47 protein-coding genes (2 of these 47 cut by a window edge) are annotated in these 57671 nt (G+C 65.3%); 24 read left to right on the forward strand and 23 right to left on the reverse strand.

Going from position 1 to position 57671, the window contains the following annotated elements; translation table 11 throughout:
- The 9 genes from glmU to sufU form a co-directional block, all read left to right on the forward strand.
- A protein-coding gene (gene glmU, locus ACIPY3_RS05100; RefSeq protein WP_400330918.1) for a bifunctional UDP-N-acetylglucosamine diphosphorylase/glucosamine-1-phosphate N-acetyltransferase GlmU crosses the window boundary here: on the forward strand, positions 1-1458 show its 3' portion. The gene continues 48 nt to the left of window position 1, outside the view; 1458 of the gene's 1506 nt are visible here — the last part of the coding sequence; its start codon lies beyond the left edge, outside the window; its stop codon occupies positions 1456-1458.
- The gene (locus ACIPY3_RS05105) at positions 1455-2435 is read left to right on the forward strand and encodes a ribose-phosphate diphosphokinase (protein ID WP_387433444.1); all 981 of its coding nucleotides are present in this window, start codon (positions 1455-1457) and stop codon (positions 2433-2435) included. Before glmU ends, ACIPY3_RS05105 begins: the two co-directional genes overlap by 4 nt.
- A gap of 303 nt (positions 2436-2738) precedes the next feature.
- Positions 2739-3344: a 50S ribosomal protein L25/general stress protein Ctc gene (locus tag ACIPY3_RS05110; protein ID WP_400330920.1), complete on the forward strand. Its 606-nt coding sequence runs from the start codon at positions 2739-2741 to the stop codon at positions 3342-3344.
- A 103-nt stretch (positions 3345-3447) separates the two neighbouring features.
- Complete coding sequence (pth, locus tag ACIPY3_RS05115) at positions 3448-4032, forward strand: aminoacyl-tRNA hydrolase (protein ID WP_400330923.1); 585 nt, start codon at positions 3448-3450, stop codon at positions 4030-4032.
- Positions 4033-4194: 162 nt separating this feature from the next.
- Positions 4195-6912 (forward strand): LuxR C-terminal-related transcriptional regulator, encoded by a 2718-nt coding sequence (locus ACIPY3_RS05120; RefSeq protein ID WP_400330925.1) that lies wholly within the window; start codon positions 4195-4197, stop codon positions 6910-6912.
- 35 nt (positions 6913-6947) lie between these two features.
- Positions 6948-9608, forward strand: coding sequence for an AAA family ATPase (locus ACIPY3_RS05125; protein WP_400330928.1), 2661 nt, complete (start codon positions 6948-6950; stop codon positions 9606-9608).
- 468 nt (positions 9609-10076) lie between these two features.
- Positions 10077-12506 carry an AAA family ATPase gene (locus ACIPY3_RS05130; protein ID WP_400330931.1) on the forward strand — a complete coding sequence of 810 codons (2430 nt, stop codon included), beginning with the start codon at positions 10077-10079 and terminating at the stop codon, positions 12504-12506.
- A 78-nt stretch (positions 12507-12584) separates the two neighbouring features.
- Positions 12585-13910 (forward strand): cysteine desulfurase, encoded by a 1326-nt coding sequence (locus tag ACIPY3_RS05135; RefSeq protein ID WP_400330934.1) that lies wholly within the window; start codon positions 12585-12587, stop codon positions 13908-13910.
- A gap of 38 nt (positions 13911-13948) precedes the next feature.
- Positions 13949-14401, forward strand: a complete 453-nt coding sequence (gene sufU / locus ACIPY3_RS05140; RefSeq protein ID WP_400330937.1) for a Fe-S cluster assembly sulfur transfer protein SufU — start codon at positions 13949-13951, stop codon at positions 14399-14401.
- Positions 14402-14423: 22 nt separating this feature from the next.
- On the opposite strand, the gene nhaA is transcribed toward sufU, so the two are convergent.
- From nhaA to ACIPY3_RS05160, 4 genes are all read right to left on the reverse strand, one after another.
- Positions 14424-15722 carry a Na+/H+ antiporter NhaA gene (nhaA, locus tag ACIPY3_RS05145; RefSeq protein ID WP_400330940.1) on the reverse strand — a complete coding sequence of 433 codons (1299 nt, stop codon included), beginning with the start codon at positions 15720-15722 and terminating at the stop codon, positions 14424-14426.
- Positions 15723-15871: 149 nt separating this feature from the next.
- Positions 15872-16093 (reverse strand): SCO4848 family membrane protein, encoded by a 222-nt coding sequence (locus ACIPY3_RS05150; RefSeq protein ID WP_400330942.1) that lies wholly within the window; start codon positions 16091-16093, stop codon positions 15872-15874.
- Position 16094: 1 nt separating this feature from the next.
- Positions 16095-16592 carry a DUF2505 domain-containing protein gene (locus tag ACIPY3_RS05155; protein ID WP_387433465.1) on the reverse strand — a complete coding sequence of 166 codons (498 nt, stop codon included), beginning with the start codon at positions 16590-16592 and terminating at the stop codon, positions 16095-16097.
- A gap of 50 nt (positions 16593-16642) precedes the next feature.
- Positions 16643-18235, reverse strand: a complete 1593-nt coding sequence (locus ACIPY3_RS05160; RefSeq protein WP_400330946.1) for an SDR family oxidoreductase — start codon at positions 18233-18235, stop codon at positions 16643-16645.
- A 41-nt stretch (positions 18236-18276) separates the two neighbouring features.
- On the opposite strand from ACIPY3_RS05160, the gene mfd reads away from it, so the two are divergent.
- Both mfd and ACIPY3_RS05170 read left to right on the forward strand, forming a co-directional pair.
- The gene (gene mfd / locus ACIPY3_RS05165) at positions 18277-21900 is read left to right on the forward strand and encodes a transcription-repair coupling factor (protein ID WP_400330949.1); all 3624 of its coding nucleotides are present in this window, start codon (positions 18277-18279) and stop codon (positions 21898-21900) included.
- Positions 21901-21904: 4 nt separating this feature from the next.
- Positions 21905-22699, forward strand: coding sequence for a metal-dependent hydrolase (locus ACIPY3_RS05170; RefSeq protein ID WP_400330952.1), 795 nt, complete (start codon positions 21905-21907; stop codon positions 22697-22699).
- Positions 22700-22759: 60 nt separating this feature from the next.
- Here ACIPY3_RS05170 and ACIPY3_RS05175 read toward each other — a convergent pair whose 3' ends face one another.
- The 3 genes from ACIPY3_RS05175 to ACIPY3_RS05185 all read right to left on the reverse strand — a co-directional run bounded on the left by ACIPY3_RS05175 (position 22760) and on the right by ACIPY3_RS05185 (position 24699).
- Complete coding sequence (locus ACIPY3_RS05175; protein WP_387433475.1) at positions 22760-22981, reverse strand: hypothetical protein; 222 nt, start codon at positions 22979-22981, stop codon at positions 22760-22762.
- A 53-nt stretch (positions 22982-23034) separates the two neighbouring features.
- A complete protein-coding gene (deoC, locus tag ACIPY3_RS05180) occupies positions 23035-23715 on the reverse strand; it encodes a deoxyribose-phosphate aldolase (protein WP_400330955.1) in 681 nt (226 codons plus the stop codon).
- 105 nt (positions 23716-23820) lie between these two features.
- A complete protein-coding gene (locus tag ACIPY3_RS05185; protein WP_400330958.1) occupies positions 23821-24699 on the reverse strand; it encodes an FAD-dependent oxidoreductase in 879 nt (292 codons plus the stop codon).
- 664 nt (positions 24700-25363) lie between these two features.
- Between ACIPY3_RS05185 and ACIPY3_RS05190 the strand changes: the two genes are divergently transcribed.
- Both ACIPY3_RS05190 and ACIPY3_RS05195 read left to right on the forward strand, forming a co-directional pair.
- Positions 25364-27451 carry a hypothetical protein gene (locus tag ACIPY3_RS05190; RefSeq protein WP_400330960.1) on the forward strand — a complete coding sequence of 696 codons (2088 nt, stop codon included), beginning with the start codon at positions 25364-25366 and terminating at the stop codon, positions 27449-27451.
- 215 nt (positions 27452-27666) lie between these two features.
- Positions 27667-28101, forward strand: a complete 435-nt coding sequence (locus ACIPY3_RS05195; RefSeq protein ID WP_400330963.1) for a hypothetical protein — start codon at positions 27667-27669, stop codon at positions 28099-28101.
- Between the two features lie 35 nt (positions 28102-28136).
- Here the strand turns inward: ACIPY3_RS05195 and ACIPY3_RS05200 are convergent, their stop codons facing one another.
- From ACIPY3_RS05200 to ACIPY3_RS05235, 8 genes are all read right to left on the reverse strand, one after another.
- Positions 28137-29483: a patatin-like phospholipase family protein gene (locus tag ACIPY3_RS05200; protein ID WP_400330965.1), complete on the reverse strand. Its 1347-nt coding sequence runs from the start codon at positions 29481-29483 to the stop codon at positions 28137-28139.
- The gene (locus ACIPY3_RS05205) at positions 29480-29929 is read right to left on the reverse strand and encodes a hypothetical protein (RefSeq protein WP_400330967.1); all 450 of its coding nucleotides are present in this window, start codon (positions 29927-29929) and stop codon (positions 29480-29482) included. Before ACIPY3_RS05205 ends, ACIPY3_RS05200 begins: the two co-directional genes overlap by 4 nt.
- Positions 29926-30408, reverse strand: a complete 483-nt coding sequence (locus ACIPY3_RS05210) for a hypothetical protein (protein WP_400330969.1) — start codon at positions 30406-30408, stop codon at positions 29926-29928. Before ACIPY3_RS05210 ends, ACIPY3_RS05205 begins: the two co-directional genes overlap by 4 nt.
- Positions 30405-31370, reverse strand: coding sequence for an acetoacetate decarboxylase family protein (locus ACIPY3_RS05215; RefSeq protein WP_400330971.1), 966 nt, complete (start codon positions 31368-31370; stop codon positions 30405-30407). Before ACIPY3_RS05215 ends, ACIPY3_RS05210 begins: the two co-directional genes overlap by 4 nt.
- 4 nt (positions 31371-31374) lie before the next feature.
- Complete coding sequence (locus ACIPY3_RS05220; RefSeq protein ID WP_400330976.1) at positions 31375-32421, reverse strand: alpha/beta fold hydrolase; 1047 nt, start codon at positions 32419-32421, stop codon at positions 31375-31377.
- The gene (locus ACIPY3_RS05225; RefSeq protein ID WP_400330978.1) at positions 32418-34346 is read right to left on the reverse strand and encodes a hypothetical protein; all 1929 of its coding nucleotides are present in this window, start codon (positions 34344-34346) and stop codon (positions 32418-32420) included. The genes ACIPY3_RS05220 and ACIPY3_RS05225 overlap by 4 nt, the downstream gene beginning before the upstream one ends.
- Positions 34347-34388: 42 nt before the next feature.
- Complete coding sequence (locus tag ACIPY3_RS05230; RefSeq protein ID WP_400330981.1) at positions 34389-37322, reverse strand: GMC oxidoreductase; 2934 nt, start codon at positions 37320-37322, stop codon at positions 34389-34391.
- A gap of 76 nt (positions 37323-37398) precedes the next feature.
- The gene (locus ACIPY3_RS05235; protein ID WP_400330983.1) at positions 37399-37866 is read right to left on the reverse strand and encodes a hypothetical protein; all 468 of its coding nucleotides are present in this window, start codon (positions 37864-37866) and stop codon (positions 37399-37401) included.
- A 72-nt stretch (positions 37867-37938) separates the two neighbouring features.
- On the opposite strand from ACIPY3_RS05235, the gene ACIPY3_RS05240 reads away from it, so the two are divergent.
- Together ACIPY3_RS05240 and ACIPY3_RS05245 are read left to right on the forward strand one after the other, a co-directional pair.
- Positions 37939-38709: an SDR family oxidoreductase gene (locus ACIPY3_RS05240; RefSeq protein ID WP_400330985.1), complete on the forward strand. Its 771-nt coding sequence runs from the start codon at positions 37939-37941 to the stop codon at positions 38707-38709.
- A gap of 40 nt (positions 38710-38749) precedes the next feature.
- On the forward strand, positions 38750-39343 hold the full coding sequence (locus ACIPY3_RS05245; protein WP_400330988.1) for a dihydrofolate reductase family protein: 594 nt from the start codon (positions 38750-38752) through the stop codon (positions 39341-39343).
- Here the strand turns inward: ACIPY3_RS05245 and ACIPY3_RS05250 are convergent.
- Entirely contained in the window at positions 39340-39579 is a 240-nt protein-coding gene (locus ACIPY3_RS05250) for a hypothetical protein (protein WP_400330991.1), read from the reverse strand. The genes ACIPY3_RS05245 and ACIPY3_RS05250 overlap by 4 nt on opposite strands.
- A gap of 57 nt (positions 39580-39636) precedes the next feature.
- Positions 39637-40077, reverse strand: a complete 441-nt coding sequence (locus ACIPY3_RS05255) for a hypothetical protein (RefSeq protein ID WP_400330994.1) — start codon at positions 40075-40077, stop codon at positions 39637-39639.
- A gap of 197 nt (positions 40078-40274) precedes the next feature.
- Here ACIPY3_RS05255 and ACIPY3_RS05260 point away from each other — a divergent pair, with 197 nt between their 5' ends.
- Positions 40275-40706, forward strand: a complete 432-nt coding sequence (locus ACIPY3_RS05260) for a LexA family protein (protein ID WP_400272103.1) — start codon at positions 40275-40277, stop codon at positions 40704-40706.
- On the opposite strand, the gene ACIPY3_RS05265 is transcribed toward ACIPY3_RS05260, so the two are convergent.
- Positions 40697-41713, reverse strand: a complete 1017-nt coding sequence (locus tag ACIPY3_RS05265; protein ID WP_400330997.1) for a LacI family DNA-binding transcriptional regulator — start codon at positions 41711-41713, stop codon at positions 40697-40699. The genes ACIPY3_RS05260 and ACIPY3_RS05265 overlap by 10 nt on opposite strands.
- Positions 41714-41852: 139 nt before the next feature.
- Here ACIPY3_RS05265 and ACIPY3_RS05270 point away from each other — a divergent pair, with 139 nt between their 5' ends.
- The 8 genes from ACIPY3_RS05270 (at position 41853) to ACIPY3_RS05305 (ending at position 51820) form a co-directional block, all read left to right on the forward strand.
- Complete coding sequence (locus tag ACIPY3_RS05270; protein WP_400331001.1) at positions 41853-43301, forward strand: sugar porter family MFS transporter; 1449 nt, start codon at positions 41853-41855, stop codon at positions 43299-43301.
- A gap of 316 nt (positions 43302-43617) precedes the next feature.
- Positions 43618-43716: a potassium-transporting ATPase subunit F gene (locus tag ACIPY3_RS05275; RefSeq protein ID WP_400331004.1), complete on the forward strand. Its 99-nt coding sequence runs from the start codon at positions 43618-43620 to the stop codon at positions 43714-43716.
- A 6-nt stretch (positions 43717-43722) separates the two neighbouring features.
- A complete protein-coding gene (kdpA, locus tag ACIPY3_RS05280) occupies positions 43723-45390 on the forward strand; it encodes a potassium-transporting ATPase subunit KdpA (protein WP_400331007.1) in 1668 nt (555 codons plus the stop codon).
- Positions 45387-47513 (forward strand): potassium-transporting ATPase subunit KdpB, encoded by a 2127-nt coding sequence (kdpB, locus tag ACIPY3_RS05285; RefSeq protein ID WP_400331010.1) that lies wholly within the window; start codon positions 45387-45389, stop codon positions 47511-47513. The genes kdpA and kdpB overlap by 4 nt, the downstream gene beginning before the upstream one ends.
- Positions 47514-47522: 9 nt before the next feature.
- Positions 47523-48131, forward strand: coding sequence for a potassium-transporting ATPase subunit C (locus ACIPY3_RS05290; protein WP_400331013.1), 609 nt, complete (start codon positions 47523-47525; stop codon positions 48129-48131).
- A gap of 31 nt (positions 48132-48162) precedes the next feature.
- On the forward strand, positions 48163-50874 hold the full coding sequence (locus ACIPY3_RS05295; protein ID WP_400331016.1) for a DUF4118 domain-containing protein: 2712 nt from the start codon (positions 48163-48165) through the stop codon (positions 50872-50874).
- A complete protein-coding gene (locus ACIPY3_RS05300) occupies positions 50871-51548 on the forward strand; it encodes a response regulator (RefSeq protein ID WP_400331019.1) in 678 nt (225 codons plus the stop codon). The genes ACIPY3_RS05295 and ACIPY3_RS05300 overlap by 4 nt, the downstream gene beginning before the upstream one ends.
- 62 nt (positions 51549-51610) lie before the next feature.
- Positions 51611-51820, forward strand: coding sequence for a molybdopterin-binding protein (locus ACIPY3_RS05305; RefSeq protein ID WP_400331022.1), 210 nt, complete (start codon positions 51611-51613; stop codon positions 51818-51820).
- Positions 51821-51827: 7 nt separating this feature from the next.
- Here ACIPY3_RS05305 and ACIPY3_RS05310 read toward each other — a convergent pair whose 3' ends face one another.
- The 5 genes from ACIPY3_RS05310 to ACIPY3_RS05330 form a co-directional block, all read right to left on the reverse strand.
- A complete protein-coding gene (locus ACIPY3_RS05310) occupies positions 51828-52871 on the reverse strand; it encodes a sulfate/molybdate ABC transporter ATP-binding protein (RefSeq protein WP_400331026.1) in 1044 nt (347 codons plus the stop codon).
- A complete protein-coding gene (locus tag ACIPY3_RS05315; RefSeq protein WP_400331029.1) occupies positions 52868-53689 on the reverse strand; it encodes an ABC transporter permease in 822 nt (273 codons plus the stop codon). Before ACIPY3_RS05315 ends, ACIPY3_RS05310 begins: the two co-directional genes overlap by 4 nt.
- Positions 53690-53698: 9 nt before the next feature.
- Entirely contained in the window at positions 53699-54508 is an 810-nt protein-coding gene (modA, locus tag ACIPY3_RS05320; RefSeq protein ID WP_400331032.1) for a molybdate ABC transporter substrate-binding protein, read from the reverse strand.
- Positions 54505-54915, reverse strand: coding sequence for a molybdopterin-binding protein (locus ACIPY3_RS05325; protein ID WP_400331035.1), 411 nt, complete (start codon positions 54913-54915; stop codon positions 54505-54507). Before ACIPY3_RS05325 ends, modA begins: the two co-directional genes overlap by 4 nt.
- Before the next feature lie 73 nt (positions 54916-54988).
- Positions 54989-57671 carry the 3' portion of a molybdopterin-dependent oxidoreductase gene (locus tag ACIPY3_RS05330; RefSeq protein WP_400331037.1) on the reverse strand. Its footprint extends 1649 nt past the window's final position, so only the last 2683 of its 4332 coding nucleotides appear in the window; its start codon lies off the right edge, out of view; the stop codon is at positions 54989-54991.

Consider the following 57671-nt stretch of genomic DNA (forward strand, 5'->3'; position numbering starts at 1 on the left):
GGTGCCGGAACGCGAATGAAATCGCGGACTCCCAAGATTCTCCACGAAATCGGCGGCCGTTCCATGGTGGGCCACGCGATCCTCGCCGCCCGTTCGATCAACCCCCAAAAGCTTGCCCTGGTGGTCCGTCATGAGCGCGACCGCGTCGCCGAGCACGTCTCCGTGCAGGATCCCGCAGCGCTGATCGTGGACCAGGACGACATCCCGGGCACGGGCCGCGCTGTCGAGGTAGCCGTGAAGGCCCTGGACGCGGAAGCCGAGCTGAGCGGCACCGTGGTGGTCACCTATGGCGACGTCCCGCTGCTCACCGGTGAACTCCTGGGCGAACTGGTCAGCACCCACGAATCCGAGGGCAACGCCGTGACCGTCCTGACCGCCGTGCTGGACGACGCCACGGGCTACGGCCGCATCCTCCGTGCCGAGGATGGCACCGTGCTGGGCATCCGCGAGCACAAGGACGCCACGGACCAGGAACGAGCCATCCGCGAGATCAACTCCGGTATCTACGCCTTCGATGCCGCAGTCCTCCGCAAGGCGCTCGAAAGCGTCACCACGGACAACGCCCAGGGCGAGATGTACCTGACCGATGTGCTCGGTTTGGCCCGCGACGCCGGTGGCCGGGTTGCCGCCGTCGTGACTGACGACCGCTGGCAGGTCGAAGGCGCCAACGACCGCATCCAGCTCTCCGCGCTCGGCGCGGAGCACAACCGCCGCATCATCGAATCCTGGATGCGCGCCGGCGTCACCGTGGTGGACCCCTCCACCACGTGGATCGACTCCACCGTGACCCTCGACGAGGACGTCCGCCTGCTGCCCAACACCCAACTGCACGGTTCCACCACCGTGGCGAGGGACGCCGTCGTCGGACCTGACACCACCCTCACCGACGTGCACGTAGGCGAAGGCGCGAAGGTGGTCCGCACCCACGGATCCGGTTCCACCATTGGTGCCAAGGCGAGCGTCGGACCGTTCACCTACCTCCGCCCGGGAACGGTGCTGGGGGAGACGGGCAAGATCGGCGCCTTCTACGAAACCAAGAACGTGACGATCGGCCGCGGCTCGAAGCTGTCCCACCTCGGTTACGCCGGCGATGCCGAAATCGGCGAAGACACCAACATCGGCTGCGGCAATATCACCGCCAACTACGACGGCGAGAAGAAGCACCGTACGGTCGTCGGCTCCGGCGTCCGGACCGGTTCCAACACCGTTTTCGTTGCCCCGGTCACCGTGGGCGACGGAGCGTACAGCGGCGCCGGTGCAGTGATCCGCAAGGACGTCCCCGCAGGTGCCCTGGCCGTGAGCCTCGCCGCGCAGCGGAACGCCGAGGGTTGGGTCCTGGCCAACCGCGAAGGCTCCATCTCCGCGCGCCACGCAGAGGCAGCCCTGGAACCGCGGCTTGCAGCCGCCCCCACATCCTCACCATCCCCGGCAACCACAGAAGAGGGCACACAGGCATGAGCGAAATTACCGCACACGGCGAGAAGAAACTGGTTCTCGCCGCCGGAAGGGCACATCCGGAGCTGGCGCAGGAAATCGCGAAGGAACTCGAAACAGAGCTCCTGCCCATCGACGCCTACGACTTCGCCAACGGGGAAATCTACGTCCGTTCGGCCGAGAGCGTCCGCGGCACCGACGCGTTCGTGATCCAGGCCCACCCGGCACCCCTGAACAACTGGCTCATGGAGCAGTTGATCATGATCGACTCCCTCAAGCGTGCCTCGGCCAAGCGCATCACGGTGGTTTCGCCGTTCTACCCGTACTCCCGCCAGGACAAGAAGGGCCGTGGCCGCGAGCCCATCTCCGCCCGGCTGGTTGCGGACCTGTACAAGACCGCGGGCGCTGACCGCATCATGTCCGTGGACCTGCACACGTCCCAGATCCAGGGCTTCTTCGACGGCCCGGTGGACCACCTCATGGCCATCCCGCTGCTGGCCGACTACATCCGCACCAAGGTCGAAGCTGACAACATCACCGTTGTTTCGCCGGACACCGGACGCGTGCGAGTGGCCGAGCAGTGGGCCGAACGCCTGGGCGGTGCCCCGCTGGCGTTCGTGCACAAGAGCCGCGACCTCACGGTTCCCAACCAGGCCGTTTCCAAGACCGTGGTTGGCCAGATCGAAGGCCGCACCTGCGTGCTGATCGACGACATGATCGACACCGGCGGAACCATCTCCGGCGCCGTCCAGGTGCTGAAGAACGCCGGCGCCAAGGACGTCATCATTGCCTGCACCCACGCCGTGTTCTCGGACCCGGCAGCGCAGCGCCTGGCTGACTCCGGTGCCCGCGAAGTGGTGGTCACCAACACCCTGCCCATCCCGGCAGAGAAGCGCTTCCCGCAGCTCACGGTCCTCTCGATCGCGCCGCTGATTGCCCGCGCCATCCGTGAAGTGTTCGACGACGGTTCGGTCACCAGCCTGTTCGACGGCAAAGCATAGCCGAGGACTGACAGGGACTGATCCTGACGACGGGCCATCCACCGCTTGAGTGCGGTGGATGGCCCGTTTTCCGTTTCCGGCCGGACCGCTGGTAAACTTTCGGGGGTACCTTGGCGAGGGAGAGCACGCCGGTTGTTGAAACCGGTGGATGTCTCCGTCATCGACTGGGTCTGTAACCTCCTTCGACAAAAGCGGGCCGGCGTTCAAGTCCGGGCCCGCGGGCGTGGAAGGTCACTCCAGACCTCCGCCCTTGCTGATCAACCAACCGCCATCCGGCGGTACACCAGTAATCAAGGAGTACACATGTCTGAGCAGAAGCTCGCAGCAGAACTGCGCACCGAATTCGGCAAGGGCTACGCCCGCCGTGCACGCGTCGCCGGCCGCATCCCCGCCGTCATCTACGGCCACGGTGCAGAGCCCGTCCACGTAACCCTCCCGGGCCGCGAAACCACCCTGGCAGTCCGCGTTGCCAACGCCCTGCTGAACCTGGACATCAACGGCGAGGCACACCTGACCATCGTCAAGGACATCCAGCGCAACGCCATCAAACAGACCATCGAGCACATGGACCTCCTGACGGTCCGCCAGGGCGAGAAGGTCACCGTGGACGTTCCTGTGCACGTCACCGGTGAAGTTGCTCCGGGTGCCGTCGCCAACCAGGAAGCCGTCACCCTCTCCGTTGAGGCCGAGGCTACCCACCTGCCCACCGCCCTCGAGGTTGACATCGAAGGCCGCGAGGCCGGCGCGCACGTCCACGCTTCCGACGTCGTTCTTCCCAAGGGCGTCAGCCTGCTGACCGAAGCCGACACCCTGGTGGTCAACATCTCGGAGCCGGTTGCTGCTGCAGCTGAAGAAGAAGAGGCAGCTGAAGGCGCAGAAGCACCGGCCGCTGAAGAAGCTGCCGAGTAGTCTGAGGCTTAGCCTTTCGAAGAGTGGCCGGGTCCCTGCGGGGTCCCGGCCACTTTCCTTTGCCTGACCTGCAGTACCCACCAGATTCCCTAGGATGAAAACCATGACTGACACTTGGCTGATCGTTGGCCTGGGCAACCCCGGCAGCGAGTACAGCGGCAACCGCCACAACGTGGGCCAGATGGTCCTGGATGAACTGGCCGCACGCATGGGAGGAAAGTTCAAGGCCCACAAGTCGCGTGCCCAGGTGGTGGAGGGCCGGCTCGGGATCGGCGGTCCCCGGGTAGTGCTGGCCAAACCGATGACGTACATGAACGTTTCCGGTGGCCCGGTGTCTGCGCTGAGCAAGTTCTTCGACATCGCCCCGGACCACGTGATTGCCGTCCACGACGAAATCGACATCCCGTTCAATACCCTCAAGCTCAAGATCGGTGGTGGCGAGGGCGGCCACAACGGGCTGCGGGATATCTCCAAGGCGCTTGCCACCAAGGATTACCTGCGCGTGCGCGTGGGCGTCGGCCGTCCCCCGGGACGCATGGACACCGCCGATTTTGTCCTGCGGGACTTCGGAACCACGGAGAAGAAGGAACTCCCGTTGCTGCTGGACGAAGCCGCCGACGCCGTGGAATTGCTCATGGCCCAGGGTTTGCTTGCCGCGCAGCAGAAACACCACCCGGCGCGTTCTTGAGCAAATCTTGAGGAAAGCCTGATCAAAGCCTTACGGTCGTAAGAACCCTTGGCCCTACTAACTGTCGGCGCCCGGCGGTAGTGTGCATGGTACGCAGGGTACGCGGTGGGGACTGTCGGGATGTTGTAGCGAGGGATGCGGGTGTCGGCGGAGTTGCTAAACATGAATGGGGGAGGCGCAGCGAGGGCTGCGGCTCCCGATCTTGTTGGCGGACCCTCGGATCGGCAAACCTGGTCCCTCCTGGCGCGCAGCCAGGATCTCGCAAGGGCCAACAAGCATCTCGAATCATCCGAATCCTATGGCGTTGTCCTGACCGGTGAGCGCGGAATCGGCAAGTCCGGGCTGGCAAGGGCGGTGGTGTCCTCCCTCGGTCCCAAGGTCCACAGCCTGCAATTGCGCAATACCTTGGCCAGCGGACAGACCCCTTATGGCTGCTTGGGTTTTCTCCTGGCCCGGCTGCCCTCGGAGGCAGTGAGCTCACCGACGGGCATCCTCCATGCCGTCACGTCGCTGATCCGGGCCGAAGCCGGAGGACGCCAGACAGTTTTCATCGTTGACAACGCCGGCGGAATGGATCCGATGAGCACGGGCGTGCTGCTCAACCTCATGGCTACGGGCACCGCGAAGGTGATCGCCACCGTCCAGCGCGCCAGCGACCTCCCCGCAGATTTCCATCGCTTGGTGCTCGAAGGCCAATTGGGTGAAGTGCACCTGAACGCCCTGTCAGAAGAGCAGACCAAACAGGTGCTGGGCTCGGTCCTGGGCCACTACGTTTCCTCAACCCTGGTGGGTTCGCTGCACTCCGCCGTGGGCGGGAACCCGATGCTCCTGCATGCGCTGCTGGATGAGCAGCGGCATTCGGGCAACCTGGTGCTCAACGACTCGGTGTGGACCCTTCGTGACCGCATCAAGCTCGACGGCGCGACGGTGGTGGAGGACTTTGTCCGCTCCCGGCTGGCGCGCGAATCCCCAGCCAACCGGACCGTCGTCGAAATCCTTGCCTGCGCCCGGCGGGCGACGCTCATGGACCTGGCCGCGATCTTCAGCACCGAAGTCCTGGTGGAGATGGAGGAATCCGGCCTCCTTTCGGTGGACCGTTCCGGGGAGCACTGGGTTTCGCTCCGGGATCCCTACTTGGGCGAGGTTGTCCGGGGGTGGCTGAGCGCCAGGCGCCGCCGGGAACTGCGCCTCATGCTCCTGGGACCCAAGGAGCCCGAACTCCATGGCCTGGCACCCCAGGACCTGCTCAGCTATGCAGCCTGGATGCACGAGTGCGAGGACGAACCCTCGCCGTCGGCATCGCATGCCCTCGCGGCCGGACGCGCTGCCCTGGACGAGTACGATCCCAACTTCGCCATCCAGTGCACCGTTTCGGTCGATCCCAAGGATCCCGAATGGGTGGCCGGCCAGCGACTCAAGGCAGCGTCCTACCTCATGCTGGACCTCCCGCTGCACGCCGCGCAGGCACTGGATGAGGTCTCGGAGGCGCACCTGGCGGTCCTGGGACCCACGGACTTCGCCGAGATCACGGCGGCGAAATGCCAGGCCATGACGTGGATCGACGGCCGCTCCGCCATGGTCCCGGGAGTGATCACGGAGGCCAGGGAATCCCTCGCCGCGATGGAGGCCTCAGGAATCCATGCGGACACCGACCTCTCCCGGGCACGCAACCGGCTCAACCTCTGCAACTACGAGTACCAGACGTACATGGGCGAATACGCTGACATTGTGGAGGCCCTGGAACGTGAACATGCGCAGGAACCCGGTGAGGACAGTGAGCACTGGTTGCGGTGCGGCTTCTTCCTGGTGGAGGCCCGTTGCATGCTGGGCCGCGAACTCGAAGCCCAGCAATTGGCCCGCACCATGTCCAAACATCTTCGGCAGGCCGGTACCACGCCTTCCCTGGAGGAAGCCTTCGCCCGGCACACCTACCTGGTGCTCTTGCTGTCCGGCCACTGGCGCAGATGCATCGAGTTGATGCGCCGGGCGCCGTCCAAGCCCTCGCGCCTGCAGTTCCGGGGTGCCGTCACCGAATTGGGCATCGGGCTGGCGTACGCCTATGCCGGTAAACCGTCGTGTGCCATTGAACCCTTGCGTTCGGCTGCGGCGCAGCTTGAACTGCGGCCCGCCATGAACCTCGTGAAGGTGGCCTATGCTGCCACCGCCTTCGCCTACGCCCAGCTGGGGAACGCCTTGGAAGCGGGCCGCTACTTGGATCTTTACCGGACATGCCGGGGCACGGGGATGTATTTCTCCGAATCGGTGGCGGAATTCTGTGCGGAGATGGCCGGCCGGTGGATGGGCGATCCCGAGGTGAAGCAGCGGCTCCTGGCGAAGGTCCACCTGGATGTGGCCAAGCAACGGTTCACCACTGCGGGTATTTGCCTCTTCGGTGCCACGGTGGAGGGCACGGACGCCGAGTACCGCTTCCTGGAAGACATCGCGGCCAGCCGTCAGGGTCCGCTGGCGAAGATCTCCGGCGACCTGGCCCGCGGTTCGCTGACCCGCAGCTCACGTTCGCTCCTGGCGGCCGCAGACGCCGCCGCGGCGTTGGACCTGCTGGTGGTCGAGGCTCGGTGCGTGGCGATGGCCCTGGACTTCGCCCGCGACGCCGGTGAAACCACCACAGCACGGACAGCCCAGCTCAGGCTCGAACGACTGGAACAATCAGTATCGGCCCTGCCGATCCAACCTCGCAGCGATGCGCCTGTCCTCACCGAGAGGGAACGGCAAATCGCCAAACTTGCTGGAAAGGGTGTCAGCAACCGTGAAATCGCCATGGATATTGGGGTGTCTGTGCGGACCGTGGAAGGCCACCTCTACCAAGTCTTTACCAAGCTGGGTGTCTCCTCGCGGGGCGAGCTCAATGGCCTGCTGTAACGGAGGGACGAACCGTCCAAGGCTGAGCGCTGCCCATGCAGGCTGAGCACCTTGTGGGCCGGGAAGCCGAATTGGACCTGGCGACGGAAATATTGAGGCAGGAGGGCGCTGGAGCCGTCCTGCTCCTTGCGGACCCTGGAATTGGCAAGACCGCCATGGCAGCGGAGATTGCTGCCCGTCTGGCCGACGAAATGGTGGTGATGCGGGTCCACGGAAGCCCCGCCCTGTCCGCGGTTCCCTTTGGCGTCCTGTCCCCGTACTTGTTGGACCTGCCCGTGGACCAGGCCACCTCGCCGGTAGCGATCCTGCGCGAATTCTGGTCGCAGTTCGAGAAACGCCGGGGCAGTGCGGGGGCCCGCCTCCTGCTGGTGGTGGACGACGCGCACGACCTCGACGAAGGCAGCACCCAAATCCTGGCTGAACTTGTCACCGCCGGCTGGGCCCGGCTCGTTGCCACGAGCCGGCCCCGGCCCGGACTGCCTGCAGCCCTGCTTCAGCTCTGGTATGACGGGTTGGCTGAACGGTTGGAACTGCACCCGCTGGAGAAGGAAACGGTCACGGAACTGGCCGAGAAGACCCTGGGCGGCACGGTGATGGCCAGTACCGTGGACGTGCTGCATTCAGTATCCGAGGGCAACCCCTTGCTGTTGCGGTCCCTCCTGGAGGACTCAAAGGCGGACGGCAACCTGGTCCGCCGCAATGGTGTGTGGTTCCTGACCCGCGCGCTGACGGGCAATGGAGAAGGCCTCGCCGAGGTGGTCCGTAACAAGGTCCTCCGGACCAGTGAGGCCGAGCGGGAGGCGATGTACGTCATTGCGTTGGCCGAACCGGTCCCTGCCGCCGTGTTGGACTCGCTGGTGGGCAGGGACACCGTCCGCTCCTTGATGGACAGCCGGTTGGTCCTCACCACGAACGGGGCGGGCAGCCCGCTGAAGATGTGGCACCCCATGTACGGGGAGGCCTTGCGCCAGATCGTTTCGCCGGCCCGCAGCCTGCAGATCCGCCAGAGCATGGTGCAGCACTTGCTGACCGAGCCGGCCACGGCGGAGGGGCTGCTCCGCATGGTGAGCTGGGCACTGGACTGTGGGGCCGACGTCGACGATGAACAGCTGCTGCAGGCAGCGTTCCTGGCCGCGAAACTGCTGCAGAACCCCCTGGCCATGGCCGCGGCGGAGCGCGTCAGGTCAGAGGCGCTGCGGCCCCGCGCCCGCGCCGTGATGGCGATGGTCAACTACAACGACGGCGACTACCGCAGTACCATCCGGCTGTTGGAGGAAGGTGCCGGGTTCCTGGACGCGGACCCGTCCGGGCCCTTGGGTGCCGGACTCCTGTGGGCGGCGGCCCGTTCGGCTGTGGGGGACAGCTCCGGGGAAATCGTTGCGGATGTGCGCGCCGCAGCGGAGGCCGTTGCCGGGCAGCACCCGGCGGACCAGGAATTGGTCAACGGAATCCAGCGGCATGCGTTTGCCCTGGAATTGGCTGCCTTGGCACACGATGGCCGGTATGCGGAACTGAGGGAAGGCCTGGACGCTTTTGAGTCCGGGTTGGAACAGGACCAGCCGGACATCGTCATGAGCCAACTGTTCCTGCTGGCCATGCGGTGCGAGCTGCTGATGGTGGAAGGCCAGCCCGTCCAGGCCCTGGACAAGGGCCGGGACGCGTTGGTGCTGCTTGACGAGCACAAGGACGATCTCCTCTACCTCAGCGACTTCATCCTGGTCCGCTACGCCTTGGCAGCCCTCGAATCGGGGGACTGGGCCGCTGCGGAGACGGCACTGAACCGCTATGCTGCCAGCTCGGCCTTGGGGCTCATCACCTTCGGCGGCGACATCCAGACCCTCAAAGGCCTGTCGCTGCTGCGTCAGGGCCGGTTGGAACAGGCTGGGCTGGTGTTGACGCCCGCTGTGGAAGCCCTGAAAGTTAAAGACCCGCAGCGGCTTCGCAGGCTCGGCAACGCGTTGGCGTTCTACGCCGCGGCACGCTCGGGGAACACGGACCTGGCCCGGCGGCTGGGCAGGGAACAAAGCGCCGCCGCGGCCGGCGGAGCCTACGTTGAAGCCATGGCCCAACTCTTCATGCTCGCCGGCAAGGAACACCTGGACAAAGGCTCTGCGCTGGAGAAGCTGCGCACCATCGCCGGGGAATCGACTCTCCACCACCTCCCGGGTGTCCTGCTCCAAAACCTGGTGCTCCGCGCTGAACTGGGGGACTTGGAAGCCATGGAAGCCATCCAGGACACAGCCTCCACCATGGGAGGCTCGTGGGCCAACGGCTGGGAGTCGCTGGCATCGGCCCAGATGGGCGGAGCCGGCGACGGATTCGTGAACGCCGGGAACCTCCTGGCCGCTGCAGGAATGCCCGGTCCTGCCGCCGTGGCCTTCGACAGGGCAGCGAACGCGTTCGACGCCGAGGGCAAGCGTCCCGAGGCCAGGCAAGCCGCTGTGCTGCGCGACGTCAGCGAATCCAACCTGGGCGACGCCTTGGTACACGACCCCCACACCGAAACGGACCGCTCCGTACCCCTGACCCGCAGGGAGCAGGACATCGTGGCGCTCGCCGTCTCGGGGCTGACGGACCGGCAAATCGCCGAGAAGCTGATGGTTTCCGTACGCACCGTGGAAGGCCACCTCTACCGCAGTTACGCGAAGCTTGGCATTCGTCGCCGTGAGGATTTGGGAGCGGCCGTCCGCAGCTGACGGCAGGCGCCTAAGTACCGCCGAAACCGCCCTGCGTACCACCTGCCCGCGGGTTGCCGCGGAATTTAACCATTCAATGGAGTAACGCCTGCCTCTGCGATGCCCGGACCAAGTAGTGCGCTCCCGAACGACTGAGTACAAGAGAGTACTGCCGCTGAAAATCCCCGCAACTAATCGAGTACCAACTACTGGTGTTCTGCTTTTCGCCACACGGTTAACTGTTCTCAGGAAGCACGGTTAGCCCCAAGCATCGCCGGACTTCCCACCGCAACACCCGCATCGGTGGTCTCGTTGAGCCGATGCTCCGGCCGTCGCAAGACGGTCCGGCCCTGGACGAAGCCGGCGGCGACAGAGTCTTCTGAGACCGAGACTCTCCCCCCAGCCGTCGCCGGCTTCTAGGCCAGGGATCCGCATTCGCGGAACGCCGAACCCCTCCCGGACCAAGGGACTGCTGCTATTGGAGTGCGCATGCTGCCGGATCCCTGGCTGGACGAAGACACCGTCCCAGTCGGGCTGAGGCCACCAGCATTCCCGGACCGGAAGAAGCTGCTTGAGCTGATCCTCGCAGCCGTACCTTCACCGTCCACCAACGGCATTGTGGTAGTCGGGGACCGGGGCTCCGGGAAGAGCCATTTGTTGCTCTCCATCCAAGCAGGCCTTCCTGAATCCATGGATGTCCGCACGTTCGCCGGAAGGCCTGAGCTCGAGGCAATCCGGTTCGGGGCCCTGACCGGCGGCGAAGACGCCCCGGACGAACATGCCGTCCTGCCCGGGCTGCAGGTGCTCCGGGCCCTCACCCGGACCCTGGGACCGGCCGATTACCTGTACACACCGTCGGCGGTACGCCGTCGCAGCAAGAAACATGCCACACCGCTGCGAAGGGCACCTCTGGTGCTGCTGGTGGACGATATCCACTACATCGACCCGGCCTCCCTGGCGGTCCTGCTGCAGTTGATTCCCGGTTTTGGGGCGACGCTGGTGGCGACGGCGGACAGCCGGCGTCCCCTGCCCCAGGATCTGTACCAGTTGTGGGAGGACGGGTTCCTGGAGCAGTATTTCCTGCCGCCCTTTACCTTCAATGAGGCCCACGCCTTGTGCCAAGAGGTGTTGGGCGGCAACGTCCAACGCCGCGCGAGCAGCCTCCTGGCCGTCATGAGTGGCTTCAACGTGGGCCTCTTGTGCCTGGCTGTGGAGGATGCCCGCGAAGCAGGCCTCCTGGTCCTCCGCGATGGCTACTGGACCCTCGATGCCCGGGCCCACTGCCACTGGCCACGGGTGGTTGAGCACGTCAGGGCGGAGAACGCCAACCGTCCCGAGGAGGAGCGCCAGGCATTGGAGCTCATTGCCTTGGGCGAACCCCTGGCGTTGGACACCGTGGAGCGCAGCTTCGGCCAGCGCGCCGTGGAACACCTCCTGTCCGCCCACCACATCAGGTTGCTGCCAGGCCGCCCGCCCACGGTCCGGACCAGCTCCTGGCTGCGGGGTGAGGGAACGCGGCTTTCCGTCCCCAAGGCGCGGAGTACCGCCCTGCGGAAGGGCATCGAAGGACCGGCCGTGACACGCGAGTCCGCACCCACCATGCTCCGGTGGATGACGTGGACGCTCGATTCCGGCCTGAGCTTGTCCGATGAGCTCCTCCTCTCCGCCGCGCCGGCCGCCGACAGGCCCTCCACTGCTGAGCTTGCGCTGCGTGCGGCGGACGCCATCAAGGAACCGGGCCACCTGCAGGAGGCCAGGCTGCTCCGTGCCCGTGCGCTCATTGCGGAGGGGCAGCTCAGGGAAGCAACGCCTGAACTGCGGGAGTTGGCCGCCACAGGATCGCAAGCGGACGTCAGGGACGAGGCCAGCCATCGGCTCATGGCGCTCAGCCTGCTCGGGGCGGTTCCGGAGTCTGGCGGAGACCGCGAGGGCGGGCCCGTCGACCAGGCGGGGTTTGTCATGAAGACCATCGACGAGGCAGGGCGGCTGTTGCTGGCAGGCGCAGCACCGCAGGCATTGGCCGAGTCGTCCGCCGCCATGGCCGCCATAGACCAAGACCCTGCCTTGGAGGTCTTCCGGCCCGGAGTCCTGCTGCGCCACATCATCTGCTTGCGCCACAACCTGGCGTGGGGTCCCGTGGATGCGCTGCTGAACTGTCCGGGGTCCTATGCGATGCCCGCCCACATGGCTGTTTGCCTGGAGGTGGCCCGCGGGTACGCCCAGCTTAGCCAAGGACTGCCACGGGCAGCACGGCTGACGCTGCAGCCGGCGGTGGCGGAACTGCCCGACGCCGGCCTGCCGCCTGTCCTGGCGTTCGCTGCGGCCATGCTGGCCTACTGTGAGGCGCTGTGCGGAGACCCTGTACAGTCCGGGGAACGGATCGCCCAAAGCCAGGCTGCCCTGCTGGAAACGCCCCCAGGGTTCCTAGGTCCGCTCACTGACCTGTTCCTGGCCGCTGCCCAGGATGCCGTTTCGCGGGGGTGGCACGCGGAAGGTGGAAGGCTGTTCACGCTTGCCGGAGACTTCCATGGGCAAAGTCCGCTGCTCGAAGCCGAGGCGCTCTCCCTCCTGACCCTCAACGCAAGCAGCACCGCCGTCGACGATCTGGTGCTGCAGCGGCGCCTCGGCGAGCTGGGCGCCGCTGTCCAGGGACCGGCAGGGGTGGCCCTGCAGACCTTCGCGCTGTCCTTGCTGGACCATGACCCCAAGACGCTCGAGTCTGCCGGAAGGAGCCTGTCCGCGGACCGCCAGTTTGCGCATGCCGCGATGTGCTATTCACGCGCTGCGAACGGCTACGAGGCGAGGACCCGCAGTGCGGCGAGCCGCCGGGCCTCGGTGATGATGGAGCGCTTGCGCCATGCCTTTGAGAGCGAGGCTGTTCCGCCGCTGGGTTGGCTGCCGGGGACCGCCGGCCGCTGACGTGCTGGAAGGCACACTCCCGCCGGCCTGTGCCGTGGGATAATTGAGTGTCCCTGAAGGCTTTCCAAGGAGCGCCCCTTGACCGTCGTATCAACCCCTGCCTCGCTGAAGCATTCCGTGCACGCCATGGACAACGCCGAGGTTTTGCGGATCCGGAACGACTTCCCCGTCCTGGACCAACTGGTGAACGGCAAGCCACTGGTGTACCTGGATTCCGGCGCCACATCGCAGAACCCGGTCAGTGTCATCGAAGCCGAGCAGGAGTTCTACGAACAACGCAACGCGGCCGTGCACCGCGGCGCCCACTACCTTGCCGTGGAGGCAACGGAGGCTTTTGAAGACGCCCGCCAGACGGTGGCCGATTTCATCGGTGCCCGGTATGAGGAAACGGTGTGGACCTCCAACGCCACCGAGGGCCTGAATTTGGTCAGTTACGCCCTCTCCAACGCCGCGCTGTGGTCCGCGCAGGGCCGGGGCGGTTCGGCGCTGAAGGACCTCGCTTTTGGGCCTGGCGACGAGATCGTGGTCACCGAAATGGAGCACCATGCCAACCTCATCCCATGGCAGGAACTCGCGTTCCGCACCGGGGCCACTTTGAAGTACATCCCCATCACGGACGACGGCGCGCTCCGGCTCGACGCTGCGGCGGAGATCGTAGGGGAGCGTACGCGCTTGCTCGCTTTCACGCACGCGTCCAACGTCCTGGGAACGGTCAACCCGGTGCGTGAACTGGTGGCCCTGGCCCGCCGCGTGGGCGCGCTGGTGGTGCTCGACGCCTGCCAGTCGGTGCCCCACCTGCCCATCGACGTCAAGGAACTGGACGTCGATTTCGCCGTCTTCTCCGGCCATAAGATGCTGGCGCCCACAGGTGTTGGCGTGCTCTACGGGAAGCAGGAACTCCTGGACGTCCTGCCGCCCTTCCTGACAGGTGGTTCCATGATCACCACGGTCACCATGGAACGCGCCGAGTACCTGCCGGCTCCGCAACGCTTCGAAGCCGGAACCCAAAGGATTTCCCAGGCGGTGGCACTCGCCGCGGCGGTGAACTACCTGAGCGAAACCGGGATCGACCGTATCCACGCCTGGGAATCCCAGCTGGGCCAGCGGCTGGTGAAGGGCTTGGAAGCCATTGACGGCATCCGCGTGGTGGGGCCTGCTTCCGGTTCCGAACGGATCGGCCTGGCCGCGTTCGACGTCGCCGGAGTGCACGCGCACGACGTCGGGCAGTTCCTGGACGATCGCGGCATCGCCGTCCGCGTGGGCCACCATTGCGCCCAGCCGCTGCACCGCAGGCTGGGACTCACCGCAACCACCCGCGCCAGCACCTACCTCTACAACACCACGGACGACGTCGACGCTTTCCTGGACGCTGTGTCCGGAGTGCGGGCGTACTTCCAGGCCTGAGGGCCTTCCATTCACCCTTTGACGAACAGGCAAGCACCATGAGTCTCGACCAGTTGTACCAGCAGATCATCCTGGACCACTCCAAGCAGCGGCACGGCAGTGGCCTCGCCGACACCCCGGCACCCGAAGGGGCCGCCACGGGCCAGTCCCACCAGCTCAACCCGGTCTGTGGCGACGAAGTGACCCTGCGGCTCGCCGTCGCGGATGGGACGGTCAGGCAGGTCAGCTGGGATGGGGCTGGTTGCTCCATTTCCATGGCATCCGCCTCCGTCCTGAGCGAGCTGGCCGAGGGCATGTCCATCGGCGAACTGCATGCCGTGATCGATACCTTCCGCGAGGTCCTCCGTTCCCGCGGGAAAGTCCAGGCCGATCCGGAAATCCTCGGCGATGCTGCGGCGTTCGAGGGCGTCGCCCGGTACGCCGCCCGGGTCAAGTGCGCCATGATTTCCTGGGTGGCTGCCGAGGACGCGCTCAACCAGGCCACCGCCTGACCCTCCTCGCCGGGGACGTCGCCTAACTTCGGGCGAAAACGTCAGGCACGCCGTCGCCGTCGTCGTCCCGTTGCTCTTCTGCCGCCACTTGCCGGTACCGACGGTTGCGGGCCTTAAGCACGACGGCGGCAAGCACTGCCGAGATCAGGGAACCGGCCAGGATGGCCACCTTGGCGTGGTCGTTGTGGGCCGAACCCGCCCCGAAACTCAACTCGCCGATGAGCAGCGAGACCGTGAAACCGATGCCGGCCAGAAGCGCCAGGCCGAAGAGGTCGATCCAGGCGATGCTGGAGTCCAGGCTGGCCCGCGTGGTCTTGGTGACCAGGAAAGTGGTGCCGAAGACTCCCGCAGCCTTGCCCACAACCAGAGCGGCCACCACTCCCAGGGCCACAGGATCACTGAGGGCTGCACCCATGCCGCCAAAGCCGCCCAAGGCAACACCTGCCGAGAAGAAGGCGAAGACGGGGACGGCGAAGCCGGCCGAGAACGGGCGCAGCCGGTGTTCGAAATGTTCGGCAAGACCCTCCGCCGGTTCACCCTTCCTGCCGCTGGCAAAGACCGGAACAGCGAAGCCCAGCAGCACTCCGGCCACGGTGGCGTGGATCCCGGAAGCATGCACCAGGGCCCACGTCGCCAGGGCCAGCGGGAGCAGCACGTACCAGCTCCGGATGCGCTTCTGGACGAGAAAGGTGAAGAGGGCGAGGGGAATCAGGGACGCGAGGAGCATGAGGGGCTGCAGGCCGCTGGAGTAGAAGAAGGCGATGATGCCGATGGCGATGAGGTCGTCCACCACGGCGAGCGTCAGGAGGAAGGTCCTGAGCGCTGCGGGAAGGTGTGTGTTGATCACGGCCAAGACCGCGAGGGCGAAGGCGATGTCCGTTGCCGTGGGGATGGCCCAGCCTTTGAGGGTTTCCTCGGCCGATCCGAGGTTGAAGAGGACGTAGATCAGGGCCGGGACAATCACGCCGCCTACAGCAGCGGCCACGGGAACAACAGCCTTGGCGGGCTTGCGGAGTTCGCCGGCCACGAACTCCCGCTTGAGTTCCAGCCCGGCCAGGAAGAAGAAGACGGCGAGCAGGCCATCGGACGCCCAATGGCCAAGGCTGAGGTCAAGATGCCACGGCTCGTAGCCGATGGTGAAGTCCCGCAAGGCAAAGTAACCGTCCGCGGCGGGGGAGTTGGCCCAGATCAGGGCAATGACCGTTGCGGCCAGCAGTAGCGCGCCACCGACTGTTTCGGTCCGCAGGATCGCGAGGATACGCCGGTACTCGGGGTAGCTGGAACGGGTGAAGATTCTGTTGGTGCTCGGCGGCTTGGCCACAGGGGCTCCTTCAGTTGGTCCGGGGTATCACAATGACTCCGCCGACCAGACTTCCCGGCACACCAACATCCATCCTACCCAACTGGGTCGCAGTAGAGCGCGTTATGAGGGGTCAAAACGCGCTTAACTGCGACTCAGTTGGGTGAGGGTTACGCGAAAAGGCCGGCGACGCCGATTGCCGCCGTCGCGAGTCCCAGCACCATGGAAATGGTCACCAGGACCACGTGCACGGTCAGGAACCTGGTGGCCTTGCCCGAGGCGTCACGGGCGCGGGGATCCTTCATGACGCGCTTGAGGAACTGCGGCCATACCGCCAAGGACCATACGCCCGCCACGATCAGGATGATCGCGAGGATGGCAGGAAGCTGCACCTTAGTGGCTTTCGAGCCAGGCCTGGGCCTGCTGGGACTGGATGTTGAGGGCCTTGCCAACCATCGGTTCCGCGGCGTCGGCGATCTTGCCGCCGAGGAACGGAACGGAGGAGGTGACGTTGCCTTCGAGTTCGATGCGGGTGCTGCCGCCCTCGGCGATCAGGCGCTGCACGGCCGAAACGTCCAGGGGAGCGCCGGAGACCTTCAGGGCGATGGTGCTGGCACGCGAACCATCGGCAGCGGGAGCGTCCCACTTCTCGGTCTGGGTGACGGTGAGGCTCTCACCGACGAACTTGCGGGCGATGTCCGGCAGCCGCGTGGTGGGCAGCGTGCGGACGGTGGTGGTGGTGAACGCGCCGGCGGTGTCACCGTCGATCGTGAACGATTCCAGGGAGCCGCCCACCAGTTCGCTCGTGTGGCGCAGGAAGTCTTCGTCAACGAAAACAGCAGCCACGCGGTCAACGCTGTGCGGCAGGGTGGTGGATGCACTCAGGGCCATGGGTCCTCCGTGGATTGGTGGTGTTGAAGCTCTTTTAGCTCCCCAACATCCTACGGGGTGTCGGTGGACACTCCTGAACCGGGCTCCACGGCCTCTTCCTCTTGCAGGGCAATAGCCGCCGCCGAGATGTTGCGTGCCATGGACGGAAAAATGAACCCGTGGAACGGGTAGACGCCCAGCCAGTACAGCCTTCCCGCCAGTCCCCGAGGGAAGAAAATGGCGCGTTGCTTGTAAAGGCTACCGCCGCCGTCGGGTTCCACCGCCAGCTCCAGCCAGGCGCGTCCCGGTGCCCGCATCTCCGCCCGCAGGCGGAGCAGGTGCCCTCGTTCGATCGCCTCCACCCGCCACCAATCCACCACTTCGCCGCTGCCCAGCGTCTTGGGGTGCCGGCGTCCGCGGAGCAGCCCGGCCCCGCCTTGGAGCTTGTCCAGCCAGCCGCGGACCCGCCAGGCCAAGGGGAGCGAGTACCAGCCGTTCTTGCCGCCGATGCCCTCAATGATGGTCCACACGTGTTCCGGCTTTGCTTCGCTGTGGAAGCTCCGTTCATCCAGGTAGACCTTGTAACCGGCCCAGTCGGGGTCGCTGGGCAAAGGATCGGCGTCGATGCCGGCGTTGGCCCACGTGGTCTCCACCTGGCCGTCGCGTTCCTTGCCCAGCGCCAGGGCGACGGCGCGGCGGTACGGCGTCAGGCCGCCGTCGGGCTGCGGTATGTAATGGTCGACGTCGTGCTCCCGCGACACAGCATCGTGCTGCAGTGACTGCACCAACGGGAAGGACATGGACAAGGGAATGGGTGTCACCAGTGCCACCCACAGCCCGGCGAGCTTGGGTGCCGGGACGGGCAGGGCGATCACGAGCCGCCGGGGAAGTCCACGCTCCAGGGCATACTCGTTCATCATGTCCTTGTATTTGAGGACATCCCGGGAACCGATATCGAACGTCCGGTTCAGCTTGTCCGGAAGCGTTGCCGCGGCGACCAGGTAGTGCAGGACGTCCCTGACTGCGATGGCCTCGATCCGGTTGGTGACCCAGCTTGGTGCAGGCATCACCGGCAAGGTATCCGCCAAGTGCCGGATCATCTCGAAGGACGCCGAGCCGGAACCAATCACCACCCCGGCCTGGAACACGATGGAATCCACGCCGGACTCCAGGAACACCCGGCCTACCTTCTCTCGGGACCGCATGTGCGTGGAAAGCAGCTCGTTGTCCGGATGCAGTCCACCAAGGTAGACGATCCTGTCCACCCCCGCCGCCTTGGCTGTCTCCGCGACCAGCCGCGCCATGGCTTCCTCCTTGGCCTCGAACCCGCTGCCGGAGGCCATGGAGTGCACCAGGTAATAGAGCACCTCCACACCCGCCAAGGCCTCTTCCACGCCGGCGGCATCGTCCAGTGAGTCCTGCACGATCTCAACCTGGTCGTGCCACGGGACATCCTTGATCTTCTGTGGCGAACGGACCAGCACCTTGACGCGATGTCCGGCCTCGAGGAGCCGGGGGACCAGTCGGCCGCCGATGTAGCCGGTGGCGCCGGTGACAAGGACGGTCCGGCTGTGGGAGGGAACGGAAGGCTGCAAAGGGAACTCCTGGGTCTGGAGGGAGGGGTAGGCTGGAATAACCCGGCATTCTTTTGAATTTCCGGGCATTTGTGTTGCCTGCCCTTGGATCCACCCTAGGAGTTTCAGCCATGAGCCTCAACGGTCTGCGCCGCGCACTCGCGGAAGACAAGAGTTTTGCGCGTGTCCGCACCGAGGCCAGGCGGCCCTTCGACTCCCGGAGCACGGATTACCAGATCAGTGGTCCCACCGGCATGCGTTCCGTGCTGCTCGCCGAAATGGCCGACGCCCTGGCAGGCGAAGGCTCCGCGGGTCCGGTGGTCCTCGCGGTGACGGCCACGGGCCGCGAAGCCGAGGACCTCACCGCAGCGCTGGCCTCCTACCTTCCCGCCGAATCCGTGGCGGCATTCCCCAGTTGGGAAACCCTTCCGCACGAACGGCTCTCGCCGCGGTCGGACACAGTAGGCCGCCGGCTCTCCGTCCTGCGGCGGCTGGCCCACCCGGAAAGCTCGACGGCGGCCCCCCTGCGCGTGGTGGTGGCGCCGGTCCGCGCCGTGGTCCAGCCCATCGTCGCCGGCCTGGGCGACCTGGTCCCCGTGATGCTTAGAGTGGGCGAAGAGCGGTCCTTCACCGAGGTGGTCCGGGCCCTGTCCGACGCCGCCTACGCCCGTGTGGACATGGTGACGCATCGCGGTGAGTTCGCCGTGCGCGGTGGCATCCTGGACGTTTTCCCGCCCACCGAGGACCACCCGATCCGCGTGGAGTTCTTCGGCGACGAAGTGGACCAGATGCGTTGGTTCGCCGTCGCCGACCAGCGCTCGCTGTCTGCCCCCGGAATCCACCACCCCACCGAATTGCATGCCCCGCCGTGCCGGGAAATCCTCATTACGCCCTCGGTCATGTCCCGGGCGGCCAAGTTGAAGGCGGACATGCCTGCCGCAGCGGACATGCTGGAGAAGATCGCCGGCGGCATCGCGGTGGAAGGCATGGAGTCCCTGGCCCCCGTCCTGGTGGATGCCATGGTTCCGTTCGTGGACCAACTTCCCGCCGGCTCGCTGGCCGTGGTGATCGAACCCGAGAAGGTCCGTACCCGGGCGCACGATCTCGCCGCAACCAACGAAGAGTTCCTTGAGGCCGCTTGGTCAACAGCGTCCGACGGCGGTGCTGCGCCCCTTGATCTCTTGAGCCGCGCCTCCACCGACTTGCATGCCGCCAGTTTCCGTTCGCTCACGGACACCCGGACTTCGGCCCTGGAGAATAAGGTGTCCTGGTGGTCCATCACCTCACTGGCCTCCGACGAGGACCTGGTGTTGGACATTGACGTGCTCAACCTCCATGCCCGTGAACCCCGCGGCTACCAGGGCGAAGTGGCTGAAATGCTCGACTTCATTGGTTCCCGCGTCCGGGACCAGTGGCGCGTAGTGGTGGTGACCGACGGTCCCGGCCCTGCGCAGCGATTGGTTGAGCTGTTCCATGACGCCGATATTCCGTGTGCCCGGGTTGACTCCCTGGATGACGAGCCGCAACCAGGCATCATCGAGGTGACCTGTGCCGCCGTCGGGCGTGGCTTTGTGCTCGATGGCCTGAAGATGGGCCTCCTGACCGAAGCGGACCTGCTGGGCCGCGCTTCGACGAGCTCCACCAAGGACATGCGGCGCATGCCGTCCAAGCGTCGCAACGCCGTGGACCCGCTGCAGCTGCATGCCGGGGACTTCGTGGTCCACGAACAGCACGGGATCGGCAAGTTCGTGGAACTGATCCAACGCAAGGTGGTGGGAACATCCGCGTCCGACTCGGGGCTGCGCGAGTACCTGGTGCTGGAGTACGCCCCGTCCAAGCGGGGTGCCCCCGGGGACCGCTTGTTCGTTCCCACGGACCAGCTGGACCAAGTGACCCGCTACGTTGGCGGTGACACCCCCGCGCTGAGCAAGATGGGCGGCGCCGACTGGGCCAGCACCAAGTCCAAGGCCCGCAAGGCCGTCAAGGAAATCGCTGGCGAACTGATCCGCCTTTACTCGGCCCGCATGGCCTCGCGGGGGCACGCGTTCGCCCCGGACACGCCGTGGCAGCGGGAACTTGAGGAAGCCTTCCCCTACGTGGAGACCCCGGACCAGCTGACCACCATCAACGAGGTCAAAGCGGACATGGAGCGCGAGATCCCCATGGACCGGCTGGTGTCCGGCGACGTGGGCTACGGCAAGACCGAAATCGCCGTCCGCGCCGCGTTCAAGGCCGTCCAGGACGGCAAACAGGTGGCTGTCCTGGTGCCTACCACCCTCCTGGCCCAGCAGCACTATGAGACCTTTACCGAGCGATTCTCCGGCTTCCCGCTGCGCGTCAAACCATTGTCCCGGTTCCAGTCCAGCAAAGAAGCCAAGGAGACCGCAGAGGGCGTCAAGAGTGGCGCCGTGGACGTGGTGATCGGCACGCACCGCCTGCTGTCCAAGGATTTCGAGTTCAAGGACCTCGGCCTGGTCATCGTGGACGAGGAACAGCGGTTCGGCGTGGAGCACAAGGAAGCGCTCAAGAAGATGCGCACCAACGTGGACGTGCTGGCCATGAGTGCCACCCCCATCCCGCGTACCTTGGAAATGTCCCTCACCGGCATCCGGGAAACGTCCACCCTGGCCACGCCGCCGGAAGAACGCCACCCCGTGTTGACCTACGTGGGACCGTTCACCAACAAACAGACCTCCGCCGCGATCCGCCGTGAACTCATGCGCGAAGGACAGGTGTTTTTTGTGCACAACCGGGTGTCCTCGATCGAACGGATTGCCGCGCAGATCCGCGAGCTGGTTCCCGAAGCGCGGGTGGAAGTGGCTCACGGGCAGATGTCCGAGAGCCGCCTGGAAAAGATCATCGTGGACTTCTGGGAGAAGCGCTTCGATGTGCTGGTGTGTACCACCATCATCGAAACCGGCCTGGACATCTCCAACGCCAACACGCTGATCGTGGATGGTGCCGACAAGTACGGCCTCTCGCAGCTCCACCAGCTTCGTGGCCGCGTGGGCCGTGGACGTGAACGGGCGTATGCCTACTTCCTGTACCCGTCGGAGAAGCCGCTGGGCGAGGTCGCGCTGGAGCGCCTCAAAGCCGTGGCTGCGCACAATGAGCTCGGCGCCGGCATGCAGCTGGCCATGAAGGACCTCGAAATCCGCGGCGCCGGCAACCTTCTGGGCGGCGAGCAATCCGGCCACATCCAGGGTGTCGGCTTCGACCTCTACATCCGCTTGGTGGGCGAAGCTGTGGCAGAGTACCGTGGCGAGGCCGAGGAGAAAGCCGCCGAGATGAAGATCGAGCTGCCTGTCAACGCGCACTTGCCGCATGACTATGTTCCGGGAGAGCGCTTGCGCCTGGAGGCCTACCGGAAACTGGCCGCAGCCATCACCAACGAGGCCATCGACGAGGTCCTGGCCGAACTCGTGGACCGCTACGGTGAGCCGCCACTCCCGGTCAAGAACCTCATTGCCGTGGCCCGCTTCCGGGTGGGTGCCCGCGAAGCCGGGCTGTCCGACGTCGCGCTCCAAGGAAACTTCATCCGCTTCTCGCCGGCGCAACTGCCCGAATCGAAAACCATGCGCCTCAACCGCATGTACCCGGGTTCGCAGGTCAAGCCCGCCTTGGACGCGGTACTGATCCCCAAGCCCAAGACAGCAAGGATAGGTGGCCGCGACCTGCAGGATGCCGAGATCCTTGACTGGGCCAACAACGTGATCGAAGCAATTTTCACCGATGTACCCGTAAAGGCTGGCTAAACGAATGATGGGAGGACACCACGCCGCGACGGGAGCCGCGGCGTGGATCGCTATTGCCTCGACCGGCCCGTACGCGCTGGGCTGGTACCCGCTGGATTCCACCGGCATCCTGATCGGCGCCATGGCGACGGCGGGAACGGCGCTTGTGTGCGACTGGGACCACCGGCACAGCACCATCGCCAATTCGTTGCCGCCGTTGTCCAACGCGATCGCCGTGGGTATCGAGAAGGCCAGCGGCGGGCACCGTCAGGGAACACACTCCTTGCTGGGCGCCTCGGCGTTCGTGGTGTTGGCTGCGATGGCTGCCCAATTCCAGATGGTCACGCCCGTTGGGAGGTTGTCGGTGGGCGCCGGGCTGCTGTGCATGTTCATGATCAACCTGGCAGCCAAGGCCCTGAACCTGTTCCCCAAGTCCGGGTGGATCACCAACTGGCTTTTCGCGCTGGTGATGGCGGGGTTGGTGACCTGGTTCGCGCCGGCCCAGTGGGGTTGGCTGCCCCTGTCCATGCTGACCGGCGTCGTGGTCCACATCGTGGGGGACATGATTACGGTGGGCGGTGTGCCGTTGCTCTGGCCGATCGTCATCAAACCGCCCAAGTTCCTGCGGAAGTCCGCCATCAGCGGGATCTGGCGTCCCAACGGTGCCTTTTCCCTGCCGCTGCTGGGCCGGGCGGGATCACGCCGCGAATGGCTGGTCCTCATCCCCGTCAGCGGCTACGCGATGGTGGGCATGGGCGCTGCTGCCTGGGGACTGGCTCAACAGCACTGGCCGGCGGTCCTGGCGGCGTTGGCGCTGTAAACCCGCACTTAAACAAGGAAGGGGCACCCGCTGGGGTGCCCCTTCCTTGTTGCTTAAGACCTAGTTCTCGCCGGCCGAGTCCGAACGGCCGAGGACGGTCTGCGGAATCCAGAAGGCCAGGGCGAAGAGGCCCAGGCAGACGGCCATCGGCCACGGGTTGTCCAGCGTCAGGAAGGACAGGGAGTAGATGGCGCCGAGGAAGAGCACGATCATGACCACGAACAGCACGATGCTCGTGCCCAGGTTGTTCTCGTTTTCAATCGGGGCAGTGTTCTTGGACAATTCATTCCTCCTTGGCCCCGCAGGGCTCAAATCCGTGGCGGCGGCCGGAAGCCTCAGTAGTCGGATGAACCCTGTTCACCCTTAACGATGGCAATTCCGGAACTCGCTCCGATACGTGTTGCACCAGCAGCAATCATAGCCTGTGCATCGGCGAGGGACCGCACTCCGCCCGAGGCCTTGACGCCCAGTTCGGGGCCGACCGTCTTGCGCATGAGGGCTACGTCTTCGGCTGTTGCGCCGCCTCCGTTGAAACCGGTAGAGGTCTTGACGAAGTCGGCACCCGCTTCCACCGCTGCTTCACAAGCGATGACCTTCTGCTCGTCAGTCAGCAGCGAGGTTTCGATGATGACCTTCAGGATCGCCTCACCCGTGTGCACAGCTTCGGCCACGGCGGTGATGTCCTCCACCAGCGCACCCTTGTCATTGGCACGGGCCGAGGCGATGTTGATCACCATGTCGATCTCGTCCGCGCCGTCCAGCACGGCGCCCCGGGCCTCGAACGCCTTGACGTCGCTGGGCGTCGCGCCGAGCGGGAATCCCACCACCGCGCAGGTCAGGACGCCGGAACCCTTGAGGGCTTTCTTGACGGTCTTGACCCAGATCGGATTGACGCAGACGGACTTGAAGTTGTACTCGGCTGCCTCGGCACACACCTTGAGGACGTCGGCCTCGCTGGCCTCGGGCTTCAACAGGGTGTGGTCGATGTACGAGGCGATGCCGGCTTGGTTGCTCATGGAATCCTTCCGTGCCGGGCGTGGCCGGCCCGGTGGCCGCAGGGTTGTCACTGCCCGTCAAAGGACCATCTTGCCACACAGGCCACCGGCACCGGCGGGAGGTTGTCAGGCGGCTGCCTGGACTTCTGCCGTAGCAGCGGCAGCGCCGCCACGAGCGGCAGACAACAGCCCCGAAGCGCACAACATGGCCGACGATTCCGCGGACAGGAGGAGCCCCAACCGCAACCCGTCGCAGGACGCGGCGTCGCCGATCGCCCAGATGCCCGGCACCGACGTGGCCAGGTCGCGCCCGACGGCGATGCCGCCGTCGTGAGCCAGTTCCAGGCCCGCGCTGGAGGCGAGTTCGGTGCGCGCAGTGCGCTCCTCCGCCAGGACCACCAGGTCGCCGTTCATGCTGCTGCCATCCTCGAACAGGATGCCGGTGGCCGGCAGCGGGGAACCGGCCAGGGAAGGTACGACGGCGGACGGCCGCAACGTGGTGCGCACGGGACGGACGCCCCTGGCCCGGAGCACGGCCTCAGCCTGCCCGGCGGCGGGTCCGGTTCCCACGAGGATGCCCAGCGGACGGCGGCCAACAACCCGGGTGACGTCCTTGACGGCTTCGCCGATGGGACCGGCGTCGTCAATGGTGGAGTAGTTCAAGCCACAGTAGGCGCCGGTAACCGGGGGCAACGACGGTGCCGAGCCGGTAGCGATCACCAGTTGGTCGTAGGAGAACTCCATGCCATCAACGGTGGTCACCATCTTGGCGTCCACGTCGATGTAGCTTGCAGCCTGGCCGAAGCGGACCGAGACCTTGGGCAGCTCAGCGAGTTCCAGCAGGGCGTCGGAGCACTCGTCGCGGTTGCTGAGGACCGTGATGGTGCCCTCGAAGGTGCGGTGATCCCGGGGGCGTGGGCCACCCTTGCCTGCGAGCCTCCGCACCAAAGCCTGGGCGGCCGGACCTGCGCCGGCAATGACGATGTGGAGGGAAGGTGAGGACATGGTGGGCCCTTTCGCTGAATGACCTGTTCGGTGCTTGTGGGATCAGCCTAGGACGCCGGTTTTTCGCGGGTGTTTCACCGCTGTTGCCATCTTTGGTTGTTGCGTAGCGTGGTGTTTACCGGGCGGTAATAACGTACGTCACATTCGCAGCGTTCGCAGTGGGGCATCCGGGATTTTGGCCCTGTGGATAGCACCACCTAGATAATTTTCCGCTCCACCTAATTTTGGGTTTCTACCACCTAATTTCCCTTGTTTTGGTCTAGGGAGAGCCTTTTTTGCCACCTAGTCGGTTTTTCGTGTGCTCACAATGACCCCGGCTACGTGACCACTTCCGGTCACGACCATTCCGGTTGTTATTCCAGGAGCGCTTGTGACGTCCGTTGACACTTCGTCGGGGTTGAATCCTTCGGGTGGGTTCACTTTGCCTGAGGTTGATTCCCTTGATGATGCGGTGAAGTCGCTGCGGCAGCTGGCCGGAGATTACCTGACGGACTTTTGCAACACCGCGGGGATTTGGCGGAACCTTTCGGTTCATTACAGGTCCGAGGAATCAGCCGCGGTTCTGACAGCATTTGACCATCTGACGCCCACTGCGCAGCGCGTAAACAGCACCGCAACTTCCACCGCGGCCGCTCTGGAGACTTTTTCGTCAACGTGCCGGGACTTGAAACAGCGGCTCGAAGCCTACGGCAGGGCCGTGCACGCCCTGGATGCGGACATTTCCCTATTCCCGAGCAGCATCGAGGTCACCCATCGCGTCAAAGACGACGAGATCACCACCACGGTCACCCAGCACTGGAGCGGGGACGCTGACCTGAACGCCCGGCGCGAGCGGCTCGCCACCGATATCAAGGCCATCCACGACGACTACCTGAATGCCCAAAACACCTGCGCACAAGCACTTGCAGTCATCTCCGGCGGTCCCGTGTACGCGGCCACGGCACCTACCGGGCCGGACCCGAAATTCGGGAACTGGGTGGACGCACTCCTCTGGGACGCCGGAACGTACGCCGGCATCGACCGCCCCCAGGACGAACAACCCTGGGGCAACCAAACCATTCCCTACCGGCCCAACGGCGGGCTGGGGCTTCTCCAAGGGATTGGCGCAGCGTTTATCGAAACCGTGGACGGCATCTGGTCCCTGAGCGGAACCCTGAATCCGATCAAACGCGACCTGGCCTGGGGCGGAATCAACACCACCATCGGCGCCGCTGGAACCTTGGCCGGAGCCAGCATTCCGTGGCGGGACGAGGAGACCAAGGAACGCGAAGAGCCCAAGGTCAAGGAAGCCCGGGACCTCTTCACGTCCATCGGCCCGGCCTTCATCCACCTCGAAGAAAATGAGACCACCGCGGCCTGGGCAGCCGGGGCATCCGTGTTCAACGTCTCCAGCCTCTTCCTCGGCGCCGGAGCAGGCGCAGGAATTAAGGCCTCCAAAATCGTCTCCTCAGCAGGGATGGCCGCAGGGCGCCTGTCCCTCGCGACGATCGACAGCGCCAAATACGCGGCGTTCGCAGCCAAGCTCGCCGCCAGTTCCCATCTGCTCCTGAAAACCGCGGACTTCCTCGAAAAACCCGGCTCCTTGGCGCTGAAAGTGTCTGACCTGCTCATGCCGAACACCACGGCGAAAGTCCAGGACGCCCTCACCAGGGCCCGCGTTGGAACCTGGAACCTCGTCACCAATGCTCGGGCAGGCGCCACAGAGGCTGTGTCGGCGGCCAAGGATGCGACAGCAAAGGGACTTTCCGTGCTGGCCGAAGGCCTGCGCGCAGCAGATGCTTCACTGCCAAAAGCCGTTTTCCCTACCCCGGGCGGAGCTCTCACCCGGACTGGCCGCACCCACCATGCCTCCAATTGGTTGGAAACCCGGGCCTCGGCCATTCGCGGGAACAACCCACCCCCGTTCGTTCCACCACTCAGGACCAGTGCGAGACATCCAGCTGTGCCGTCGGTACTCCCGGACCACTTCGTCGTACCGGACAGAATCGAGAACACCATCATCCTGAAGCACGGTGATGGACTTTTCCCGGTCAGCCGCAGGGAAAACTTCGCGGCACGAACCAACCTGAAGCCGTTCACCGAGTATGTCATCGAGCACCGCAGCCTCATGAAGAACTCCCAGGGGATCGTCAATAAGCCCACTCTGGAAAAGTTCTACACCGACGCCACCGGCACCGTCAGGGTCGTCGACACTTATGGCGGCGTCAGAGGGGCGTGGTCCCTTGAGCTGAACAAGCCTCTGCCAAACGTCACCTACAACGTGGTGGTGGAAGTGGATGGTGGACTCCAGAACACGTTCACTCTTGTCATGGACCAGAATGCTGAGCTCGCCTCAGCCAAGGGCCACATTGTTTCGACACTCGTCGGAGACAGTAACCGCAACGGTTACCAACAGCGCAAGGCGGGCCGCCTCGGAGGCCCCGGCTACGACGGGGGCCACGCAGCACCATCAGGTCTGGGCTTCATCGGCGAAGGCGCCGGCATCTTTCCCCAACACATGTGGCAAAACCGCGGTGTGGGCATACCCAACGACATACAAAACTTCCACGAAGTCGAGATGGAAGTCATCAACACCGTTAAGCGTAAATTGACCGCAGAAGAAGCTGTGGATCTTACGTGGGAAATGGAGTTGGTTCCCGGAACCGAGCCCGGGGTGCCAGCGGCCACAAAGTTGACGTACTATTTCGACGCAGATCTCAAGATCATTCGTCAGTTCAACAACACCACATCAAGCAAGCAGGTTCTTAATTGACAAGCGATGCACTTTCCGCTGATCCGTTCGTCGTGCAGGGTCTCGCGCGCCTTAGGGAAGAAGCGTATGGACCTGGCGGATTCGCAGGGGACGCCTTGGAGGTTTTTCGAATCGTCATTTTCAGGGGCTCGGACACAATGGGCTGGGGATGGATGGAATCGGCGACGGGTCGACGCAGCATGGGATCCAGCCACGAAGACTTTTCCAATGAAGCTATGAATGTTTGGCTGGCGGAGGTCCGGGCACGTACCTACAAAGTGGGTGGCGGGACATGGACGACAGCAGAAATACGACTTCATCCCAACCAGCCCGGACGCTTGGAAGTCTTTGACGAAGAGCACCTTCAGAAAATGGGTGATGGGCACTGGTATCCCGGGGGTGAACCAGCCGTGGCCGAGCTCTGGGCCCAGCAGCTGCTGGCCTACCCAAGAACCGTCGATAACATCCCCGCGTGGATGTGGGACATCTTCCGCGCCGAAGGCGTGACCCCACCCATCTACAACCCGCAGTTCAACTCTGTGGACTGGAAGAACCGGCGCCGCCCGGTCACGGACCGCGGAACCGACTTCTCCGTGGAGCCCACCATCATCGACCCGTCCAAGGAACCCGGGAAGTTCGCGAGGTTCAGCAAGAAACTCCTGCGCCGTTGACGCAGGCATGGGGGACACGACGACCGCAGGGCCATTCAGTACCGGCGCAGCAGTTCCCTCAAGCCGTTCGCGGCAAAACCCGCCACGGCCGCGGCGCGGTCCACGACTCCGTGTGCGCCCACGGGTTCGATGGAGGCCAGGAGTCCCGCTGCGTCGGCGAGGCTCATGGACAGTTCGGCCCTCACATCCCCGACGATGAGCTGGGCGCGGCGCGAATCTGACCACGCGTCCGGGCCCGGATCATCGTGCAAGGTGCGGGTAACCGCGACATCCTGCCACCCGCCGTCGAGCCTTGCACGGCCCCGGTAGGTGACGTCCGCTCCCGACGCTTCCACGCGTCCGTCGGCAACAAACGTCCGCCCGCCGAATCCGGCGTGTTCCAGGTACCCGGTGAACTGCGGGGGTGCGCCGGAGGCCGCGGTGGGAAGCACCACCGTTGCCCGGAACGTGAGCGGATCGCCTCCGATCCTGCCCTGCAACGTGTCATTGAAGCGCACCCCGGGAACGGGGTCGGTCATGGCCGTGCAGCTGGAATCCTTGGCGAGCCCCTCCGCGGTCATGGAGTCCAGGTAAGCCCGGGCGTCGCGGTAGCCCATGCCGATCAGGGTGTCTGCGTCCACCCGGCCCAGGTAGAACTCGGGATCCAGTGGCAGCGGGTGCGCAGGACGGATCACGTGCAGCACAAACTCGCGCCCCACGGCGGCGGCAGCCTCGAAATCAGCAAGCAAAGCACCCATGGCGCTCATTTCGATCATGTGCACGTACTGCTCCAAGGGCCCATCGCCCCAGTACGGGGAGTTCCCGATGCACCAAATGAGCCAGACCTCGGTGGCTCCGCGGCGGAGTGCCTCGCCCACATTGGCATCGCGCATCCACACGGCGTCCGTCCAGATCTTTCCATCGCGCCGCAGCGGTGTCAGGAAGATCGGCAGCGACATTCCCGCCGCCATCAGTTCCGCGTCGATCTCCTTGGCGTCGATGGCATGGCATCGTTTTTCGACGAACTCCACCACGTTGAAGGAACCTTCGACGGCGTCCGGTTCCGCCGCGCGGCCACGGATGGTGGCGTCGTTGATCCCCAAAGCGGGGAAGACTTTGTCCAGGATGCCGTCGGCATCGCCGACCGCAGGCAGCGACCACGGGCCCTTGAGGTAATCGCCGATCGGGAGGGCAGAGCCGAAATCCTTAACGTCCACGCCGGACCAGCGCTGGCACATTTCCCTGGCGGACACTCCGGAGAGCAGCATGCCGGCGGTCAGGATGCCCCCGGAAGCGGCGTCGACGTGGTGGAAGTCCAGGCCCTCCTCCTCAAGGGCGCGCATGACGCCCGCCTGCCAGGCCACGCGCATGCCGCCGCCGGCAAGGACCAGGGAGCGTTTCACTGTTGCAGGCCCGGCCCGGCACCCAGCCGGCGCCAATACACGAAGAGGAGTACCGCCGTCGCGAGGTCAAAAAACGCGACCAACAGGCCAATCGGCGAGAACACTCCGTTGAGTACCCCAATCCCGACTGCACCGAAAGCACCCGCCTTCTGGACGCCGGACCACAGGACAACTTCCGGGGACGGCACCGCATTGAGCAGAGTGTGGAGGAGGAGTCCGCCAACCACCACCATGAACATGCCCACGGTGCCGAACAGTTGGCGGGCCTCCGGCGTGGGATCGGCGCCGAGCAATTGGAGCAGCGGCCCGCCAAAAGGAACCTCCACCACGCCCGTGATCACCGTGATGACGGCGATGGCCGCGAGGACGGCGCGCAATGGGTCCGCCAGTGCCCAGGCAACGGTCCCTGGCGGATGTGGCTTGCGGGAGTCAGCGTGGGCGCTCATGAGAAGGACTCCAGGAGCCGTCCCCGGTCCACCAGCAGCCAGACCATGGCCGCCCAGGTGAGCGTGGAGACGTAGAAGCGGATGTCGTTGAGGAGCATCCACCGTTGCAGAAGGGTACGGAGCTCAGCGTCATCCTTGAAGTCGCCGCCGCGGATCCGGACGTTGATAGGGATGATGATGCCTTGCCCCACAACGGTCAGCGTGATGATGCCCACCAGGCAGATGATGGCCGGGATGAGACGGATGGTGCCCCACTCGGACCACACCAGGATGCCCCCGGAGATGAACATGATGGGCACCACCACGGTGAAGAATTTGGTGGCTGCCCGGGTGGGGATGCCGAAGTGCATGTCCACGTTATCCCTGGCCAGCGACCGCCACGTGGGGTAGAGGAAGAACTTGAGGACCCACATGGTGCCCACGTACATGGTGGCGCCAAAAAGGAAGTACAGCGCATTGAGGAGCAAGAGCCAGTTCACGGAGCACCGTCCGTGGCCCGGTCCGGCGCACCGGGGACCCTGCTGCGGTCCGGGGGCGCCAGCCATTCCTGCCCTTGTCCAAGGTCCGTGACGCTGTCCAGCATGTCTCCACCGCGGATACCGGCGGCACCGGCTTCCGTGGGGGCGGTCAGGAACCAGGCTTCGTAGTGGTCGTCCAGGACGCCGTGGGCCTGCGGCAGCCAGGCGGTGAAGATCGGCTTGCTTTCCACCTGGAGCGTCTTCAAAGGTTCGACGCCGGGCGCGTCACCCAGGATGAGCCGGGCCTTCGCTTGGGCGCCGAGCGCAATGTCTCCGGTGGCTTCGAAGTAGATGTCGGACTTCCAGAGCATGTTCCGGAAGGCACAGTAGTTGGAGGCTGCGAGTTTGAGCGGCAGGCCCAAGGGGTCCGGCCGTTCGATCTCGATATAGCAGCCAAGTTGGCCGTCCTTGTCGTACTGGGCCGAGACGCTGGAGTCCGTGACCACGAAGTCCAGGTTGGCCTGGTGCTTGGGCATGCCCCAGATACCCTTCCCGCCCTTCACGGAGATCTCCGTGCTGACGGGGAGGTCCACCACGAACTGGCCGAGCTTGAATGTCTTCTGGAAAAGCAAGGGGAGGATGGGTGGTGCCGGGCGGCTGCCGTGGGTGATGGCGATGGCCAGGGAGTATTCGATGTACTTGCCGATGTCCGTGGATTTGTAGTTGACCACCGTGACCACCAACAGCCCTTTCCCGCCCAGGCTGAACGGTCGCAGTTCCGTACCCGGGAGCACGGAGGCTGCGGCCCGTTTGTTGATGGGGAAGGCGGCCATCAGGACCGGGGAATCGTCCGAGTTCACGGGCATGAGGTACTTGATGCCGTCGGCCTGGGCATGCTGGCCGCGGAGCCGCTCCTGGCGCCGTGGTACCGGCGAGGGCATGAGCTTGAGCAGGGGACTGACCAGTTCGGTGAGGGTTTTCATGGGTTCAGCTCCTGCTGCCGTTGAGTTCGCTGACGATGACCGGGAAAGTGTCCTGCCAGGCGCGTTCTCCGAAGAACACGTCCAAGTGGCCGTAGCCGGGGATGAGGTGGAGGGAGTCCTTGCCGGGGCGGTGCTTCCGGAAGAAGTCGTAGCTGCGTTGCTGGCTTTCCGGCAGGAAGCACAGGTTGTCCAGCCCTGCGATGAACGCGAAGCGGGCGTCGGTTTGTGGTGCCTCGGCCACATAATTGTCCGGCAGTTCCGGATGCTCGCCCGCGGCCACCATGTGACCGGCTTTGATGCTGCGGCCCATTTCTTCGAAGAACGTGACGGGGACCTCGGCGAATTCGCCGCTGAGCCATTCATGGGTGGCCTCGTCCAGGTTCTCGTGAGCCCACAGCGCGGGGCGGCCGCTGCCGTAGGTGAAGCTGACCATTTTGCAGACCGTGTTGTCGCACTCGTGGTGCGTGGCTTTGACCAGCCCGCGGATGGCCCGGGTGAAGTACCCCTGCGACTTGTATCCCCAGGCGGGCGAAAGGTAGGGCGTGAACATCTTCACCACGGGCGTAAGGTAGTCGATCTTGAGCCGCGAGAATGCGGGCACCACGGGGTGGAGGGAGACGGCGTTGGAGACGACCGTGTCCACTTGCGGCAGGAGCCCGGCCACCGCGGACATGGTGAACGATGTTGATCCCTGGCAGTGGATCACGGCTTTCATGGTTTCGGCGCCTGTCGCCTTGAGGACATGCTCGACGGCGGCAGGATGGTCGTACACGGCGGCGTCGGCAAGCGTCCAGGACAGGGGATCGAGGTCAATGGATGCCCGCCAATTGAGCATCCACACGTCCCATCCGTCCTCCAGGAGCACGTCCACAATGGTGGTGCGGATGGGCGGCCTGAACAGTTCGGCGCGGACTCCCGATCCGTGGACCAGCAGCACGGGCCCCTTGCTTGCCTCGGCCGGCGAGGTTACATGGACCAGGCTGAGCGGGGTATTGTCCCGGGCACGGAACGGGATGACCTCGGTCCGGTGCTCGGCACGGGTGATGATCATGGTGCGGTTCCCTTCCGTGCGATGGTGATGGGTTCTTCAAGCAGCCGCACGGCAGGCAGGCCGGACTCCGGAACCAGCCGCGCGCCGTCGTTCGTGTCCGGGAGCCGCCAGTCGCGGCAGATGGTGTCAACCACCAGCGGGTAAACGGTCAGGGTGCTGTCGGCCGCGAGGTGCAGGCGAAGGAAGCCTTTGTGGTCCTCGATGGATTGCCCGGACATCTTCCACGTGGACACCTCACCGCTGGGCGTGGACAGGATGTACAGCGCGAACGCCTCGCTGCCCAGCACCCAGCCGCCCGCATGGACCAACGCCAGGGCCAGCAGTACCAGCACGACGTCCGGCCACCCACGGGGCCACGGAACCAGGATCACGACGGCGGCACTCACCGCGAGCGCGGACAGCTGGTAGAGCACGCCGCGGGTGAAGACGACGATGCCGGCCTTGGCGATGCCGAGCACTCGAGCCGTAAGCACCGTGATGCCGAGGAGGACGGGTATGGCCAGAACCAGGAGCACGATGAGCAGGAGGGTGTTTCCGTGGGTCAGGCCATGCAGGCTGTCCACGAAGGATTCGCCGCGGAAGGCGCTGAAGACGGTCCATGCGGTGAGGGCGGCCACCACGTGGACGAAGCCCATGGAGAGCCCGAAGCCGGGGTTGCGGGCCGGCAGCCACGAGGGCGAGAAGGGGTTGGCCAGGCGCGGACCCAGGAGATGGGAATCGGACTGGCCGGGGTAGATGGTGGAAGTGCGGGTGAAACGCCTGCCTGTTGCCGGGGTTCGGTTGCCGGCGGGAACGCTGGACGATTCACCGGGTTCGGCGGGAGCCGGTAGGAGGAGTTCGTCCGGCAACCAGTGGGCGTCGGAGAGGTAGGCTCCGCCGAGGCCGCAGGTGATGAGTTGGGTCTTGGCTGGTCCCGCCACGGTTCCGTCTTCGTAACGCGAGTAGTGGTGCAGGTCGCCCGTGAGCCAGAGCCGGACGTTCGCCCCGGTGGATTCGAAGTGGCCGGTGACGGGGTTGAACCGGCGGCGCAGGTAGTCCTGTTCGAAGAAGTTCGCCTGGCGGAATTCGTTGGGTCGTTCGGCGGCGTGGGCTGCGTCTGCGTCCACCCAGAAGGGGGAAGCGACGCAGAGGATGATCGCGTCCCCGGGATGCAGCTGCAGTGTGACGTTGCGGTAGAAGTAGTCCAGTTGGGGTTCGTCGATGTATTGGCCCAGTTGGCTGTCCAATCCCAGGAGCCACCAACCGGGCGTGCCGCTCCGGCCTGGTCCGGGTGATTCCCCCGTGAGCCTCACTGCGAAGTAACTGCGGGACTGGATGGTCCGCCAGGCTCCAATGTTCCGTTGCCGGGTGAACGTGCGGATGAACGAGGTGAGGCCGTCATACCAGTCGTGGTTGCCGGGAAGCGCGAGCATGACGGGAACCTCGTTCAGCAGGCCCCGCAACGCAGGATCCCGTTCCGGGAATGCTGTCCTGTAGGGGCCCACCATCCGGTTTTCGTAGGCCGCCGGCGACGCCACGGGGTAGACCTCGTCCCCGCCCAGCACCAGGACGCGGCCGCGGGGGAGATCCTCTCCTGCCACGGGCAACGCATCCTGCGCCAGCAACGACGCCACCGTGTAGGTTGCGTCGAAGCCGTCCCCGAGGTCCGCGGTGAAGTCCAGCCACAGATCCTGGGCAGGGGCAGTGCGGTCCGGGCCGGCAAGTTCGCCCGGACCGGGCAGGCCGCGGCTGGTCACCGGAGGCTGGGCCGGTTGGCCGGGGATTGGGAGCTTGTCCAGGCGCAAGAGGTCGCCCGGGAAGCCGCCTTCCAGCTCGCGTTTGTCACCGAAGTCCGCGAAGACCGTTGCTGCCATGACCTTCAATGCCGTTCTGGCCAAGGACATGGGGGCGAGCCACCGGACGGCGGGCTGGGGGGTGAAACCCAAGAGGCCCCTGTGTTGGGCGAGCTCCCAGCTTTTCATCGCGTCTCAGCGGCCTGGGCGATTCGGCGTGCGGGAGGATCTGAGCGGGAACGGCACACGCCGGATGCCGCGCCCGTAGACCTGCCACAGCTCGCCCGCGAACAGTTTCATGAAGGCCGCCAGACCTGCAGCCCGCGCCGGACCCTCCGCCCGGAACGTCGTCAGCTGCTTCGCGAAATCGAGCGGCCGGATGTACAGGATGCCGGCCCCAACCACGCCATGCTCCGCTGCCACGGAGTCCGACGCCACGGAGTCCGACGCCACGGAGTTCACGTCCGGCCGCTTGGTGTCGGCGTCCGGTGGCACGTGCCCGCGAAGGATGGTGGCGTACAGGATGGTGGTATCCGGCCAGAGGTCGAAGCCCGCCTCATTGTGGATCTGCTTGTACCCGGTAAACGTGAACGGCGTGCCGCCGGGATCGCGCAGCCACAAGCGGTACAGCATGCGCCGGGCGGGGCGCCCGTCCGTGGATTCGTCCTCCACGAAGAGGTTGAACCAGCCACGCTCCACGGGCATGCGGCCCCCGAAATAGTCGGCCAGGACGTAGCCCTCTGCCTTGGCGGGATGGCTCGGATCCGCGACAAACGCCTCCATGTCCTCGGCGATGATGGTGAGTTCGAACATGATCTTCCGGCTCCGGTCCCGGCCGAGCATGCGGCCTTTCTCCGGGTCGGAAAGGCCGGGACTGAACCAGCCATGCATCTGCTCGGTGAATCGAACCGAGGTGGCGGGTGGCGGACCCGTTGTGGGCGCCGTCAGCCGGCGAGCGCTCGCCGGTAGAACATCGGTGCCGCCAGGAGCCGGACCCGCGCCGGGCGGGGTCAGGCCGCGTGGGCTCGCTTCGTGAGCATCGATGCCGCCGGTAGCCGCGCTCTTACCACGCCGCGCCAGCCGGCGAGCGCTCGCCTGGGGAACATCGGTGCCGCCAGGAGCAGCACCCGCAGGCTGTTCCTCACGCGCACCCTTGCCTTTGGTAGCGTCAGGTGCCAGTGCCCGCGGTGCGCTCGCACCGGCGTCGATGACGGCGCCCGCCGCCTCCGGCTGCGAGGTCGCCGGACTGCCGTGGCCCTGGTCGGCAACTTCCGCAAGGGCGCCTTCCGCAGCCACGTCCTCCCCAGCCGCGTCCTCCCCAGCCGCGTCAGAGGGCGCGATGCCGCGATGCCCGGCAGGCCAGCGTCGCCCACCGGCTTGGCCGCCGTCGAGGATCCGCGCACACGCCCGCTCGGCGAACGCCGCGATCGTCAGGGACGGGTTGGCACCCACGGGACCGGGCATCGCCGCCCCGTCCACCACGAACAACCCCGGATACCCGAACACTTCGCCATAGGAATCACACACGGCTTCGCCGGGATGCCGCCCTGACGGTGCCCCGCCGATCGGGTGCACGGTGATGACGCGCTTGGCCCACCACAGCGGGTTGTCCACGAAGTTCCCGTCCAGGTCCTTCGCGATGGACTCCATGGTTGCCCGGACGCGACCGAAGTACTCCTTGGACGTTGCCATGGTCCATGCAATGGCAAGCCGCCCATCGTTCAGGGTCATGACACCGTCGGGGATGTCCCTGCCCATGCCCAGCAGCGGCACCGAACTGGCTGACAACCTGCCATCGCCCAGCGCCGCGGCGAGGTCTGCGGAGACGTTGGAGCGGCCGGCCTCGAAAAGCCTGTCCTTCAGCAATTGCCCGGCAACCCGGGCGGTGCGCATGGCCGCAGTGCGTAGTTGGGCCGTTTCCATGAGCCAGTTGATGAAGGCCGGGTACCCGGCGTCCTCCACGTAGTAGCCGCGACCGTCGCCGTCGTCGTCATTCGCGTCCGGAACCCTGATCGCCGTGGTGATCACCGGCCCCCGGCTGCCGGTGAGGGTCCGAACGCCCGGGCGGGATCCGTTGGTGGCCGGTGTCTTGGCGTCCATGATGAAGGTCAGGAGGTCTCCGTTGCCGCTGAAGCGGGTGCCCAGGGTTTCGCTCAGGGCGGGGAGCGAGCCACGGTTGCGCAGGAGCAGGAAATTGGTGCCGAACGTGCCCGCCCCGAGGATCAATCGGGTGCAGCGGATGATCTGCTCGGTGAGGAGTTCGCCTTGGTTCTCCGGATGATGGACGACGTAACGGACCTCGTAACCGCCGCCAGGCAGGGGCCTGATGCCGCGGACATCATGGAAGGTGCGGACATCTGCACCTTTGGCGGCCGCCGCCGAGATGTAGTTGTGGTCCAGCGTGTTCTTGGCGCCCGCATTGCAGCCGATATCGCATTCGCCGCTGAGCGTGCAGGTGGTGCGGACGGTGTTGGGGCCGTGGACGCTCCCGTACTCCGGCAAGGGCAGGGGATGGTTGGTCCGCGGGTCTCCGCCCGGGGTGGGCGCGAACGTCACGGCGATCGGTGGGCGGCTGATGGACAAGCCCAACGTCGCAGCAGTGCTTTCCATCGCCAGGGTCTTGGCTGTGTCCTTCCATGGATACGGGACCGGCTGGAGCATGGCCTCGGCGGCATCGTAGTAGGGGTCCAGGTCTTCGCGGGTGAAGGGCCAGTTTTCGTAGCCGCCGCCCGGGATGGGGGACTCGTTCACGAACCACTTTTCATCCTTGCGCAGCAGCACGTTCGCGTAGATGAGCGAGCCGCCGCCCAACCCACTGGACACCAAACCTTCAGTGCCGCGGAAGGTCCAGGCGTCGAACAGCCCGTAGAGGCCGCGGTCCGGGTCCCAGAAGTTCCGGCCCATTTCCGACGGCGACCGGGCGAAACTCCCCGGCGGATACGGCTTGCCGCGTTCCATGAGCACCACGGACTGCCCGGCTTCGGCCAGGCGCAGGGCAGCCACCGAGCCGCCGAAGCCCGAGCCCACCACCACAGCGTCCACTGTCTCAAGGCTGCCGCCGTGGCGTGACCGATCGATGCCGGGTTCCGGACCCGTACTCCCAGTGTTCGCGTACCCCAGACGAACCATGGCCGTTCCCCTCAAGCGAGAGCTGACCTGGAGTTACCCGAACGTGGCCGGGCGATGCCTCCGCGGATTATGGCCCTTATGTTCCCACCGGTCCGGGAATCTGTCCATGAGGTGGAGTAATCCGGGTGTAGACCATGTCGAAGTCGTGCTCCAGCGGTCCGCCGGGATACGTGCCGCGCTCCAAGCGTGCGGTGATGGTTTTCCCGTCGTCGCTGATGCGGCCCACGAAGCGTTGCGGCCAGTCCGGACCGTCCCGGAACAGCGTCCACACGTTGTCTTTGAGCGTCATGTCGTAGATGCGCGCTACCCCTCGCGAATCGAAGTAATGCTGCTGGAACGCCCCGTCTGAACCGGTTGCCCCGATCACGCTCACTGCGTTGGGGTACTCGGGGCGTTCCACCGTTGAACGCTGGATCAGGAAGCCGCCGCCTTCCAGCCACTCGAACGTGGTCCGGCCCTGGGTCTCCGCGCTGGGAATGGTGGTCTCCCATGTGCCAAGCAGGATGGTCAGTTGCTCCAACGTGGGTTCCGGTTCGCGTGCCATGGCGTCCCTCTTTTCGTGGGTATGGACAGGTTCAGCGTAGGACGCGGGACCGGCACGGCATAGGGTCGAGGCATGAATCATCCTTCTCAGGTAGCTGTGGTCACGGGAGCAGGGAGGCGTCGTTCCATCGGCGCCGCGCTGGCCACGGGCCTTGCCCGCGATGGCTGGAACCTCGTCCTCAACCACTGGAAGCCCTACGACGACCGGCTCGGCCTCGAGGCGTCACCCGACGATGCCGCCGCCATCGCCGCCGAATGCCGCGAACTGGGTGCCGCCGTCGAACTCGTCCCGGGCGACCTCAGCGATCCCGCTGTTCCCGCGGCGCTGGTTGCCGCAGGGCAGGAACTGGGTCCGGTGACCGGCCTGGTGATGTCCCACTGCGAGTCGGTGGACAGCAGCATCCTCAGCACGTCCGTGGACAGCTGGGACCGTCACTTTGCCGTGAACGCCCGCGCGACGTGGCTGCTCATCAAGGCGCTCGCCGAGCAGCTGCCCACGGTGTCCGACGGTGTTGCGGGTGCGCGGATTGTGGCGTTGACCAGCGACCACACCGTCAACAACCTGCCCTACGGCGCCAGCAAAGGCGCCCTGGACCGGATCGTGACGGCGGCCGCCGTGGAACTGGCGGACAGGGGAGTGCGCGCCAACGTGATCAACCCGGGACCGATCGATACCGGCTGGATGGACGACGCCGTTCGCGGCTGGGCGGTCGGGGCGACTCCTGCCGGACGCCTGGGCACACCCGCCGACACGGCCAACCTGGTGCGGTTCCTGTTCTCCGACGCCGGCTCATGGGTCAACGGCCAGATCCTGCACAGCAACGGTGGCTTCAACGTGGCCTGAATCCGTGACCATTCCGTTGATCCGGTGGCAGGATGGGCGCATGAGCCAAGTTACCTGTGACCTCACCGTGTCCCTTGACGGCTTTGTAGCCGGTCCCGACCAGTCCATGGAGCAACCCTTGGGTGCCGGTGGCGAGACGCTGCACCGCTGGCAGTTCCAGGAGCGCGATACCAATGCTGCGGAAGTGGCCGGGATCCTCGAAGCCGGCGCGTACATCATGGGCAGGAACATGTTCGCCGGTCCTGGCGAAGGGGTATGGCCGGCCGATTGGCGTGGCTGGTGGGGTGAGGAGCCGCCGTACCATGCTCCGGTCTTCGTGCTGACCTCCCACGCCCACGAGCCCTTGGTCATGGAGGGCGGCACGACGTTCCACTTCGTGAACGACCCCATCGAATCGGTGCTGGCCCGTGCCCGCGAGGCTGCGGGCGGGAAGAACGTGGCGATTGCCGGTGGAGCGTCGACGGCCCGGCAGTTCCTGGCGGCGGGCCTCATTGACGAGCTTCGGCTCCACGTCGCTCCGGTCATCCTTGGCGGCGGCGAGCGCCTGCTGGACGGCGTGGGCGAGCTGAAGCTTGAGCCCTTGGACGTGCGGGGGACCCGGCTGGTTTCGCACCTTCGCTACAAAGTGGGCTAGGGCTTTTCCTGGTTGGCTGCTTCCTCGATCCAGTCAACGGCCTCGTCGGGAAAGCAGGATCCCTCTGTTTGCCCAGCTGCCCACCAAGGATCCGCGGCGCCCGGACCACCCGCTGCTGCGATCTCAGCGACGATGTCCGGGCGAACGGCGTCACCGTTGTTGTTGATGAGCCAATCCTGTGTAGCGGCCGTTAGCTTCGGCCACCAGTGCTCAATGGCCTTCGGGGGAGTAGTCATGGTCGGGAGTCTCCCACGCCGGGGCTGCGTGGTCGATCCCTTGTACTGGGAAGGAAGTCAGCCTCGAGCCAGGCCGCTGATGATGGTGGCCACGGCAGCGAAGGCTGCCACGAAGGCCCAGTACTGCATGGGGAGGAAGAACAGGCTGTGCCGGTTGAAGAATCCCCGTCGCGCAGTCTCGGCTTCGTACTTCCACTGTTCTTCTGCTTGGGCATGCGCCTCTTCGATGGACCGCGGTGCGGCCAGGCCGGGGAATTGATACGCTCCCACCTCTACCATCCGGTTGAGCTCCTGGGCACGCAGATTAACGGCCTTCTCATAGGCCTCCTTGGGCATGGTCTGGTTGAACCATTTGCCCAGATACCAGATCCCCGCCGCTCCGGCAGCAAACCCCACCCCTACGGCAATCAAGTTGCCGTGCGAAAGGCTGCCGGCCAAACCGCCACATACTGCAAACACCAGAATCACCAGGATTCCCCAACCTCTCCAAATAATCACTTCATTAGCGTAATTTATGGGGAGGGATGCGCTGGCCAGTCCCGCACGCCAACTCGCGGGAGAACGGCGAATCCGCCGCAAGCTTCCCAGCGCCCAGGCAGCGTTGCCCCGACCCCGGCGAGCCCGCCCGAAGGCCACAATGTCTGCCACCCGATGTACACTCAGTTATCGAACATATATTCGAATAAAGGTGTGTTGTGGGCGTGATAGTCGGCCCCCGTGTGCTAGATGCGGGCTTCTCTCTTTTGTCGGTCCTGTTGGCTCCGGTCCCGGTGGCAGCTGGGTTTCCGTCGCCCGCGCAGGACTACTTCGACGGCCGGATAGACCTCAATGAGCACCTCATCAAGGACGTCACCAGCACCTTCGTGGTGCGCGTGACCGGCCAATCCATGGAGGGTGCGGGAATCAGCGATGGCGACGAGTTGATCGTCAACCGCGCGCTGGAACCCAAGGACGGCTCCGTCGTCGTCGCTGTCCTTGATGGCGAGTTGACCATCAAGAGGCTGCGCGTCACGAAGTCCGGGGTGGTGCTCCAGGCTGATAACCCGAAGTTTCCGGACATCCGGGTGGGAGCGTTGTCGGAATTGACCATTTGGGGCGTGGCCACCACGTGCCTGCATCACATTTGAGGAGGCCGGGCTGTTGAGCGCCGGAGCACCAGTTGCGGCATGAACTTCCGGTCCGCGGGAGGTCCGTCCGGGTTGGCGAGGCGCTCCAGGGCAACCTCCCCGGCTGCCTCCCCGAGCTGTACCGCGTGCAGGTCCACCGAGGTGAGGTCGATTCCGTGCAGCCGCGCGGTGCGGGAGTTGTCGTAGCCGATCAGCGAGAGGTCCCCGGGAATGGAGATACCCCTGGCGTAGGCGGCTTCCCGTGCGCCGAGGGCCAGTTGGTCGTTGTGGCAAAAAAGAGCCGTCGGCCGGTCTGCTTGGTCCAGGATCCGGGCCGCGGCGCGTTCTCCGGAGTCCTGGGTGAAGTCGTCCGCGCATACCGTCTGAGGGACCAGGCCGGCGTCCCGCATGGTTTGCTCATAAGCGCGTCGACGCGCCAGATGGCCGTCGTAGGCAAGTCCTGCCAGGTGGGTGATCCGCGTGTGCCCAAGTCCCAGGAGGTGCTCGGTGGCCACGCGGGCGCCGTACGCATCGTCCGAATAGACGCTGTCCACGCCCTCCACCGGCCGCGTCACACTCACCAGCGATACGCTTCGCGCCATCTCGTGGACGTCATGGTCCGGGTCCAGGAGGGTCGCGGCGATGATGATTCCCACCCGGGCCTCGATCAGCGACTCCAGCGCCCCGCGGTCCTCTCCGTCGGCAGATCGCGAAACGCTCAGGATCAACCTGTTGTGTTGCTGCGCCAAGGCTGTCCGGACGCCGCTGAGGATATCGGCGTAGATCTCGTTGCGGATGTCCATGAGGTAAAGCCCGACGGCGGAACGGTGCTTGCGTGCCAGGTCGGCGGCTACGGCATTGGGCCGGTAGCCGAGACGCCTCGCGGCTTCGAAGATCGCTTCCTTGGTTTCGCCGCTGACTCCGGGCGCTCCGCGGAAGGCGAAGGAGACGAGGGTGCGGGACACGCCGACTTCACGCGCAACGTCACTCTGCGTCGCAGCCCGGCGCTGCTGGTTCTCGGATGCCATGGGGATCATCCTGCCATGAAGACAAAACCGAACAATTAAGGTCATTTGTTAGTTTGACCTTACATTTAAGTCTTTCGCGCGTTAGTCTTGTGTCAGAGCGGGAGAGTATGACCCGCAACACACTGACAAAGGAGTCCTGATGTCTGCTACGCAAACTCAACGGGAGAGTGCCCATAACGCGGCCCTGCCCCCGTTGACCAACGGCCCGCACCGCAAGCGGTTGGGCCTGGTAGCTCTGGTCGCCACGTTCGGCGGCCTCCTCTTTGGTTACGACACGGGTGTGATCAACGGGGCACTCCGGCCAATGACGGTCGATCTCGCCCTGACGCCCCTGACGGAAGGAATTGTCACCAGTTCCCTGCTGTTCGGCGCCGCAGCCGGCGCTGTGGCCGGCGGAAGGCTTTCCGACGGGTGGGGGCGCCGGAAGACCATCATCCTCCTGGCAACGCTGTTCTTCGTCGGAACCATTGCCTGCGTCTTCGCGCCAAGTTTCGAAGTCATGGTGCTGGGCCGGATCATCCTGGGCCTGGCTGTGGGTGGCGCGTCAACCGTTGTGCCGGTCTTCCTGGCGGAGCTTGCGCCCTACGAAATCCGTGGATCCCTGGCCGGGCGCAACGAACTCATGATCGTCATCGGCCAGCTCGCCGCGTTCGTGGTCAACGCCATCATCGGCAACATCTGGGGTGAATTCGGCGGAGTGTGGCGCATCATGCTCGCCGTGGCAGCCCTGCCCGCCATCGCCTTGTTCTTCGGCATGCTCAGGATGCCCGAATCGCCGAGTTGGCTCATCTCCAAGGGCCGCACCCGCGAGGCGTTGGCTGTCCTGAAGACCATCCGCTCCGAGGAACGCGCCGAAGCCGAGATGGCCGACGTCAAGCACCTCGCGGACGAAGAGAAAGCCTCCAAGGCAACGTCCTGGGCGGCCCTCAAGGACAAGTGGATCCTCCGCATTATCCTGGTGGGCATCGGGCTGGGCGTTGCCCAGCAGCTGACCGGCATCAACTCGATCATGTACTACGGCCAGTCCGTCCTGGTGGAAGCCGGTTTCGATTCCAGCGCCGCCCTGATCGCAAACATCGCGCCCGGTGTGATCGCCGTCGTTGGTGGTGTCATCGCCCTGACGTTGATGCAGCGCGTCAACCGCCGCACCACGCTGCTCCTCGGCTTCACCCTGACCACCATCTGCCACTTCCTCATTGGTATCGCGTCGATCGTCCTGCCGGTTGGCAATGCTGCCCGTCCGTTCGTGATCCTGTTCCTGGTGGTGGCGTTCGTGGGCTCCATGCAGACCTTCCTCAACATCGCCGTTTGGGTGATGCTGTCCGAGATCTTCCCGCTCCATGTCCGCGGCTTCGCCATTGGCCTCTCGGTGTTCTGCCTCTGGATCGCCAACGCCCTCCTTGGCCTGTTCTTCCCCACGCTCGTGGCCGGCGTCGGCATCACCGGAACGTTCTTCCTGTTCGGCGTGGTGGGAATCCTGGCGTTGATCTTCATCTACACGCAGGTCCCGGAAACCCGCGGCCGCACCCTCGAAGCCCTCGAAGAAGACGTCACCACCGGCGCCATCTACCTGGTCCACAAGAAGTAGCCACCCCACCCAACTGGGTCGCAATTAAGCGCGTTTTGACGGCTCAAAACGCGCTTAACTGCGACCCAGTTGGGTGCCCGGCGTAAAGAACGCGTCAAGATCTGCGCCTGCCGCGTTAAGGAACCGTTAGGAACGGCCAACGGCCGGTTTTTGAGGAGTTGACTTTCATCTGTCCCGCAAACGGGACCTGATGAAAGGACGTTCCAGTGGCCGACCTGGCTGTTGTGGGGATTCTCATGGTGTCCATGGGAACCGTGATGTGGGTTGCCCATTTATTGGGCCGGATGATCGACAAAGACGGGCCGGTGAGTGGCCGGTGACTATCGACGCTGTGATCTGGATCGGCCTGCTCGTGGCCGGACTGGTGCTCCTGGGGTACCTGGTAGCTGTCTTGGTCAATCCGGAAAAGTGGTGATCCGGGTTGGTCTTCAATACCCTCTCCTTCCTGACCCAGGTTGCCGTGCTGTTGGTGGTCCTGGTCCTGCTGCATAAGCCCCTTGGCATCTACATCGAACGGGTGCTCGCCGGGACCACGTCCTCGCGCGCAGAGAACATCTTCTATCGCCTGGCCGGAGTGGACCGCACCGCCGAACAAGGATGGTCTGTGTACCTGCGCAGCGTCCTGGTGTTCTCCGCGGTGTCCATCCTGGCGGTCTTCCTGTTGCAGCGGCTCCAGAGCATCATCCCGGGAACGGGGCCCGCAACTCCCGTGGATCCGTGGGTGGCCATGAACACCGCGATTTCCTTCGTGACGAACACCAACTGGCAAACCTACGTCCCCGAGTCCACAGTGGGGATATTCGTCCAGATGTGCCTCCTGGCGGTACAAAACTTCCTGTCCGCGGCCGTGGGCATCGTTGTGGTTGCCGCCCTCATCCGGGGCATCACCCGAACCCGCACGGACAAAGTCGGCAACTTCTGGGTAGACCTGGCCCGGACCACCTTCCGGCTCCTCCTGCCTTTGGCCACCATCGGTGCGGTGGTGCTGGTGCTTGGCGGCGTGGTGCAGAACTTCTGGTCCACTGATGTCACCAACGCGGCCATGGGTGTCAGCCAAACCATCCCCGGTGGTCCCATAGCCTCACAAGAGGCCATCAAGGTCCTGGGGACCAACGGCGGCGGCTATTTCAACGCCAACTCCGCCCACCCCTTCGAAAACCCGAACGCCTTCACCAGCCTGTTCCAGGTGTTCCTGATCCTGCTCATTCCGTCTGCCCTGCCTTACACCTATGGACGGATGGTGGGTGACCAGCGCCAGGGATTCACCGTCGCCGGCGTCATGGGCACCCTGTGGCTGGGTTCCACGCTGCTCATGGGCGCTGCGGTAGCTGCCGGACAAGGTACGGCGACGGCGGCTGCCGGCGGCCTGGGCGAGGGTTTCGAACAGCGTCTTGGACCGGCGTCGAGCGCTTTGTTCGCCGCCTCCACCACCTTGACCTCCACGGGCGCAGTCAACGCCGCACACGACTCGCTGCCACCCTTGGCCGGAGGTGTGGCCATGGTCAACATGATGCTCGGCGAGGTGGCTCCCGGCGGCACCGGCTCAGGACTCTACGGCATGCTCATGCTGGCCATCATCGCCGTGTTCATCGCCGGACTGATGGTGGGCCGGACACCCGAGTTCCTGGGCAAGAAGATCGGCCCACGCGAAATGAAGCTGGCGGCCCTCTATATTTTGGTCACGCCCACGCTGGTCCTGGTCTTCGCGGCCATCACCGTCCTCCTGCCCGGAATCATGGCCAACGCCCCGGCCTCCGGCCCGCACCAGTTCAGCGAAGTCCTGTACGCCTTCACCTCTGGTGCCAACAACAACGGCTCCGCGTTCGGCGGCATCACGAGTTCCGGACCCTACCTGTCCACCATGCTGGGCCTGGCCATGCTGTTCGGACGCTTCCTGCCCATCGCCCTGGTCCTGGCGCTCGCCGGTTCCCTGGCAAGGCAACACCACGTGCCCGCGTCGTCGGGAACCGTACCAACGCACGGTCTGCTGTTCGGGTCCCTCCTGATGGCAGTCACCGTCATCCTCACCGCGCTCAGCTACTTCCCGGCCCTGGCCCTGGGCCCCCTCGCAGAAGGACTCGTCGCATGACCAAGTCATTGACGGAAGCCGCCACGGCTACACTCGCCGACGGCAACCCGCTGGGAACTCCCGGCGAACACAAACACCACACCAAAGCGCCCGCCAGGCTCACGTTCACGGCAGTACGCGAGGCCCTGCCCGTAGCCTTCCGGAAACTGGCCCCGCGCCAGATGCTGCATTCACCGGTCATGTTCACGGTGTGGGTGGGGGCGGCCCTCTGCACACTGATCTGCGTGGCGCGGCCCGCGGTCTTCAGCATCGCCATCACGCTGTGGTTGTGGCTGACCGTGCTGTTCGGCACGTTGTCCGAGGCCATCGCCGAAGGACGCGGAAAGGCCCAGGCGGACAGCCTGCGCGCCAGCCGGGAGGGCGTCATGGCCAAGGTCCGTTCAGCGGACGGCACCATCAGGGAAGTTCCAGGAACCGAACTCCGGCTCAACGACACGGTGGTGTGCGAGGCCGGCGATGTCATCCCCTCGGACGGGGAGATCATAGAAGGCCTCGCGAGCGTGGACGAATCCACCATCACGGGCGAGTCGGCTCCGGTGATCCGGGAGTCCGGCGGCGACCGTTCGTCCGTGACTGGAGGAACGCGCGTCTTGTCCGACCGGATCGTGGTCCGGATCTCGGCCGACCCCGGCGAAACCTTCATTGACCGCATGATCAAGCTCGTGGAGGGCGCCGTCCGGCAGAAGACACCCAACGAGGTGGCCCTCCACGTTCTCCTGGTCTCCCTGACCGTGGTTTTCCTCGTCGTGACCATGAGCCTTGCCCCGTTCGCCTCGCTCGCCGGGGCCACGCCGTCGCCCATTGTGCTCACAGCGTTGCTGGTGTGCCTCATCCCCACCACGATTGGTGCGTTGGTGCCGGCCATCGGGATTGCCGGCATGGACCGGCTCGTCCAGCACAACGTGCTGGCAACCTCGGGACGCGCGGTCGAGACGGCCGGTGACATCACCGCCCTGCTGCTCGACAAGACGGGGACCATCACGTTCGGCAACCGTCGCGCCGTGGAGTTCCACCCGGCGTCGAACGTTGGCCGGCAGGACCTGGTTGAAGCCGCCCGGCTGTCCAGTCTCGCGGATGAAACGCCTGAGGGCCGGTCGATTGTGGAACTGGCTGATGGGCGCGGAAGCAACGGCCCGGGGCTGGAAGAACTCCAGGCTGCGGACAGCGCGCTCGAGGTGGTGCAGTTCAGCGCCAGCACCCGCATGAGCGGCTTGGATACAGGCGGACGGATGCTCCGGAAAGGTGCTTCCGCCGCGGTTGCTGCCTTTGTGACTGAGGCCGGCGGCGCCGTTCCCGTTGACGTTGATGAGGCGGTGCGCCGGATCTCTGCCAGCGGCGGGACCCCGTTGCTGGTCGCCGAGAAGAACCACGACGGCGGAGCCCGGGTCCTGGGAACCGTCCACCTTGCGGATGTGGTCAAGCCGGGCATGACGGCACGCTTCGCTGAACTGCGGAAGATGGGCATCCGCACGGTCATGATCACCGGCGACAACCCCGTGACCGCAGCAGCCATTGCCGCCGAAGCAGGCGTGGACGATTTCGTGGCCGAAGCCACTCCCGAGGACAAACTCGAGGTCATCCGCCGCGAACAGGAACAGGGCCGGCTTGTGGCCATGACCGGCGACGGAACCAACGATGCCCCGGCGCTCGCCGCGGCCGACGTAGGGGTTGCCATGAACTCCGGCACTCCCGCCGCCAAGGAAGCGGCGAACATGGTGGACCTGGATTCGGATCCCACCAAGCTCATCAACATCGTGGGCATCGGCAAACAATTGCTGATCACCCGCGGAGCCCTCACTACCTTCTCCGTGGCCAACGATGTTGCCAAGTACTTCGCGATTGTCCCGGCCCTCTTCACGGCGGCGTTCCCGGGACTGGGCCTGCTCAACATCATGGGACTGGCCACGCCTGCCTCGGCCATTCTTTCCGCAGTCATCTTCAACGCGCTGATCATCGTGGCCCTCGTGCCGTTGGCGCTGCGTGGCGTGAAGTACCGTGCGGTTTCGGCGAGCCAGGCACTGGGCAGGAACCTCTTGGTCTATGGACTGGGAGGCCTGGTGGCGCCGTTCATCGGCATCAAACTCATTGACATGCTCATCGCCCTCATCCCCGGCATGGCTTAGGAGGCCCCCATGAAGACGCTCACTGGTTACATCCGGCAAGCAGCAACAGCCCTGCGGTTCCTGGTGCTGGCCACCGTTGTGCTCGGTGTCGCCTACCCACTCGCCGTGTTCGGCGCGAGCCAACTGACGGCACCGTTCCAAGCAAATGGTTCGGTCATTCACGACGCCGAAGGGCGGCCCGCTGCCTCGGCGCTGCTGGCGCAGGTGGCCGCCACTGCAGACGGCGTGCAGGACCCCCGGTGGTTCCATGCACGGCCGTCGGCGGTCGGCTGGGATCCGGCGTCATCGTCCGCAAGCAACCTGGGTCCCAACGAGCAAAAGCTGCAGGACGCGGTGACTGCCAACCGGAACGCCGTGGCTGCGGGCGAGGACGTGGCACCCTCCCAGGTCCCGGCCGATGCCGTGACGGCGTCGGGATCGGGCCTTGATCCGGAGATCTCCGTGGACTATGCCATGCTGCAGGTCCCGCGGGTGGCCCGGGCCCAAGGGCTGCCCGAGGACGCCGTACGGTCCATGGTTGAGGCGCGCACGAGTTCCGGCGTGGTGGCCTTCCTGGGCCAGCCAAGCGTCAACGTCACCACGTTGAACCTCGACGTGGCCGCGGCTGGAAGCAAGTAACCGATGGTTCACCGAGTGAAAGAATGACGTCATGGCAAGGGGTACGCTGCGCATTTTCCTGGGGGCCGCCCCGGGCGTCGGGAAGACCTACGCCATGCTCGAGGAAGCCCACCGCCTGAAAGGCCGGGGCGAGGACGTGGCCGTGGCTTTCGCCATGGACCACGGTCGGATGGAGACACGCGCCCTGCTGGATGGGCTGGAGGTCCTTCCGTCGAAGGCCATGGATTACCGGGGAACCTCCTTCGAGGAGCTCGACGTCGACGCCGTCCTGGCACGCAGGCCGCACACCGCCGTCGTGGATGAATATGCCCATTCGAACGTGCCCGGCAGCCGGAACCCGAAGCGCTGGCAGGACGTCGAGCAACTGCTCGACGCAGGCATCGATGTCCTGTCCACCGTCAATGTCCAGCACCTGGCATCCCTGGGCGACGTGGTCACTGCCATCACCGAGGTGAAGCAGGCCGAAACCGTGCCTGATGACGTGGTCCGGAAGGCCTCCCAGATCCATCTGGTGGACATTTCGCCGGAGCTTCTCCGCCAGCGGCTCGGCGACGGACGGATCTATGCGGCGGACAAGATCGATGCCGCCCTGTCCAACTACTTCCGCCTGGGCAACCTCACGGCATTGCGCGAGTTGGCACTGTTGTGGCTGGCGGACAGGGTGGACGAAGGCCTGGCACGCTACCGGGCCGAGAACCGCATTGAGGCAAGCTGGCCGGCCAGGGAACGGATCGTGGTGGGGCTCACGGGGGGACCCGAGGGTGAGGTCTTGATCCGGCGGGCAGCCCGCATCCTCAAGCGGGTCAATGGCGGGGACCTCCTGGCCGTCCACGTCCGGGCCTCGGACGGCTTGGCCACGGAGTCGCCCAAGGACCTGCGGACACAACGCACCCTGGTCAAGGACCTGGGCGGCAGCTATCACACTGTGACGGGGGAGGACCCGGCCACGGCCTTGCTGGACTTTGCCCGCAGCGTCAATGCCACGCAGATCGTGGTGGGGGTTTCGCGACGGAAGTCGTTGCCGGGGCGCTTGTTTGGCGGAGTAGGCAACAAAGTGGTCCGTGAGTCGGGCGATATCGATGTCCACATGGTTTCGCATCCCCTCGGGGGCCGCGGCCGGGAACGCCCTCGCCAAGGTGATCTGGGCCGGATGCGGGTTGGCATCGGATTTGTGCTGGCCGTGGTGCTGCCCGTGCTGGTGCAGGTGCTGTTGGCGGCCAGCCCCACCCACAACATCGCCACCGCCGCACTGATCCAGCTCACCGGTTCCGTAGTGGTGGCGTTGGTTGGCGGGCTCTGGCCAGCCCTGCTCGGTGCGCTGTGGAGCAGCCTGCTGCTGAACTACTTCTCCGTCCCTCCCTTGGGAACCCTGACCATCAGCGATCCCCAAAACCTGCTGGCCCTGCTGGTCTTTGCCGGTGTTTCCACGGCCGTGGCCGTAGTGGTGGACCGCTCGGCGCGTCGGTCCAAGGAAGCCTCGCGCGCCCGCGCGGAGGCCGAGACGTTGGGCGACCTGACCCGCGGGGCCTCCGTTGCGGAGGACCCCGTGCAAGGCCTGTTGGAGCAAGCGACGGCGGTGTTCCAGGTTCGGCGGGCGGCACTGTATACCGCGGCCGCAGACCCTGATACCACCGGCGAAAGCGCCGACACACAACGGTGGCGCCTCACTGCGGCAGCAGAATCAGGGCCAGCGGAATCCGGGTCAGGGCAACCCCCTGCGGGTTCCCCCGGGCCTTCTCTTTCGGGCTCGCCAGCGGTTTCTCCCGCTCCGGATTCTGTGGAGACCGTGGAACAGATCGACGCCGGCACGCGCCTGGTCCTCACCGGAAGGGCCCTGCCTGCCAGCGACAGGCGCCTCCTGGGGGCCTTCGGGGCACATCTTGCGGCCTTGCTGGAACGTCGCCAACTGGCAGCAAGCCGACGGGAAGTGGTGCGCCTGGCCGAGAGCAACAGCATGCGCACGTCCATCCTTCGGGCGGTTTCCCACGACCTCCGCACTCCCTTGGCCGGGATCAAGCTGGCCGTTGGTGGATTGCGCCAACCTGGCGTCACGTACACCAAGGATGAAGAACAGGACCTGCTGGCCACCATCGATGAATGCTCGGACCGCCTGGACGTCCTGGTGGGAAACCTGCTGGACATGTCCCGGATAACCTCCGACTCCGTGACCCCGCTGCTGAAGCCGGTGCGCTGGTCCGAGGTAATACCCGCATCCCTCCATGGAGTTCCCGCGGGTACAGTGCGGGTGGACCTTCCTGCCAACATGCCGGAGGTGGAAGCCGACGCCGGCATGCTGGAACGGGTGATCGCCAACATCGTGGAAAACGCCGTCAAGTACGCGCCCAACACAGACATCGTGGTGGTGGGCGCGGCCGGCGGACTGAGCACCGTGGCACTGAACGGGCGACCTGCCGGTGAGCTGCGCGTCATCGACCACGGGCAGGGTGTTCCAGCGGCCAACGTCCTGCAGATGTTCCAGCCCTTCCAGCGCCTGGATGATGTACCCGCGGCCACCGGCGTTGGCCTGGGCCTGGCCGTAGCCAAGGGGTTTATCGAAGCCATGGCTGGAACACTCACTGCTGAGGAAACCCCGGGCGGTGGCTTGACCATGGTGCTCCGGCTGCCACTCTCCACCGGCTCGTTGTTTGTCCATCCCACCGGCCAGGCTCCCATGGAGGCACGATCAGTGCTGCTCCACCGCCATCACACTCCGCCGTTGCCAGCCAAGGAAGGGCTGCAGTGAACAACATCCTGGTGGTGGATGACGATCCCCATTTGCTGCGGGCCCTCGGCATCACGCTCAAAGCCCACGGCTATGCCGTGGCCACAGCTGCCGACGGCGAAGCGGCCCTGCACGTTGCCGCCCAACGGCCTGTCGCCGTCGTGATCCTCGACCTTGGCTTGCCGGACATGGACGGCACCGCCGTCATCGAACGGCTGCGGCAGTGGAGCAGCGTCCCTATCCTGGTGCTGTCCGCGCGGCACGGCTCCAACGATAAGGTGGAGGCCCTCGATGCCGGAGCGGACGACTACATCACCAAGCCGTTTGGCCTCGATGAGCTGCTGGCCCGGTTACGGGCGATCCTTCGGCGCAGCAACGAAGCCGGTCCGGAGTTTCCGGTGGTCGAAACGGGATCGTTCACCGTGGACCTCGCCAAGAAGCGGGTCAGCAGGGAAGGCCAAGACATCAGGATGACTCCTACGGAGTGGAACATCCTGGACATCCTGGTCCGCAACCCGGACAAGCTGATCACGCAGCAGCAACTCCTCAACGAGGTGTGGGGGCCGTCCTATGCCAAGGAAGGGAACTACCTCCGCGTGTACATGGCCCAGCTCCGTCGCAAGCTTGAAGCTGAGCCCGGCAATCCCCGCCACCTGATCACGGAGCCGGGGATGGGGTACCGGTTCGTTCCGTGAGTGGGGGACTACACTGAACACTCCGGACGAACTCACGCCGCGGACAACCTAGGAGGACTCCCATGAAAATCAGCGCCCGCAACCGCCTCAAGGGCACCATCACGGAGATCACCAAGGGAGCCACCACGGCCCACGTTCGCATCCAGATTGAAGGCTCGGTGATCACCGCATCGATCACCAACGAGGCAGTGGACGAGCTTGGCTTGGCGGTGGGCGGCGAAGCCTACGCCGTGGTTAAGGCATCCGATGTGATGATCGCCGTGGACGAATAGGTGTCCGTCAGGCCGCGTAGACCGTGATCGCCGTGGCCTTGATGACAAAATAGGCCTCTGATCCAGGTGCCAGGCCGAGTTCCGCGGACGCTGCCGGTGTGACATCTGCGGCGAGGTGTCCTGCCCGGACACGGATCAGGTCTCCGTGGGGTTCGAGGTCCGTGATGGTGACCTTGAACGAGTTCCGGGGGCTGCCGTGCCCGGCCGTTGCGTAGATCGAGACAGCCGACGGCGGAAAGGCTGCGGCTCCGGGGTTGCCGGGGAAGGCCGCGTCTTCGCGTTGTCCGGCGATCTCCAGGCCGTCATCCGTAGCCAGGCCGGATTCGGTGATGGTGCCGGTGAGCAAGTTCAGGCCGGACAGTCCCGCGGCAAACCGGCTGCGCGGACGCTCGAGGATTTCGCGGGTAGGGCCCTGTTCGATGATATGGCCGTCCTCGAGTACCACCACCCGGTCGGCGAGCATGAGGGCGTCAAGGATGTCGTGGGTGATGATGATGGCCTTGCGGTCTGCGAGCACCCGCTTGAGCAGGCGCCGCAGCAGGGGAGCGGCGTGTATGTCCAACGCGGCCATGGGTTCGTCGAGGAGGAGCAGCTCCGGATTGGTGGCCAATGCCCGGGCAACGGCGACACGCTGGGCCTGGCCGCCGGAGAGTTGGCCGGGACGCCTGGCGGCGAATTCGACGGCGTCAACCTCGCCCAGCCAATGCTGCGCAATCTGGTGGGCTTCCTTGCGGGACGCCCCGGCTGCGCGGGGTCCGAAGGCAACATTGTCCACGACGGTCAGGTGCGGAAAGAGCAGCGACTCCTGGGCGAGCAAGGCGGTGCCGCGGGCGTGCGGCGGCGTGAAGGTGCCGCCGTCGATGTCGAACAGGGTCCTTGCACCGATCTCCGCGTAGCCGGTATCCGGCCGGAGCAAGCCGGCCGTGATCCCCAGGAGCGTGGATTTGCCCGCCCCGTTGGGACCCAGGACGGCGACCGTTTCGGCCGGACCGATGTTCAGCGAAACGTCGAAGTTGCGGGCCTTCAAGGCCACGTTCAGGGTGAAGGTCATGCCGTAGCTGCCTCGGTGACGGGTTGGGTGCGGTAGCGCCGGTAGGAAAGCCCGACGACGGCGACGGCCACCGCTACCAGTACGAGGGAGAGTGCGACCGCGGCATCGGCGTCCGTTTCGCGTTGCAAGTAGATCTCCAGGGGGAGAGTGCGCGTGACTCCCTGCAGGCTGCCGGCGAATGTCAGGGTGGCGCCGAATTCGCCGAGGCAGCGGGCGAAGGACAGCACGGCGCCCGAGGCCAGTCCTGGCAGGACGAGCGGAATGCTCACCCGCCGCAGCACCGTGGTGGGACGGGCACCGAGAGTGGCGGCGACGGCCTCGTATTTGGTTCCCGCCGTGCGCAGGGCGCCTTCGAGGCTGACCACCAGGAACGGCAGCGCCACGAACGTCTGGGCGAGGACCACCGCGGTGGTGGAGAACGCTATCTGGATTCCCGCTACTTCCAGGGTCCTTCCGAGGAGTCCTTGGCGGCCGAAGGTGTAGAGCAGGGCGATGCCTCCCACCACGGGCGGCAGGACGAGCGGCAGCAAGACAAAAGCCCGCAGCAGGCGTTGCCCGGGAAAGCTTCCCCGGGCGAGTACCAGCGCCAGCGGAACGCCGAGAACGATGCACAGGAGCGTGCTGGCAGCGGACGTACGCAGGCTCAGGCCCAAGGCGGTCAGCGACGACTCCGAGGTGATGAGGGGAACGAACTGGGTCCAATTGACCTTGGCCACCATGGCCACCAGCGGCAGCAGAACGAAGAGTCCGCCTGCTGCCGCGATGGCGTAGATCCATGGTGGGATGCCGGTGTACCCGGTCCTGCGGCGTGATGGCATCCGTGCAGTCTACGGGGTGCCGAAGCCTGCGTCGGTGAGGACCTTCTTGCCTTCTGCGCTGGTTACGGCCGCGATGAAGGCCTTGGCCAGGTCCTTGTTCTTGCTGGCCCCGACCGTTGCGATCGGGTAGGTGTTCACGGCCTTGTCCGATTCGGGGAAGGGGATGCCCTTGACCTTGTCGCCAGCGGTCTTGACGTCCGTGACGTAGACCAGTCCGGCGTCGGCCTCCTGCGAGGTGACCTTGCCCAGGACATCGGTGACGGAGGACTCTTCACTGACCGGGGTCAGCGTGGTGCCCGTGGCCTTTTCGATGGTCTCAGTCGCTGAGCCACAGGGGACCTGCGGGGCACAGACGACTACCTTGACGCCGGACTTGGCGAGGTCGGCGAACCCTGCGATGTTGGCCGGGTTCGACGGCGGAACGGCGATCTCCAGGACGTTCGTGGCGAAGTTGGTCGCCGTGCCGTCGACGAGCTTCGCATCGGTGAGCTTGGTCATGTTCTTGGTGTCGGCCGAGGCGAAGACGTCGGCCGGGGCACCCTGGGTGATCTGGGTGACCAGGTCCGAGGAACCTGCGAAGTTCAGCGTGACCTTGGTGCCCGGGTTGGCGGCCTCGAAGTCCGAAGCGATCTTGGTGAACGTGGACTTCAGCGACGCAGCGGCGAACACGGTAACGGTTCCGGAGAGCTTGGCGCTTTCGGTGGCGGTGGCCGTGCCGGATGCGGCCGGGGTGGCGTTTCCTCCGCCGCAGCCTGCAAGGCCTGCGACGAGCGCGCCTGCGGCGAACAGCGTAGTGATGGTCTTGGGGGCGATCCTCATATGATGCTCTTTCCTTGGGGTGTTTCGATGATGACTGTGGTGGCTTTGACCACGGCGGTGGCCACTGAACCAAGTTCCAGTCCGAGTTCACGGACGGCTTCGCTGCTCATGAGGGACACGACCCGAAAGGGGCCGCACTGAAGCTCTACCTGCGCCATGACCTTGTCCGCCGTGATGCCGGTAACCAGTCCGACGAACCGGTTGCGGGCAGAACTGCCGATCTTGGTTGGGTCATCAGGTAGCTGCGCCTGTTCCCGGGCCAGGGTTGCGAGCTCAAGTCCGTCCACCGCGAGGCGGCCGGACTCGTCCTTGGTTGGCGTCAGGATCCCGTTTTCGGTCCAACGCCGGACAGTGTCGTCACTGACACCGAGGAAGCGCGCTGCTTCAGCGACTCGTATTTTGGCCATAAGACCAGAATATTCCCTGATATGCGGTTCAAACCAAGCCAAGAGTCCGTAAATTCGAATGTGACTGATCTGATCAGTACACATCCCGCAGGTAGCGTTTCTGGGCGGCGAGGTTCTTGACGTAGCCCTTGGCTTCGATTTCGGAGATGCCGCCGTGCGCGGCTGCGATTTCCGTGAGGGTTTTGTCGACGTCTTTGGCCATCCGGCTGGCGTCTCCGCAGACGTAGAAGTGCGCCCCCGATTCGAGCCATTTCCAGAGTTCGGCGCCGTGTTCGCGCATGCGGTCCTGGACGTAGATTTTCTCGGCCTGGTCGCGGGAGAACGCGAGATCCAGGCGGGTGAGGAACCCGTCGGCGTGCATGGCGGAGATTTCGTCTTTGTAGTAGAAGTCGGTTTCGGCGTGTTGTTCGCCGAAGAACAGCCAGTTGGGTCCGGTGTGGCCTTGGGCGCGCCTGTCGTGGAGGAACCCGCGGAACGGTGCGATGCCGGTTCCGGGTCCAACCATGATCATCGGTGTCTCCGGGCCCGCTGGCGGACGGAAGCTTGAGGCCTTCTGGATGTAGATGGAGACGTTGTCGTCTTCAAGGTGGTCCGCCAGGAACGTCGAGCAGACCCCGTGCCGGGGCGTGCCTTCGCAGCCATACCGCACCGCGGAGACCGTGAGTTGGACCTCACGGGGGTCAGTCCTGGGGCTGGAGGAGATCGAGTACAGCCGCGGCTGCAGGGGTTTGAGCACGGTCAGCCACTCCTCTGCCGTTGCCTTGACGTCGAGGCTTTTGAGGACGTCCGCCGGTTGCCGGGCCCAGAGCCATTCGGTGAGGGCTTTCTTGTTTTCCGGGCGCAGGAGTGAGGCGAGGTCCGCGTCGTGGGTGCGGTCCAGGACAAAGCGCAGGAAGTCCGGGGTGATTTTCGTGATGTCCAGCCGTTCCCGCAGGGCGATCTCCAAGGACATGGTCCCGTGGTCGGGCAAGGTCACCGGCGTGGCTGCGTCCAGGGCCGTGAGGTTGAGCCATTCGATGACGAGGCGTGGGTTGTTCCGCGGCCAGACGCCAAGGGCATCGCCGGCTTCGTAGGTGAGAGAGCCGTCTGGGAGGTGGAAGCCGAACTGGCGCACGTCCTTGGACGCGCCGGGGCGGCTCAGCAGCTCATTGCGGACAAGCAACGTAGACAGCGGAGCCTTGCGTGTATACCCGGATGGTTCCGGAGATCCGGGTTCGACCAGGTGGGGGATGGGTTTGGGAGCTCTCACGGGCGCAACGGCAACGTTGGCGCCGGTATCGGGTGCTCCCACAGACACAGGGTGCTTCGCCTGTGCGGACTCAGGCGCCTCGGCGGTCAAAGCGGTCTGGATGGTTGCCAGCCACGCTCCGGCGGGTTCCTCGAAGTCCGGCTCGCAGTCGGTGCGGGGAGCCATTCTGGTGGCACCGAGCTCGGCCAGTCGGGTGTCGAGCTTGCGGGCGTAGCCGCAGAAATCGTCGTAGCTGGAGTCCCCGAAACCCAGGACGCTGTACCGGGTTCCGGCAAGTGTGGGGGCGGTCTCGGCGCTGATCGCGTCCCAGAACGAGGAACCGTTGTCGGGGGCTTCGCCGTCGCCCGTGGTGCTGGTAACCACCAGCAGTTCCGCAACCGAGGCCAAAGTGAGCACATCGACGTCGTCCATGCAGCGCAGATCCGCTGGCCGGCCCGATGCGGTGAGTTCCGTGGCGCATTGGGCGGCGAACTCTTCGGCGTTGCCGGTCTGTGATGCCCACACCACCAGAACCGGAGGCTTGGAAGCGTCAGGGGTTCCGGCGGCTGCCGGCGGGGAGACGGTTGCTGGTGCCGCCGCAGCGGCACCGGAGGTGTTGCCAACAGCGGCGGGCGCGGCTGGGGATGAGAGTTCCAAGGTCCCGCCGGGGACGGGGGAGCGGGAGTACATGCCGGCGAGCATGCCGTCGATGAACATCCGCGTCTCCGGCGCGAACGGGGCGTTGGCTGGCAGTGCAGGTGCGCCGTGCGTGAGGTTGGCGGCGCCGGCGTTCAGCGCGGCAAGCATACCGGACAGGTAGGCCTGCTCGGTCGCGGTAAACGCGGGAGCCGGTGCGGGTTCGTGTCCCAGGATCCGTGAGAGCACTTGTCCTTGTGTCACTGCTGATACCTCCATGGCCGAGGTCTGGCCGGGTGTGTTCGGTGGCGCTGCCGGCACTCTGGCCTCTGCCGCAGCCGGCACGGACGGGGCTGCCGTGTCTGCGGGGACGGCGGGTGTGCTGGTCTTGACCTTGGTCAGGACCACGGCGCAGGCTTTGAATTCGGGTTGTTGGGAGATGGGGTCGATTGCGTCGTTGGTGACGGCGTTGATGGACAGGTATTCGCCGAAGGCATCGTTCCAGTGGAACGGTGCGAAACAGTTCCCGGGACGGACGCGGTCGGTCACGACGGCGGGAAGGACCGCCCGCCCGCGGCGGGACGCGACCTCGACGCTGTCTTTGTCGACGATGCCGAGCCGTTCGGCGTCCTCGGGGTGGATTTCGACGAACGGACCGGGGTTGAGTTTGTTGAGTTTGGCGACCTTGCCGGTTTTGGTCATGGTGTGCCATTGATGCGCGAGGCGTCCGGTGTTGAGCAGGATGGGGTAGTCGTCGTCGGGCATTTCCTTCGCGTCCATGTGCGGGCGGGCGAAGAACGAGGCCCGGCCGGTCGCCGTCGGGAACGCCAGTCGCGGAGTGCTGCCATCTTCACGGACGAGCAGTTTTTGGCTGATCCCGTCGTTGAGGTAG

Origin of the sequence: Paenarthrobacter sp. NPDC089714 (assembly GCF_044748905.1) — a bacterium.
Taxonomy (GTDB): domain Bacteria; phylum Actinomycetota; class Actinomycetes; order Actinomycetales; family Micrococcaceae; genus Arthrobacter.

Coding starts and splice junctions, on each gene's coding strand:
- ACIPY3_RS05305 (WP_400331022.1), top strand. CDS start 51,611: ATGAAAATCAGCGCCCGCAACCGCCTCAAGGGCACCATCACGGAGATC.
- ACIPY3_RS05250 (WP_400330991.1), bottom strand. CDS start 39,579: ATGACTACTCCCCCGAAGGCCATTGAGCACTGGTGGCCGAAGCTAACG.
- ACIPY3_RS05195 (WP_400330963.1), top strand. CDS start 27,667: ATGAATGTTTGGCTGGCGGAGGTCCGGGCACGTACCTACAAAGTGGGT.
- ACIPY3_RS05110 (WP_400330920.1), top strand. CDS start 2,739: ATGTCTGAGCAGAAGCTCGCAGCAGAACTGCGCACCGAATTCGGCAAG.
- pth (WP_400330923.1), top strand. CDS start 3,448: ATGACTGACACTTGGCTGATCGTTGGCCTGGGCAACCCCGGCAGCGAG.
- ACIPY3_RS05245 (WP_400330988.1), top strand. CDS start 38,750: ATGAGCCAAGTTACCTGTGACCTCACCGTGTCCCTTGACGGCTTTGTA.
- ACIPY3_RS05215 (WP_400330971.1), bottom strand. CDS start 31,370: ATGAAAACCCTCACCGAACTGGTCAGTCCCCTGCTCAAGCTCATGCCC.
- modA (WP_400331032.1), bottom strand. CDS start 54,508: ATGAGGATCGCCCCCAAGACCATCACTACGCTGTTCGCCGCAGGCGCG.
- ACIPY3_RS05155 (WP_387433465.1), bottom strand. CDS start 16,592: ATGGCCCTGAGTGCATCCACCACCCTGCCGCACAGCGTTGACCGCGTG.
- ACIPY3_RS05315 (WP_400331029.1), bottom strand. CDS start 53,689: ATGCCATCACGCCGCAGGACCGGGTACACCGGCATCCCACCATGGATC.
- deoC (WP_400330955.1), bottom strand. CDS start 23,715: ATGAGCAACCAAGCCGGCATCGCCTCGTACATCGACCACACCCTGTTG.
- ACIPY3_RS05290 (WP_400331013.1), top strand. CDS start 47,523: ATGAAGACGCTCACTGGTTACATCCGGCAAGCAGCAACAGCCCTGCGG.
- ACIPY3_RS05310 (WP_400331026.1), bottom strand. CDS start 52,871: ATGACCTTCACCCTGAACGTGGCCTTGAAGGCCCGCAACTTCGACGTT.
- ACIPY3_RS05130 (WP_400330931.1), top strand. CDS start 10,077: ATGCTGCCGGATCCCTGGCTGGACGAAGACACCGTCCCAGTCGGGCTG.
- ACIPY3_RS05295 (WP_400331016.1), top strand. CDS start 48,163: ATGGCAAGGGGTACGCTGCGCATTTTCCTGGGGGCCGCCCCGGGCGTC.
- ACIPY3_RS05105 (WP_387433444.1), top strand. CDS start 1,455: ATGAGCGAAATTACCGCACACGGCGAGAAGAAACTGGTTCTCGCCGCC.
- ACIPY3_RS05230 (WP_400330981.1), bottom strand. CDS start 37,322: ATGGTTCGTCTGGGGTACGCGAACACTGGGAGTACGGGTCCGGAACCC.
- ACIPY3_RS05125 (WP_400330928.1), top strand. CDS start 6,948: ATGCAGGCTGAGCACCTTGTGGGCCGGGAAGCCGAATTGGACCTGGCG.
- ACIPY3_RS05170 (WP_400330952.1), top strand. CDS start 21,905: ATGATGGGAGGACACCACGCCGCGACGGGAGCCGCGGCGTGGATCGCT.
- ACIPY3_RS05265 (WP_400330997.1), bottom strand. CDS start 41,713: ATGGCATCCGAGAACCAGCAGCGCCGGGCTGCGACGCAGAGTGACGTT.
- ACIPY3_RS05160 (WP_400330946.1), bottom strand. CDS start 18,235: ATGCCCGGAAATTCAAAAGAATGCCGGGTTATTCCAGCCTACCCCTCC.
- ACIPY3_RS05270 (WP_400331001.1), top strand. CDS start 41,853: ATGTCTGCTACGCAAACTCAACGGGAGAGTGCCCATAACGCGGCCCTG.
- ACIPY3_RS05220 (WP_400330976.1), bottom strand. CDS start 32,421: ATGATCATCACCCGTGCCGAGCACCGGACCGAGGTCATCCCGTTCCGT.
- kdpB (WP_400331010.1), top strand. CDS start 45,387: ATGACCAAGTCATTGACGGAAGCCGCCACGGCTACACTCGCCGACGGC.
- ACIPY3_RS05325 (WP_400331035.1), bottom strand. CDS start 54,915: ATGGCCAAAATACGAGTCGCTGAAGCAGCGCGCTTCCTCGGTGTCAGT.
- ACIPY3_RS05185 (WP_400330958.1), bottom strand. CDS start 24,699: ATGTCCTCACCTTCCCTCCACATCGTCATTGCCGGCGCAGGTCCGGCC.
- ACIPY3_RS05205 (WP_400330967.1), bottom strand. CDS start 29,929: ATGAGCGCCCACGCTGACTCCCGCAAGCCACATCCGCCAGGGACCGTT.
- sufU (WP_400330937.1), top strand. CDS start 13,949: ATGAGTCTCGACCAGTTGTACCAGCAGATCATCCTGGACCACTCCAAG.
- ACIPY3_RS05120 (WP_400330925.1), top strand. CDS start 4,195: ATGAATGGGGGAGGCGCAGCGAGGGCTGCGGCTCCCGATCTTGTTGGC.
- ACIPY3_RS05240 (WP_400330985.1), top strand. CDS start 37,939: ATGAATCATCCTTCTCAGGTAGCTGTGGTCACGGGAGCAGGGAGGCGT.
- ACIPY3_RS05235 (WP_400330983.1), bottom strand. CDS start 37,866: ATGGCACGCGAACCGGAACCCACGTTGGAGCAACTGACCATCCTGCTT.
- mfd (WP_400330949.1), top strand. CDS start 18,277: ATGAGCCTCAACGGTCTGCGCCGCGCACTCGCGGAAGACAAGAGTTTT.